The organism is Foetidibacter luteolus (assembly GCF_009650435.1).
In the GTDB taxonomy this organism is placed as follows: Bacteria; Bacteroidota; Bacteroidia; order Chitinophagales; family Chitinophagaceae; genus Foetidibacter; species Foetidibacter luteolus.
In genome coordinates this window covers 1-56,774 of sequence record NZ_VVIP01000023.1, presented here as the reverse complement: position 1 = coordinate 56,774, position 56,774 = coordinate 1, and the positions used below count along the sequence as shown (strand labels likewise).

45 protein-coding genes are annotated in these 56,774 nt (G+C 45.1%); 19 read left to right on the top strand and 26 right to left on the bottom strand.

Annotated features, from left to right (window positions below):
* Window positions 1-208: 208 nt before the first annotated feature.
* Window positions 209-670 carry an NUDIX hydrolase gene (locus F0364_RS07195; RefSeq protein WP_153797092.1) on the top strand — a complete coding sequence of 154 codons (462 nt, stop codon included), beginning with the start codon at window positions 209-211 and terminating at the stop codon, window positions 668-670.
* 263 nt (window positions 671-933) lie between these two features.
* Window positions 934-2,055: a carboxypeptidase regulatory-like domain-containing protein gene (locus F0364_RS07190; protein ID WP_153797091.1), complete on the top strand. Its 1,122-nt coding sequence runs from the start codon at window positions 934-936 to the stop codon at window positions 2,053-2,055.
* 1 nt (window position 2,056) lies between these two features.
* On the opposite strand, the gene F0364_RS07185 is transcribed toward F0364_RS07190, so the two are convergent.
* Window positions 2,057-4,183, bottom strand: a complete 2,127-nt coding sequence (locus F0364_RS07185) for a PKD domain-containing protein (protein ID WP_153797090.1) — start codon at window positions 4,181-4,183, stop codon at window positions 2,057-2,059.
* Between the two features lie 372 nt (window positions 4,184-4,555).
* Between F0364_RS07185 and F0364_RS07180 the strand changes: the two genes are divergently transcribed.
* From F0364_RS07180 to cysS, 4 genes are all read left to right on the top strand, one after another.
* Window positions 4,556-6,406, top strand: a complete 1,851-nt coding sequence (locus F0364_RS07180) for a tetratricopeptide repeat protein (RefSeq protein ID WP_153797089.1) — start codon at window positions 4,556-4,558, stop codon at window positions 6,404-6,406.
* 363 nt (window positions 6,407-6,769) lie between these two features.
* The gene (locus F0364_RS07175; protein ID WP_153797088.1) at window positions 6,770-7,246 is read left to right on the top strand and encodes a response regulator; all 477 of its coding nucleotides are present in this window, start codon (window positions 6,770-6,772) and stop codon (window positions 7,244-7,246) included.
* A 251-nt stretch (window positions 7,247-7,497) separates the two neighbouring features.
* On the top strand, window positions 7,498-8,205 hold the full coding sequence (locus F0364_RS07170) for a phosphatase PAP2-related protein (protein WP_153797087.1): 708 nt from the start codon (window positions 7,498-7,500) through the stop codon (window positions 8,203-8,205).
* A gap of 270 nt (window positions 8,206-8,475) precedes the next feature.
* On the top strand, window positions 8,476-9,984 hold the full coding sequence (gene cysS / locus F0364_RS07165) for a cysteine--tRNA ligase (protein WP_153797086.1): 1,509 nt from the start codon (window positions 8,476-8,478) through the stop codon (window positions 9,982-9,984).
* A 151-nt stretch (window positions 9,985-10,135) separates the two neighbouring features.
* Here the strand turns inward: cysS and F0364_RS07160 are convergent, their stop codons facing one another.
* The 4 genes from F0364_RS07160 to F0364_RS07145 all read right to left on the bottom strand — a co-directional run bounded on the left by F0364_RS07160 (window position 10,136) and on the right by F0364_RS07145 (window position 14,227).
* A complete protein-coding gene (locus tag F0364_RS07160; protein WP_153797085.1) occupies window positions 10,136-11,233 on the bottom strand; it encodes a hypothetical protein in 1,098 nt (365 codons plus the stop codon).
* On the bottom strand, window positions 11,230-11,862 hold the full coding sequence (locus F0364_RS07155; RefSeq protein ID WP_153797084.1) for an ABC transporter ATP-binding protein: 633 nt from the start codon (window positions 11,860-11,862) through the stop codon (window positions 11,230-11,232). The genes F0364_RS07160 and F0364_RS07155 overlap by 4 nt, the downstream gene beginning before the upstream one ends.
* 29 nt (window positions 11,863-11,891) lie before the next feature.
* Window positions 11,892-13,400: a GH3 auxin-responsive promoter family protein gene (locus F0364_RS07150; RefSeq protein ID WP_153797083.1), complete on the bottom strand. Its 1,509-nt coding sequence runs from the start codon at window positions 13,398-13,400 to the stop codon at window positions 11,892-11,894.
* Between the two features lie 446 nt (window positions 13,401-13,846).
* Window positions 13,847-14,227, bottom strand: coding sequence for a hypothetical protein (locus F0364_RS07145; RefSeq protein WP_153797082.1), 381 nt, complete (start codon window positions 14,225-14,227; stop codon window positions 13,847-13,849).
* Between the two features lie 260 nt (window positions 14,228-14,487).
* Here F0364_RS07145 and F0364_RS07140 point away from each other — a divergent pair, with 260 nt between their 5' ends.
* Together F0364_RS07140 and F0364_RS07135 are read left to right on the top strand one after the other, a co-directional pair.
* Window positions 14,488-14,832, top strand: coding sequence for a single-stranded DNA-binding protein (locus tag F0364_RS07140; RefSeq protein WP_153797081.1), 345 nt, complete (start codon window positions 14,488-14,490; stop codon window positions 14,830-14,832).
* A gap of 262 nt (window positions 14,833-15,094) precedes the next feature.
* A complete protein-coding gene (locus F0364_RS07135) occupies window positions 15,095-17,614 on the top strand; it encodes a helix-turn-helix domain-containing protein (protein ID WP_153797080.1) in 2,520 nt (839 codons plus the stop codon).
* 27 nt (window positions 17,615-17,641) lie between these two features.
* Here the strand turns inward: F0364_RS07135 and F0364_RS07130 are convergent, their stop codons facing one another.
* Window positions 17,642-18,367: a copper resistance protein NlpE N-terminal domain-containing protein gene (locus tag F0364_RS07130; protein WP_153797079.1), complete on the bottom strand. Its 726-nt coding sequence runs from the start codon at window positions 18,365-18,367 to the stop codon at window positions 17,642-17,644.
* 242 nt (window positions 18,368-18,609) lie between these two features.
* Window positions 18,610-20,130 carry a carbon-nitrogen hydrolase family protein gene (locus tag F0364_RS07125; RefSeq protein WP_153797078.1) on the bottom strand — a complete coding sequence of 507 codons (1,521 nt, stop codon included), beginning with the start codon at window positions 20,128-20,130 and terminating at the stop codon, window positions 18,610-18,612.
* Window positions 20,131-20,548: 418 nt separating this feature from the next.
* Between F0364_RS07125 and F0364_RS07120 the strand changes: the two genes are divergently transcribed.
* The gene (locus F0364_RS07120; protein WP_207632554.1) at window positions 20,549-21,742 is read left to right on the top strand and encodes a glycosyltransferase family 2 protein; all 1,194 of its coding nucleotides are present in this window, start codon (window positions 20,549-20,551) and stop codon (window positions 21,740-21,742) included.
* A gap of 49 nt (window positions 21,743-21,791) precedes the next feature.
* On the top strand, window positions 21,792-23,324 hold the full coding sequence (locus tag F0364_RS07115) for a GH3 family acyl-acid amido synthetase (protein WP_153797076.1): 1,533 nt from the start codon (window positions 21,792-21,794) through the stop codon (window positions 23,322-23,324).
* Between the two features lie 284 nt (window positions 23,325-23,608).
* On the opposite strand, the gene F0364_RS07110 is transcribed toward F0364_RS07115, so the two are convergent.
* Window positions 23,609-23,887, bottom strand: coding sequence for an Rdx family protein (locus tag F0364_RS07110; RefSeq protein WP_153797075.1), 279 nt, complete (start codon window positions 23,885-23,887; stop codon window positions 23,609-23,611).
* A 269-nt stretch (window positions 23,888-24,156) separates the two neighbouring features.
* Between F0364_RS07110 and mutL the strand changes: the two genes are divergently transcribed.
* Window positions 24,157-26,010: a DNA mismatch repair endonuclease MutL gene (gene mutL / locus F0364_RS07105; protein ID WP_153797074.1), complete on the top strand. Its 1,854-nt coding sequence runs from the start codon at window positions 24,157-24,159 to the stop codon at window positions 26,008-26,010.
* A gap of 18 nt (window positions 26,011-26,028) precedes the next feature.
* On the opposite strand, the gene F0364_RS07100 is transcribed toward mutL, so the two are convergent.
* The 3 genes from F0364_RS07100 to rsfS all read right to left on the bottom strand — a co-directional run bounded on the left by F0364_RS07100 (window position 26,029) and on the right by rsfS (window position 29,267).
* Window positions 26,029-26,658 (bottom strand): LutC/YkgG family protein, encoded by a 630-nt coding sequence (locus F0364_RS07100; protein ID WP_153797073.1) that lies wholly within the window; start codon window positions 26,656-26,658, stop codon window positions 26,029-26,031.
* Window positions 26,659-26,671: 13 nt separating this feature from the next.
* A complete protein-coding gene (gene ftsH / locus F0364_RS07095) occupies window positions 26,672-28,753 on the bottom strand; it encodes an ATP-dependent zinc metalloprotease FtsH (RefSeq protein WP_153797072.1) in 2,082 nt (693 codons plus the stop codon).
* Between the two features lie 109 nt (window positions 28,754-28,862).
* Window positions 28,863-29,267, bottom strand: coding sequence for a ribosome silencing factor (rsfS, locus tag F0364_RS07090; RefSeq protein WP_153797071.1), 405 nt, complete (start codon window positions 29,265-29,267; stop codon window positions 28,863-28,865).
* Window positions 29,268-29,550: 283 nt separating this feature from the next.
* On the opposite strand from rsfS, the gene F0364_RS07085 reads away from it, so the two are divergent.
* From F0364_RS07085 to F0364_RS07060, 6 genes are all read left to right on the top strand, one after another.
* Window positions 29,551-30,309 carry a biotin--[acetyl-CoA-carboxylase] ligase gene (locus F0364_RS07085; RefSeq protein WP_235921026.1) on the top strand — a complete coding sequence of 253 codons (759 nt, stop codon included), beginning with the start codon at window positions 29,551-29,553 and terminating at the stop codon, window positions 30,307-30,309.
* A gap of 569 nt (window positions 30,310-30,878) precedes the next feature.
* On the top strand, window positions 30,879-33,335 hold the full coding sequence (thrA, locus tag F0364_RS07080) for a bifunctional aspartate kinase/homoserine dehydrogenase I (protein WP_153797069.1): 2,457 nt from the start codon (window positions 30,879-30,881) through the stop codon (window positions 33,333-33,335).
* Window positions 33,336-33,377: 42 nt separating this feature from the next.
* Entirely contained in the window at window positions 33,378-34,352 is a 975-nt protein-coding gene (locus F0364_RS07075) for a homoserine kinase (RefSeq protein ID WP_153797068.1), read from the top strand.
* A 255-nt stretch (window positions 34,353-34,607) separates the two neighbouring features.
* Window positions 34,608-35,984 carry a threonine synthase gene (thrC, locus tag F0364_RS07070; RefSeq protein WP_235921025.1) on the top strand — a complete coding sequence of 459 codons (1,377 nt, stop codon included), beginning with the start codon at window positions 34,608-34,610 and terminating at the stop codon, window positions 35,982-35,984.
* Between the two features lie 169 nt (window positions 35,985-36,153).
* Window positions 36,154-37,182 carry a Kelch repeat-containing protein gene (locus F0364_RS07065; protein WP_153797067.1) on the top strand — a complete coding sequence of 343 codons (1,029 nt, stop codon included), beginning with the start codon at window positions 36,154-36,156 and terminating at the stop codon, window positions 37,180-37,182.
* Window positions 37,166-37,543: a DUF4907 domain-containing protein gene (locus F0364_RS07060; RefSeq protein ID WP_207632553.1), complete on the top strand. Its 378-nt coding sequence runs from the start codon at window positions 37,166-37,168 to the stop codon at window positions 37,541-37,543. Before F0364_RS07065 ends, F0364_RS07060 begins: the two co-directional genes overlap by 17 nt.
* 328 nt (window positions 37,544-37,871) lie before the next feature.
* On the opposite strand, the gene F0364_RS07055 is transcribed toward F0364_RS07060, so the two are convergent.
* Window positions 37,872-38,957 carry a tryptophan 2,3-dioxygenase family protein gene (locus F0364_RS07055; RefSeq protein ID WP_153797065.1) on the bottom strand — a complete coding sequence of 362 codons (1,086 nt, stop codon included), beginning with the start codon at window positions 38,955-38,957 and terminating at the stop codon, window positions 37,872-37,874.
* A gap of 198 nt (window positions 38,958-39,155) precedes the next feature.
* On the opposite strand from F0364_RS07055, the gene F0364_RS07050 reads away from it, so the two are divergent.
* Complete coding sequence (locus F0364_RS07050) at window positions 39,156-40,124, top strand: PDZ domain-containing protein (protein ID WP_153797064.1); 969 nt, start codon at window positions 39,156-39,158, stop codon at window positions 40,122-40,124.
* A gap of 112 nt (window positions 40,125-40,236) precedes the next feature.
* Here the strand turns inward: F0364_RS07050 and F0364_RS07045 are convergent, their stop codons facing one another.
* The 10 genes from F0364_RS07045 to F0364_RS07000 all read right to left on the bottom strand — a co-directional run bounded on the left by F0364_RS07045 (window position 40,237) and on the right by F0364_RS07000 (window position 48,681).
* Window positions 40,237-40,794 (bottom strand): DUF2911 domain-containing protein, encoded by a 558-nt coding sequence (locus F0364_RS07045; RefSeq protein ID WP_153797063.1) that lies wholly within the window; start codon window positions 40,792-40,794, stop codon window positions 40,237-40,239.
* A gap of 32 nt (window positions 40,795-40,826) precedes the next feature.
* Entirely contained in the window at window positions 40,827-41,420 is a 594-nt protein-coding gene (locus F0364_RS07040) for an acyl carrier protein phosphodiesterase (RefSeq protein WP_153797062.1), read from the bottom strand.
* A 318-nt stretch (window positions 41,421-41,738) separates the two neighbouring features.
* Window positions 41,739-42,320 carry a nitroreductase family protein gene (locus tag F0364_RS07035; protein ID WP_153797061.1) on the bottom strand — a complete coding sequence of 194 codons (582 nt, stop codon included), beginning with the start codon at window positions 42,318-42,320 and terminating at the stop codon, window positions 41,739-41,741.
* A gap of 135 nt (window positions 42,321-42,455) precedes the next feature.
* Window positions 42,456-42,821, bottom strand: a complete 366-nt coding sequence (locus tag F0364_RS07030; protein WP_153797060.1) for a DUF2200 domain-containing protein — start codon at window positions 42,819-42,821, stop codon at window positions 42,456-42,458.
* Between the two features lie 288 nt (window positions 42,822-43,109).
* Window positions 43,110-44,210: a hypothetical protein gene (locus F0364_RS07025; protein ID WP_153797059.1), complete on the bottom strand. Its 1,101-nt coding sequence runs from the start codon at window positions 44,208-44,210 to the stop codon at window positions 43,110-43,112.
* Between the two features lie 60 nt (window positions 44,211-44,270).
* Entirely contained in the window at window positions 44,271-44,774 is a 504-nt protein-coding gene (locus F0364_RS07020) for a YfbM family protein (protein ID WP_153797058.1), read from the bottom strand.
* 130 nt (window positions 44,775-44,904) lie between these two features.
* Window positions 44,905-45,408, bottom strand: a complete 504-nt coding sequence (locus F0364_RS07015; protein ID WP_153797057.1) for a hypothetical protein — start codon at window positions 45,406-45,408, stop codon at window positions 44,905-44,907.
* 201 nt (window positions 45,409-45,609) lie between these two features.
* Complete coding sequence (locus tag F0364_RS07010) at window positions 45,610-46,224, bottom strand: hypothetical protein (protein ID WP_153797056.1); 615 nt, start codon at window positions 46,222-46,224, stop codon at window positions 45,610-45,612.
* Window positions 46,225-46,402: 178 nt separating this feature from the next.
* Window positions 46,403-47,908: a hypothetical protein gene (locus F0364_RS07005; protein WP_153797055.1), complete on the bottom strand. Its 1,506-nt coding sequence runs from the start codon at window positions 47,906-47,908 to the stop codon at window positions 46,403-46,405.
* Window positions 47,909-47,982: 74 nt separating this feature from the next.
* Window positions 47,983-48,681 (bottom strand): hypothetical protein, encoded by a 699-nt coding sequence (locus tag F0364_RS07000; protein WP_153797054.1) that lies wholly within the window; start codon window positions 48,679-48,681, stop codon window positions 47,983-47,985.
* Window positions 48,682-49,238: 557 nt separating this feature from the next.
* On the opposite strand from F0364_RS07000, the gene F0364_RS06995 reads away from it, so the two are divergent.
* Window positions 49,239-50,759: a S10 family peptidase gene (locus tag F0364_RS06995; protein WP_207632552.1), complete on the top strand. Its 1,521-nt coding sequence runs from the start codon at window positions 49,239-49,241 to the stop codon at window positions 50,757-50,759.
* Between the two features lie 327 nt (window positions 50,760-51,086).
* On the opposite strand, the gene lysS is transcribed toward F0364_RS06995, so the two are convergent.
* The 4 genes from lysS to F0364_RS06975 form a co-directional block, all read right to left on the bottom strand.
* Window positions 51,087-52,610 (bottom strand): lysine--tRNA ligase, encoded by a 1,524-nt coding sequence (lysS, locus tag F0364_RS06990; RefSeq protein WP_153797053.1) that lies wholly within the window; start codon window positions 52,608-52,610, stop codon window positions 51,087-51,089.
* A gap of 396 nt (window positions 52,611-53,006) precedes the next feature.
* On the bottom strand, window positions 53,007-54,194 hold the full coding sequence (locus F0364_RS06985; RefSeq protein WP_153797052.1) for a hypothetical protein: 1,188 nt from the start codon (window positions 54,192-54,194) through the stop codon (window positions 53,007-53,009).
* A gap of 182 nt (window positions 54,195-54,376) precedes the next feature.
* On the bottom strand, window positions 54,377-55,588 hold the full coding sequence (locus F0364_RS06980) for a hypothetical protein (protein WP_153797051.1): 1,212 nt from the start codon (window positions 55,586-55,588) through the stop codon (window positions 54,377-54,379).
* 36 nt (window positions 55,589-55,624) lie between these two features.
* On the bottom strand, window positions 55,625-56,623 hold the full coding sequence (locus tag F0364_RS06975) for a 2-hydroxyacid dehydrogenase (RefSeq protein WP_153797050.1): 999 nt from the start codon (window positions 56,621-56,623) through the stop codon (window positions 55,625-55,627).
* Window positions 56,624-56,774 lie beyond the last annotated feature (151 nt).

Here is a 56,774-nt window from a genome sequence, read left to right as displayed (position 1 = left end):
TTGGGGGTGTCCCCAAGCTGCGCAAGGGGTCGGGCTTTCCGCTATTACTCCGGCACAAAGCCCATGCACAAAACCTTCACCGGGGTAACCGCTTCAATCCCTCACCCGGTGGTGTAACAGGCCGCTTCTTTTGATAGATTGTGTTAGCTGTTATTACCTGCCACCACCCGCTGTATGCAGTTGCCATTTTATTTACTATTTTACAAACATGGGCAAACAAAGCGCAGGCATTTTACTGTTCAGAAAAAACAAAGATGGGTTGCAGGTAATGCTGGCACACCCGGGCGGGCCATTCTGGGCTAAAAAAGATGCAGGCGCCTGGAGCATTCCCAAAGGGGAGTTTGACGATGGAGAAGACATACTTCATGCTGCACAACGGGAATTTAAAGAAGAAACGGGTGTTGAGCTTAAAGGAAATTTTATTCCCCTACAGGCGGTTAAGCAGAAAAACGGCAAGCTTGTTCATGCTTTTGCGCTGGAAGGGGATATGGATGTGACAACAATCGCATCCAATACTTTTACCATAGAATGGCCGCCACACTCGGGCACCATGAAAGAGTTTCCTGAGATTGACCGCTGTTCATGGTTTTCTGTGGATGAGGCAAAAGAAAAAATTAACCCGGCCCAGGCAGCCCTGGTTGATGAACTGGCCCTGATGATGGATCGTTAGCCAGCATTGGCAAAGCTGATGAGCGTCGGGAGAATGTCATCAAGTTAAGCAGTTGAAGTTAGGTTGAGCTTGGGAAAACCGGGTTATGAAAACCTTTTTTATGACTCCCCGTAGCGTGTTGCACTTTCGGGTGAGGGATTGAAGCGGTTACCCCGGTGAGGCCCTGGCAGCAGAGCCTTGTGCCGGAGTAATAGCGGAAAGCCCGACCCCTTGCGATAGCTTGGGGGCACCCCCAAAAAACATTCAGGTTGTAATACTGCTTTATGAAAAAAACACGCATTTTTCTTGCTTCCTCATCAGAACTTCGGCCAGACAGGGAGCAGCTACAAATTTTTATTAACAACAAAAACAAAGAGTGGGTTAACAAGGGAGTTTTTTTAGAAATGGTGTTGTGGGAGGATTTTACTGATGCCATGTCTAAAACAAGGCTGCAAGATGAATACAACAAAGCCATTGCGGGCTGCGACATTTTTATACTGCTGCTGTTTACAAAAATTGGCATGTACACGGCCGAAGAATTTGAAAGCGCTTTTGCGCAATTTAAAACAACCGGCAAACCTCTTATTTATACCTACATTAAAGACCTGCCGCCAGGCACAGGTACAGCCCCGGATGATATTACCGCCTTTAAGGAACGCCTGCAGCAGCATGGCCACTTTTTTACCGCTTACAAGAGCAGCGAACAATTTGTTTTGCATTTTAACGGCCAACTGGAAAAGCTGGCCGAACAGGGCGTTATTAGATTTAAAGAGCGGCTGTCAAAGGCAAAAAAACGAATGATGATGGTTGTTGCCGCAATAATTATTATTGTCACGGCTTTTATTGTAATCCGCTTTGGGCCAAAAGAAAAGTTTACCGGCCTTACCGTTTTTGTACACGGTAAAAAAGGCCGGCAGGATATTGTATTACAGCAGGGAAAATTAGTTATGGATGTAAGAAAGGCTGGCAGCCTGCAAACCACAAGGCTTGAAAAAACTATTGGTGAAAATGGCGAAGTTAATTTTCAAAACCTGCCGGTGGGTGGCAGTGCCAAGCTGGAAATATCCTTTAGCGAGCCCTATCAGTCAACACACCCTGATTCAACCTATCAAATTAAGAACAATGGCAGCATTTACCTGGAAGTTACCCTGCGTGGCATTGACAAAATAAAAGGTACTGTAACCTACAATGGTAACCCGTTACCAGGGGTAACCGTTAAAATGGATAGCCTGAGCACACTTACCAATGAGCAGGGCGCCTACCTGATAAATGTGCCCGAACCCTTACAGGCACAACGATATACCGTTTACTTTTATAAGGAAGGTTTTGCCACAGCAAGCGGCACAATATGGCCGCAAACAGACCAGCAGCTTGATATGCCGCTTACCAAAAACAGCAAGCCCTAAACTATAACCGGAACGCGGCATACAAAAAGAAATGGTTAGGTATATTGCCCTTCCACTGCCTGATGAAACGAAGGCCGCCGGATATACCTGTTGTTCTTACCATGCCCACCTGTACATCTACAAAAGTGGCAATATTACTGCCATCCCAGAAGGAGTTGCTTTTTGTTGTAATGGGCTTGCTCTGAGCCACAATTACTGTATCATGCGGCAAAGGCCAGGGTGGAAAGTCTAAAGAAGCATCTGTAATAGTTACATGTCTCCTGTACTCACTTTTCTGTTCTTCTGTCATCACCACCCTGCCCATCATACCTACGCCAATGCCCACCCAGTTGCTTAGGTTATAGCGAAAGTGCAGCGGCACCAGTTCCAGTACATTACGTTTAAAAACTGTAAAAGTATCGCGCCTTTTTTCATCTCCATAATATGGCTGCTCGCTAAAGTTTATCATGCTATCCCGCCCGGTAAGCCTTTCCTCCCGCTCAAAAAGCCCGGTGTACAGCTCAAACTGAAAGAAAGGCTTTGAGGGCGCATAAGGCCCAAGCGTAAAGCCTATTTTAACCGGCCCTCTTGCGCTTACACCGCCGTTGGATAGTGACATGGTATAACCCGCTACAATACCCGGCGAAAAACCCGGCAAAAACCTGGCGGTAGCCTTGTTGGTAATAATGGGTTCATTTTTATCAAAAATGATGGAAGCCCTTGTTGTAAAAGGCAGTTTTTTCTTTGGCCTTTTTTTCAGGTTAACCGTGTATTCAATAAACCCCTGCGCAGAATCTTTACTGGTTACCAGGTTTTGCTGTATGCCCGGCAGGTACACATTTTTAAAGCTAAAGAATACACCGTCAGAAGTTACGGTGGTATCTATGCAACTCTGCCTGCTGTAGGCGGAATCGCACCAGGTGCACCTGGGGCTTATGCCTTTAATTTGCAAGGTGCTTATGTTTACCTCTTTGGGCATGGCCACATTTACGCCTATTCGCCGGGCCGGGCCTTTACCTATGTTTTCAAACTGTACTTTATAGGTTAACTGTTTCTTTTTGCCCGCAAAACGATAGCTCATGTAATGCGGTTTCAGTAAAAGCCGGTTGGGGTCGTGGGATGCCGCTATCTGCATATCCAGGTCAAATTTTTCGGGCTGCAGTTTAGGGTCATCGGGCACCAGTAACGCAGTAATGGTAATGGTGGCATTGGAATCCTGTATTACTGTTGGCAGTGTTTTCATGGTAAGGAACATAAACTTTTCCTCTGCTTTTGTAAGGTTGGTAAAACGCGTAACCGTATTCTGAACATATCTTTCCTTCAATGTTTTTAAAAGCTTTGCTGTACTTGCGTTGTATTCCGGCAAAGGCGGCCCTTCGTAGCCAGGCAGGTATTCTTCTTTTGAGGCACTGGCAGCCAGGCTATTGCTCCCGTTATTTTTTAACAGGCCGGGGGTGCTTTGCTGGTTTTGCGCGGTTATTTGTGCATAATTATTTTTACCCTTAAGGCTGCTTGCCAGGGTGTTTAACGTGCTGTTCTGTTCCCCATTAAACATCCGCTTATCATTCAATGCAAAAAGCTCCCGGTTAAATTGCCGTTCGTTAAAAAACAGTACAAGGGTGCCATTTAAATTTTCGGCCAGCTTATTCTGATAGCCCATCAGCAATACAAAATCTTCACCGGGCCTATGGTCGGCACTGTTTACCTTGAGCTTGACATTGCCATCTGTAGCAGCGAAAAAACCAGACATCCAGTTGCGGGGGCCTGTTGGTTTTTTATTCACTTTTACCGCGAATGGCTTTGATGGAGGTGCAAGCCCGTCATCAAAATAATTGGTGGCATATAAGCGAACATAATACGTGCCTGAATCCGCGTAACGGTGTGCGGGCTTCTCTAAAAAGCTAAAAGCGCCATCGCCAAAATCCCAAAAGTATGTGTAGTAACTGGTGGGTGCGCCGGCCAACTGCCGCAATGGCCGTAACCTGCTGGAAAAGCGAACGCTGTCGCCATCCATCTGCCAAACTACCTGTGCAGGAAAGGTATCTGATAAAGGAAACAGTGGCTGAAAAAGTGGTTGGTTATTTGACTGTGCCAGGCCATCAAGGTACAGCAGGCACAAAAGAGCAAGGAGAGGTGGCTTGTTTTTCATACATGTTATTTAGCGAAAATCAACCGGGGATTACCTCTTTCACCTTTACAAAATACGATGGGCAATTGTTAAATGCAAGTAGCAAGCAAAATCTCCGGCTATTATCTTATCCGGCGCCGGTTGTGCCTCGGGTCGGGCAGAATTGCGTTCACAACCTTCGTTAAAAGCAACATTCAGTTGCTTTTGGCTCGGTTGTGCTATTACTCCGCCGCAAAGCCGCCGCACAAAGCCGTCAGTGGGGTACCGCTTCAATCCCTCACCCGTGGTGTAACACGCTGCTTCTTTTGCAGGCAGGTTTTGCATAAGCCTTTTTCATCGGTATTATGAAAGCTGCCTGCCATTTATTAATTTAACCTGCATATTCACTGCCGCATGAAAAGCATTCTTGTTTGTTGCCTTTTTTTGTTATCCGTTACTTCTGCCGCACAGCAAACTAAAATATATGGCGTCATCACCTTGTTTAACAGCAAAACCGAAACAGGCAAACTTGTTTTTGTACCCGGCGCAAGAATTGATGACGATTTTCAGCAGGCCAGCACCCAACAGACTGATCAAAAGGGCCGGTTTACCCTTATTTACGTTGGCACAAGGGAAGGCGTAACGGTAAGCTTTACCGTTAAAAAAGATTTGCTGCAGGTAATAAATACCACATCGCTAAAAGCGGTAGCCGGGCAAAAAGACAGCATAAAAATATTCATGGCCAGCCCTGATAAAATAGCCGGTTACCGGCAAAAGATTTACAATGTAGGAAAAACCGAAGCCCAGAAACAGCTTGAACTAAGGATTACACAGCTTAATAACGAGCTTAAAAAGCTACAGGCCACTAATAAAGAAAACACGGACTACATAGCACAACTAACCAGGCAAATAGAAATGCTGGAAAAACAATCCAAAACAGTTGACGATGATGCCAAAGAGTTTGCACGCAGTTATGCAATTATTAACCTGGATGAGGCTTCACCTGTTTTCAGGGAGGCGTTCCTGCTGTTCCAACGGGGTAATACAGACTCTGCCCTGGCCGTATTAGCCAAGCTTGACCTGGCCGGGCGTGTTGCGCAAATTTTACAGCAACGCTCTAACCTGGAAGAGCTTTTAAAGCAGCTAAACTTAACGAGTGGACAAACAGCAGAAGCCATACTGCTGAAAGCAGACCTTGAGAAAAACCGTTTTGCGTACGACAGCGCTGCCGCCAGTTATCATTTGCTGGTACTGCTGGATTCTGCCAATACAGATTACCTGGCCCGTTATGCCCGTTTTATGGAATGGTTAAACCACAACGATGAAGCATTAGCCTATTACAACAAAGCAATAACCCTAACCCGCAACAGTTTACCCGTTGACGATGTTTTTATGGCTTCCATGCTAAACAACATGGGAAAACTATATACCGTGTCTAAAAATTTCAATGCCGCAAAAAAAGCCTTACTGGAAGCGCTGCATATTAGGATAAGGCTGGCAGACTCGCTGCCAACTTACAGGCTGGCACTTGCCAAAACCATTAATAACATGGGCAACCTTTATCATGCGCTTCTGCAATACGATTCAGCGGTAATCTGTTACAAACAGGCACTCAATATAATGCACAGCCTGCAGGCAGCAGACTCTGTTGCCTATTTTACCGAGGCAGCAAATATTCAAAACAATCTTGGCATTATTTACTATAGTACGCATGATACCGCTAACGCTGAAAAAGCTTTTTTGCAAACGCTGCTGTTTAATGAAAGGTTACGGGCCGTAGATTCATTAAATTATTTCAGAAGGGTAGCAGATGTACAAAACAACCTGGGCAACCTGTACCAACAACAAAAAAAATACAAAAATGCCATTGAAAGCTACCTGGTATCTGTACAGGTAAGGCGCAGGCTGGCAGCCTATAACCCGCAAACTTTTGAACCCTTGCTGGCACAAACACAAAACAACCTGGGCAGCCTTTTTACTATCGCAAAATACAATAGCAATGCCGAGGCGTGCTATATGGAAGCACTGGAGATAAGAACCAGGTTTGCTGCCTTGTACCCGGCCATTTATGAACCCCAGGTAGCGCAAACAGCTTATAACCTTGGTTACATGTACAGCGTTACCAATAATGCAGGGCAGGCCGGGGTGCTGTACCAGGCCTCCCTTGAAATTTATGAGAAACTGGCAGCCGAAAACCCACAGTTATACCAGCCTTATGTGCTTAAACTGAAAAAAGCGATGGAAGACCTTACGCAACCACTTTAAATTGGGGTACAGCTTAAGTTATGCAGCCCAACAGCGCTGCACACGACGGTGCATAATGCTGTGCTAAGCCAGAACCTGGCGCACCGCCTTAAGGATGATTTAATCTCCAGGTGTGTAAAATTTACGCAGCAAGTTTTATATTCGCAGGCACCTAAAAAAATCCAATATGCCTACCAATGAAATTCCCGACATCCGGTTTCAAAACCGGATGCTGATAGTAATTATATTGTTTTTACTCTCCGTTTTGTTCCTAAGCTACTATTACCTGTATTAAGCCTTGCTTAAAATCTACTGTTAAGTAGCTTGCAGTCAAAACTTTGAGTTATATATGTTACATTCGCCAATCCATTATCTATTCTCACAATGACAGCACCAAAATCCAATTCCATTTTCGTCGTGGACGACGATCCCCTTCATTTATTTATTTACCAGCGGCACATAACTAACCTTGGTTATCAAAACGTTTCCTGCTTTAACAGCGGCCAAAAATGCATAGATCAACTTGAGCAACGCCCTGATATAATTTTTCTTGACTACCACATGGCCCCGCTTGACGGGCTCAGTACATTAAAAATTATCAAAGGCCGTTTTCCTGATATCTGCATCGTGTTCGTATCAGGGCAAATTGATACCGATGTTGCTGTAAGTGCCCTAAAATGCGGGGCTTACGATTATATAGTAAAAGGCAAAAGTGAGCTGTTACAGATAAAAGAGGTCCTGGAAAAAATTTTTAGCCTTAAAAGCAACATGGCATCAGTTGGTGAGCAGGATCATAACCCCAGCCAGTCCTTTTTTGTATCCAACCGCTGGTACAACGGCTACAGGCAACCGGGCAACTAATCACATATAAAACAGGCAGCCAACGCTGCCCTGATATCTTGTATTAAACGGGTATTGTATAACAGGAGGACATATCTCCATATATTCTCCTTTTTTAAGCCAGGTACAGCCTGTCGTTAACCCCAAAACTAAATCTATTGCCGTCATTCCTCGACCTACTTTTTCCATACAATTTACCGCCCGACTTTAAAAGTTTGAAAATATAGCCGGGACTTATATTTTTGTGCTCCGGAAAAATTTACAATAAAATAATGTTCAATCTGCCGCAGTTAACGGGCGGCATGCACAATACCTTCATACAACAAATGTCTCAACCTTACGAATTAGAAATTAGCCTGCCACAAAAACCATGGAAATGCGCATGGAACCAGTTGCTATTTAAAAGAAAGTTGATAACAGCGCTGCTGCTTACCGCAATACTGTTTGTTACACTGCCTTTTTTCTTTAGGTATATAGAAAACCGGGAAGGTTACACCATTAATGATTTTGTTCTGCAGTCTGTAAAGCCTCACAATGTTTCTATCCCGGTATTCATTGCCATCTGGAGTATGACTGCGCTGATAATTGCCAGGAGTTTAAAAAAACCCGAACTTTTTTTGGTTTGTATCTACAGCTTTCTGGTGGTCACCGTGCTAAGGTTACTGGCCATCTTCCTGGTGCCATTAAATGCTCCGGAAGGGTTGATCCCCCTGGTTGACCCATTAAGCAATGTTTTTTATGGAAAACATTTTGTAACCAAAGACCTCTTTTTCTCTGGCCATACGGCTTCTCAGTTTCTTATATTCTTATGCCTGGACAAAAGACAGGATAAAATTGCTGCCCTTGTTGCCACTTTGGTAGTGGGTATTTGTGTACTGGTGCAACACGTACATTATACTTTTGACGTAATTGCGGCCCCCGTATTTACCTACCTGGCCTACAGAATTGGTAAAAAGCTGGCTGCACCCTCTGCAATATAGAAGTACAGCAGAATATTAACCTCCCGTGCTTCCGGATTGCCTTGTTGCATACCCGGGTAAAAAAACCGCATTTTACCTTTCCCATACCTTATACCTGCTTGTCATTTAACACATCCCGTTAAAAGCCATAATCCGCCAAAATAAAATATATTCGCAGCCCATGAAGCCAATTTATATTACCTGTTGCTGTTGTTGCTGAAGCCACTTTCCTTAAGCTGGCCTTATGGCCGTTCCTAATAACATAACCTGCAACAATCAATTACAAAATCTATGTCTTTAAAAGTTCATAATTCTCTCACCCGGCATAAAGAAGAATTTACACCCATTACACCTGGTCATGTAGGCATGTATGTGTGCGGCCCTACCGTTAGCGGCGAAAGCCACCTGGGCCATGCCCGCCCTTTTATCACGTTTGATATTGTGTACCGCTACCTGACCCAGTTGGGCTACCGGGTGCGGTATGTAAGAAATATTACTGATGCCGGTCACTTTGAAGAAGAGGGCCGCGAAGCAGAAGACAAGATCAGCAAAAAGGCCGTATTGGAAAAGCTGGAACCCATGGAGCTGGTGCAGAAATACACCAACCTGTACCATTGGGCCATGCAGCAGTTTAACAACCTGCCGCCGAGCATCGAGCCCACCGCCACCGGGCATATTGTAGAGCAGATTGAAATGATTAAGAAGATCATTGCCGACGGTTATGCCTACGAGGCAAACGGTTCAGTGTACTTTGACGTGGAGAAATACAACACTGACTTTTCCGCCCAGGGCAAACCTTATGGCATGTTGAGCGGCCGTGTACTGGATGATATGCTGGAAACAACCCGTGAACTTGACAACCAGGAAGAAAAGAGAAACAAGGCTGATTTTGCTTTGTGGAAAAAAGCGCCGCCGGAACATATCATGCGCTGGCAAAGCCCCTGGGGCGAGGGTTTCCCGGGCTGGCATATTGAGTGCTCTGCCATGAGCACCAAATACCTGGGCGATGAATTTGATATTCACGGCGGCGGTATGGATCTGCAGTTTCCGCACCATGAATGCGAAATAGCACAGAGCACCGTTTGCAACCACAAAACACCCGCCCGCTACTGGCTGCACAACAACATGATTACCATCAACGGCAAAAAGATGGGCAAAAGCTATAACAATGTTATCAAGCTTAGTGAGTTATTCAGCGGTAACCATCCTTCGCTGGAGCAGGCTTATCACCCAATGGTCATCCGCTTTTTTATCCTGCAAACGCATTACCGCTCAACGCTCGACTTTAGCAATGAGGCTTTAAAAGCTTCTGAAAAAGGATTGAAGCGGCTGATGGAAGCTTACGATATATTAATGCGCCTGGATGCCGCCGGTTTTACCGCCGCTGCCGGCGCTACCGAGCAGGATGCCAAATGCCTGAAGCTGGTAAAAGAGTTTAACGAATTTATGGATGACGACTTCAGCACCGCCAAAGTGCTGGCCAATATGTTTGAGCTGGTGCCTGTTATTAACGGCATAAAAGACAAGCATGTGCCTGCCAATGCGTTAAGCAGCAGTACCATTGAGAAGATGCAGCAGCAAATGAAGCTGTTTGTTACCGATATTTTCGGGCTTACCAATATTACGGCGGTTGACAATGAGAAACTAAGCGCCGTAATGCAGCTTTTGATTGATATACGCAAAGAAGCCAAACAAAAACGTGATTATGTTACCAGCGACAAAATACGCAACGAACTTGCGGCAATGGGCATACAGCTAAAGGATGAAAAGGATGGCAACATGAGCTATACCATTGCATAAGGCAGGAATTATGGGCCCGGCAGGAAGAACAAGCATGGGGCTTTCGTTGTGTCACTCACTTGTACTTTACATCTTTACTGAGCAACTAATCCGGCGTCCCGCAGCATTGCGGGCTCGCGTTAACCGCAGTTCTGCAGGCAATGTTTTCGCATCAGCACTTTTTTTCATAAGCGTAATAATACGAGCCATACAATACCAGCGATATGGCCAGCAGGATGCACGGCAATATTATACCTGGATTGTACAACACAATAAAAAACAAGCCGGCCAGTATACCGAATACGGTGCGCAGGTAACTATCCATCGTAAAATTAGCCGTTAACAACACGGCATGGTAAAAGCACAAAAGCGCCGTCATCATCAGCACTAACTGAAAATAATCAGCAATGGTAAAGTAAAGCGGGTATCCTGTCCATAAAAACAACATTTCGGGCAGTATAAAAAGCCAGCATGAAGCAACAAGATTCAGGCATCTTTTCAGAAGTGTAATGGGCAAGCCGCGAACAAAAGAAAGGTACTCTTCTTCAAATTCCCTTACCTGGAACACCAATGCGCTGTGGGCAGTTGCGCTCAGCATGCACACAAGCAGCAACGGGCGTATATCATAGTGGTCAGGGTTATACAGCCTGATAAAACCATAGAGCAACAGTAATGAAAATGTTTTGGTTACCAGCAACATTTGTGCGCGGTTATGCCAAGCAAAGAAAAATGGCATGCTAAACAAAGGTTTACCTGGTTGCCAGCGAATGCCTGGCAGCCGCGTTAATGCCGGTAGTTGCTTTCGCTGCAAAGCAACTGTATAAACCAATGCGGATGCAATGCAGATTAATGCGTTAAAAAGGCAAACCAATATTGCCATAAGGTACAGGTGCCGGCTTATGGCTATTATTACTATGGCGGTTGCATAAGCTATAGCGGGCAGGTAAACCATTGCCTGTACGAACAGCATATAAAGCATCACTTTTACAGGGCTGTTTTGGTTTACAACAAACAGGAAAGACTGTCTTTCATGCCTTAATTGCTGTATAATATAGTTGATGCATTTAAGGTTGTATAGCAGCCAGGCGGCAAAAACCAGCAGTAAAAAAACATAGCTGTCCAGTATGCCATTTATAAGCGCAAAGTGAAAACCCGCGGCCGGAACAGGTATGCCGAAAAGCACAAAAAAAAGGAAAAGAAAAAAGCCGGCGTTTACTTTGTAAAAGTGGTTTACCAGAATACGCTGTAATATGCTTGCTGTAATATTCATATTGAAAGGCTGCTGATGGTACGGTTCTCTGCAACCAATATGTTGGTAAAGGATATTTGCCCGGAATTAACGGGCTGGTGCGAAGTGATGATAAATGAACCGCCTTTGGCTGCATGCTGCATAATAATGCCGCAGGTAGTTTCCAGGGCCTCGGCATCAATGGTAATAAATGGTTCATCAAGTAGTACCAGTTGCGGGCTACCGGTAAAAGCCAGCACAAGGCTAAGTTTCTTCAGCATGCCGCTTGAGTAAGCACCCAGCGGTTTTTTGTAATCATCGTGTATATTAAATTGCCGCAGCATGTCACGGGCAGCTTCTATACTGCTTTTTTTGGTTTGGCAATACAGTTTTATTAAGTCTTCGGCTGTAATAAAAGAGGGGTATAATGGTTCTGCTTCCGCATAGCTTACTTGTGAAAGATATGCCTGCCGTTGTTTTTTAATGCTCAAGCCGTTCAACAGTATGTCGCCCTTAAACGGGTGCAGGCCGGCAACCATTTTAAGCAGGGTGGTTTTACCGCTTCCGTTTTCTCCCTTCAACCAGCAAATTCCTTTTGAAATGGTAAGCGTGGGGATATCCAGCGCCAGGAAATTGCCATATTCTTTTTGTACGTTTTCAAAATGGAGCATGGCGGGTGGTGGTTGAACTTTTGTTACGTTCAGAATACAAAACCCATTATCTCGTCAATATATTTTCTGTCGTTGCTAAGGCGGGGCACCTTATGCTGGCCACCCAGTTTACCCTTGCTTTTCAGCCATGCGCAAAACACACCTTTTTGCAATGCATGTATCTGCGGCATTCGCAGCGCTATGTCTTTGTGGCGTTTGGCTTCGTAGTCGCTGTTAAAGGTTTTAAGGGCGCAATCTAATTCGTAGGCAAACTGATGTATATTTTGCGGGGCTTTATCAAATTCAATCAGCCATTCATGGGCGCCGTTGCTGTTATCGCTAAAGTAAACAGGGGCTGCTGTATAGTCGTTAACTATGGCGCCTGTTTTTTCGCAGGCGATAGCTATGGCTTTATCGGTATTGTCAACAATCACTTCTTCGCCAAAAGCGTTCATAAAATGTTTTATGCGGCCGCTTACTTTTATCCGGAAAGGATATAGCGATGTAAACTGTATTGTGTCGCCAATCAGGTAGCGCCATAAACCCCCATTGGTAGAAATCACCAATGCGTAGTTCTTGCCTATCTCCACATCCTTAAGCCCAATGGTTACAGGGTCAGCCTTGCCATATTCTTCTACCGGCATAAACTCGTAGAAAATGCCGTGCTGTAAAAACAGCAGCATGCCATCTTCGTCCGGACTGTCCTGGGCGGCAAAAAAACCTTCGCTGGCATTGTACATTTCCAGGTAGCGTATGTCTTTGCCAATCAATTTCTTAAACTGCTCACGATAAGGCGTAAAAGAAACGCCCCCATGAATATACAGTTCCAGGTTAGGCCATACTTCCGTTAAAGTGCTTTTGCCGGTTATTTCCAGTATTCGTTTTATCAGCACCAGGGTCCAGGTGGGTACGCCGGAAATTGAAGTAACATTTTCTATGATGGTAGATTGGGCCAGGTTTTCAATCTTGGTCTCCCACTCGTCAAGTAACGCTATGGATAGTTCCGGTGTGCGCAGCCATTGCCCCCAAAACGGGGCATTCTGAAGCAAAACAGCGCTAAGGTCGCCGTAATGGGTGTCGTCGTTAAGATGGCTCACCTGGTGGCTGCCGCCAATAACCAATCCCTTGCCGGTAAGTAAATCACTGTCAGGGTTATAGTTGTAATACATTGTAAGCACATCCTTGGCAGCCTGGTAGTGGCAGTCTTCCAGGCTTTCTTCCGTAACCGGAATAAACTTGCTTTTATCACTGGTGGTACCGCTGCTTTTGGCAAACCAGGTAACCGGTGTATTCCATAACAGGTTCTGTTCGCCGTCCATCAGCCGCTGTATGTAGGGCTTAATGTCGTCGTATTCCTGTATAGGAACGGTTTGTTTAAATGTGCGGATATTAAAAATTTCGTTGAATTGGTATTTTCTTCCAAATTCGGTGTTCTGTGCGTGGGTAACCAAATCCTGCAATACTTCGCGTTGTGCCGCAAATGGGTCATTCTTCCACTGGTCTATGTTCCAGTGGCGCAGGCGAGCTAACCGTGATATGGCTGGAGAGAGTATCTTCATGTCAACAAGTGGCAAAATAAGCAATACAGCCGAATAAAATTATTTTAATCTTCTTTTTTGACGTAACTATTACTTTCACAAAACCAGGTGATTAACTTTTCAAGTGCAGTTGTCTGTTAACGCTACCAAATCATTGACAGTTATATCCCACATCAAACATCCCACATCAAACATCTTATATAAAAAAGTACTTCGTACTTCTCCCTTCGTACTTGCTTTTTGGGGGTGTCCCCAAGCTGCGCAAGGGGCCGGGCTTTCCGCTCATACTCCGGCACAAAAGCCGGGCTGCGATGGCCTCACCGGGGTATCCGCTTCAATCCCTCACCTGATGGTGTAACATGCCGTTGTTTTGCCGGCAGCTTGTATGGATGGCCGTGCAATAACCCTGCCACCACATTTGTAGAAGCAAGAAGTAAAACCGAAAGCCAGTTTCCTGTAAATAAAGGCTAAAGCTGCGGGTCTTTCCTGCGCACCAGCAGATACCAACTGTTTTCCAGCGGCAGGTAACCATAATCGTAGCAGAAATAGTAAATGTTTCCTTTTTTATTAGTGTAAGTATGTGTCATATAAGTAAACTGAAAGCCTGCGTGCAGCATTTTGTCCCTCGGTACTTTTATCATTCCCTCTGTTTCCGGCAATAATTTTTCCAGCACCCGCCGGTTTTTCAACAGCACATTGTTAACGCTGCGCACATAATTGCCCGAATTGATTTTTAGCTGGTTGTTGTGATAGTTGCGGCAATAATCGTTGCAAAACTTTTTGTCTGCCCTGCCGTGCAGGGCTTTGCCACAGCTAAGACAGTTTTTAGGCGTGTTTTGTGCAGGCATTCGGATTATATTTTGGTTTCGATATTGGATGCGGTTTATAGTAATCAGTTCTCCTTATCAGATAAAGTAAAGATAATCAAATCTATATCCGTGTACAAACGTTTATAAGCGGTTATATATGAATAGAAACGAATAAAAGCCGGTTACAGGATTTATCGTAGTACATCTTTGTGTTGTTGTTGCAAGGCGCCATGCAGCATACTGAAATAACAAATTACAAACAAAGGCAGCAGCTCTGCTTGCCAAAAAATTTAAAGTTTATGTACGCTCTTAAAAACAAAGTGCAGCTTATTGGCAACCTGGGTGCCAAACCTGAAATACGGTCTTTGGAAAGTGGTAAAAAAATGGCACGCTTCAGCATGGCTACCAGCGAAGTGTACCGCAACCAGAAAGGTGATAAGGTAACAGAAACGCAGTGGCATAGCCTGGTAGCATGGGGTAAAGTGGCTGAACTGGCCGAAAAATTTCTTGAAAAAGGTACAGAAGTAGTTATTGAAGGCAAACTTATCAACCGTAATTATACCGATAAAGACGGCATAAAAAGATATGTTACTGAAGTGCAGGTTGGTGAAATACTGCTCACCGGCAGTAAAAGGGCTTCCTGAACCCCGTTACGTATAGGGGAATAAAGTGCAACAGGTACACACAAGGCGTTTGGTTGTAAAGCCGCGCCGGACTTAACCGTTCTTTCAGCATTGTCAAATCCAAATGGTTTCCTGGCCAGTTTAGCTGCGCCCTGATATCCTGTGTAAGCCGTTCCGTTAAGCAATTGTTTAATGGCCTGCTTTTCAATAGAACGGTTAAACTCAAATGTGTCATCTTTGCACTTGTTCCCCTTTTTATTTTTTTTGATGCAAATTGCCGGTGATGACGCATGATCCTTTAAATAAAATGTTTGCCCTGGCGGCAGACTTTATCCAATACAGCAACCGCTCGGTTTTTTTAACGGGTAAAGCCGGAACCGGTAAAACTACTTTCCTTAAATACATACGGCAAAGCACTATTAAGCAAACCGCCGTTGTTGCGCCTACCGGTGTTGCAGCAATTAATGCCGGTGGTGTTACCATTCATTCTTTTTTCCAGTTACCTTTTACACCTTTCACGCCTGGGGTAAGCCAGCAATCTGGCGTGGAAGCTACTATTGACCGTCATCAACTGCTGGGCCGTATAAGAATTACCCGCGAACGAAGGCAGGTTTTACAGCAACTTGAACTGCTTGTAATAGATGAGATAAGCATGGTGCGCTGTGATGTATTGGACGCTATTGATACTATACTCCGGCATTTCAGGCACCGGCATGCCGAGCCTTTTGGTGGCGTGCAGGTTTTGTTTATTGGGGATATGTTCCAGTTACCGCCTGTGGTACCGGAAGAAGAATGGCGCATCCTGTCGCAATTTTATAACAGCCCTTACTTTTTTGACAGTAAAGTAATCGGCCAGCAGCCGCCTGTTCATATTGAACTTGATAAAATTTACCGGCAAAACGAGCAGGTTTTTATTGACCTGCTGAACAAAGTGCGCAACAACCAAATGGATGAGGCAGCCTTTCAATTACTAAATAGCCGTTACGATGCAGGCTTTACTGCCAATAATAAAGATGGCTACATTATTTTAACTACTCACAACTACAAGGCGGATAATACCAATGCTGAACAACTGGACCGGTTAAAAACCAAAGCAATTACCTGCAAGGCCACCATTAACGGCGAATTTAGCGAGAAAGCATACCCTGCGGATGAAACACTCCTGTTAAAAACCGGCGCACAGGTAATGTTTATTAAAAACGACATGGAGAAAGTGCGCCGCTACTATAACGGTAAAATCGGGGTCATCAGCAGTATTGATGACAATGCTATTCACATACAGTGTAAAAATGAGCCCGGAACGATTGAAGTAAAGAAGGAAAAATGGGAAAACATCCGGTACAGCTTTAACCAGCAGGAACAAAGAGTAGATGAAGAAGTGATTGGTACATTTGAGCAGTACCCCTTAAGGCTTGCCTGGGCAATTACCATACACAAAAGCCAGGGCCTAACATTTGAGAAAGCGGTAATAGATGCAGGCGCTGCATTTGCTCCCGGACAGGTATATGTAGCCCTCAGCCGCTGCACCACACTCAGTGGTATTGTATTAAAAAGCCATATTACAAGCACAGGATTGATAAATGACCGTACCATTGTACATTTTGCACAGCAAAAGCACTCCACCGGCCATCTGGCGGATGTGTTGCTGGAGGCTAAAAGACAATACCAGTCTGAAATACTTAAATCGTTGTTTGGGTTTGGTTTTGTTATCCAGCAACTAAAACAAACAGTAAAAACCGTAGAAGATCACAGTGCGGTATTTAACCCCGAGACGGGCCTGTGGCTGGCAGAAATAGAAACTATGCTTTTAAACATGCAGGAAACGGCGGGAAAATTCCAGTTGCAATTAACGCAGCTTCTGCTGCAGGGCTCCTTGCCCGAGGAAAACGAAGCGCTGCAACAACGGGTTAAAGCAGCTTCGGATTACTTTTCGCGACAGTTGCAAACGGTAAAAGAGGCTCTGTACCAATCCCCTGCGGTTACAGACAGCAAACAATATGCGCTTGCTTACAACGAAGACCTGAAAGATACTTTTGCCGCTGTGTGTAAAAAATACGAGGCGTTTAGAAGCTGCCTGGGCGGCTTTAAGGTAGATGAGTTTTACCGGCAGAAAAACGCTTTTGTGTTGCCTGATTTCCGGGTAAATGCATACGCCGCTGCAGGCGCCGCCAGGAAAACGCAAAGCCCTCACCCGGTATTGCACAGAAAATTACGGGAGCTAAGGGATGCCATTTGCAGGGAAGATGATTCCCCCGTGTATTTTGTGGCAAGCTCAGATTCGCTGGATGAAATGGCCCGCTACCTGCCGCAAACGCCGGACGAACTGCAACAGGTAACCGGTTTTGGCAAAGCTAAAACGCAAAAGATTGGCGGCCGTTTCCTGGCGATAATCAACGAATATTGTGACGAACAGCAGCTTACATCGCTAATGCATGAAAAGCAAGCCCAACCTAAAAAAGAAAAAGGTAAAACCAGCAATAAACCCAACAGTAAAGCCGACACAAAGGAAGAAACTTACAAACTTTTTAAAGAGGGAAAAACCATAGGCGAAATAGCGGCGGCCCGTAACCTTACCAACAGCACAATAGAAGGCCACCTGGCATTTTATGTAGAAAAAGGCATTGTGCCGCTAAGCGAAATTATTGCCAAGGAAAAACTGTTATTGATACAGCCGCTGGCCGAAAATTTTGAAGGTGGCTCTATAACACCGTTAAAAGAACAATTGGGCGAGAATATCAGCTATGGTGAAATTAGGCTGGTGCTGGCAGGTATTAATTTTAAAAAGGCTGCGATAGCTGAATAGCCGGAAGCCTTTCTACTTGCAGGCGCATCATTTACATTTTTCTCCCGGCAAAAACTTGATGAATTTTTTGATGACGAATGTTTGCTGCCTGCTGCCTTCCTCCATGCCGGGCCTCATTTCAAAAATGCCTTCCACGTTTGCCAGCAATGGCTCCTTGTCAGCTTTTTTTAAGGCGCTGTAAGCTGATTCCATTTTCACGGTTTCTTTAGTTAAGGCGGCAGGATAGGTTTTGCCCGTAGCGCAAAGTGTAAACAGGTGGGCATCTGCGTAATAAACAAACATACCTTCAACCGGTATGTTTATTTTAGGCTCAAAACTTTTTGAAGGGCCGCGGCGTAAAGTGTAATTAAGGTTAGAGCCAGTTATTTCTTTTCCTTCCATATCAAGTTGCAGCAGGCTGTTTAATGATGCCTTGTATGCTGCCGGGCCATCCTTTATACCGGAGAGTTTAACTATGCTGTCTTTTAAAGACCAGCGGCCAAGCGTATAAAACAGGTCTTCTTTCTTTTTGCCTATATACTGGTGCTCTGTAATATAAGTGCTGTCGCTGCTCAACTGCAGTGTAGTGACGATGCCCGGGCAATCGGCGCAGGGTAATGTGTCTTTGTATACGCCTTCCACTTCCTGCATGGTGATGGTATCGGCTTGTATGGTAGCAACTGCGGTACTGTCTGCCGTGGTTTTATTGGCTGTATCATTGTTACATGCCGCAAGCAGCATGAGTAGCAGGAAAAAGTTGGTGTGTAGTTTCATATCAGCATTGGTTATGATGGTGTAAAAGCCTGCATGCGTAACAAGCAGCGTGATGCACCTGCGGGTGAGGGATTGAAGCGGTTACCCCGGTGAGGCCGTCGCAGCCAGGCTTCTGTGCCGGAGTAATAGCGGAAAGCCCGACCCCTTGCGATAGCTTGGGGGCACCCCCTAAATATCTCTTAAATACTATTGCATGCAGGGCGGGACTTTTAAAAAAAACTTCAAATACAGTGCTGTTATTATTACCGCTTAAGTTTAACCTGGTATAAATCGTGCCGCCTGTCTTTAAGGTTGGTAACGCTGCCGTATTCGTGCAGTTCAACCAGCAGCGACAAATCTATATCACTCACAATTACCGTTTCGGTATTGGGGCTTGCCTCTGCCTTAATGCCGTTGATAGGAAAAGCGAAATCGCTGGGCGTAAACACGCCCGACTGAGCAAACTGCAAATCCATATTATGCACTTTGGGCAGGTTGCCCACATTGCCGGCAATAGCCACATAGCACTCGTTTTCAACCGCCCTTGCCTGGGAGCAAAAGCGAACACGGTTGTAGGCATTTTGGGTATCGGTTAAAAAAGGAACAAACAGAATTTGCATACCCTGGTCGGCCAGTATGCGGCCGAGTTCTGGAAACTCCACATCATAACAAATCAATACGCCCACTTTGCCCATATCCGTTTCAAACACTTTTATTTCGTTTCCGCCAACCATGCCCCATTCATATTCTTCAGAAGGTGTGGGATGAATTTTTCTGTAGAAATCTACTTTACCGTTGCGGTGAAGGAAGTAGGAAGTATTGTACAGGTTTCCGTCGGCCAGCTCGGGCATGCTGCCACCCACAATGTTTACGTTGTACGATAAAGCCATTTTAGACAGCTTTTCAACAATCTGGTCCGTAAACTGTGCCAGCTCTTTAATGGCTTCGTGGCCGGGCAGGTGATTGAAAGCGCCCATCAGCGGTGCATTAAAAAGCTCCGGCAGCACAACAAAATCGCTGTTGTAATCGCTAACGGCGTCTACAAAGTACTCCACATGTTCAATAAGGTCTTTAACCTTGTTGTAAGGGCGCATTTGCCATTGTACCAGGCCTATACGGCAAAAATCTTTTTTAACCTGTATAAAATTTTTCTGGGGCTCGTAAAATACATTGTACCAAACCAGCAGGGTAGCGTAGCCGCGGCTTTCCCTGTCTTCGGGCAAATAGTTTTGCAGTACCTTTTTTATCTGGAAGTCGTTGGCAATCTGAAAGCTCAGGGTAGGGTCATAAATTTCCCGCCGCTTTACTTTTTCAATGTATTCCTTGGGCGACATTTCGTCCGCGTACTTTTTATAATTGGGTATGCGCCCCCCTGCATAAATGGCCCGCAGGTTAAGCCTTTCACAAACGGTTTTGCGGGCATCGTACAAGCGCCGGGCCAGGCGCAGGCCACGATAGTCGGGATGAATAAACACTTCAATGCCGTAAAGCGTATCTCCGGCGGCGTCGTGCGTTTCAAAGCTGTAGCCGCCGGTTATTTCTTTATAATTGTGGTTGTCCCCAAACCTTCCATAGTTAACAATAATAGAAAGGGCGCAGCCCACCACTTTATTGTTAAGCGTAACGCATATTTGCCCCTCCGGAAACTTTTGTATCAGGTATTCTATTGATTTTTCGTGCCAGTATTGCCCGCCCATGCTGGCGTATGCACGTATCATGCTTTCTTTTAACTGCTTGTAATCGGGTATCGTAAGATTACGCACTTCTATTGTCTGGTGCTCCATAGCTGATGATTCTTTTGTAAGATAGCTTATTTATAGTTATGCCTGCTGGTGTGTAGGTCATAATCAGGGCAAGTGGGTGAGTGGTAAATGGCGAGAGGGGCGTATATCGAAGACACGTACATCCCACATCGTACATCCCACATCGTACATCCCACATCGTACATCCCACATCGTACATCCCACATCGTACATCTCCCAAGCTATCGCAAGGGGTCGGGCTTTCCGCTCATACTCCGGCACAAAGCCCTGCTGCGATGGCCTCACCGGGGTATCCGCTTCAATCCCTCACCCGAAGGTGCGGCACCTTCCTGTTTTTGCGGGCAGCAATCTTTTGTAAGGGCAATAAACAGCCTTATGCCCAAAAGATTATACATTGGGGTTCAAAAAAATCTGTTTAATTCGTACTACAACTTTAGCCTTGAAGCTTTCAATCATTATAGTTAATTACAACGTAAAATATTTCCTGGAGCAATGCCTCTGCTCCGTGCGGCAGGCTATTGATAACCTGCAGGCTGAAGTAATTGTGGTTGACAATGCTTCAACCGATGGCAGCATAAATTACCTGCAGCCGTTGTTCAGGTGGGTAAAATTTATCAACGCCGGCGGCAACCTGGGCTTTGGCAAAGCCAATAACCTGGGCCTGCAGCATGCCACCGGAGAGTATGTGCTGCTGCTAAACCCCGATACCATTATACCAGAAGACAGCCTTTACAAATGCCTGCAGTTTGTTGAAGCAAAACAAAATGCAGGCGCTGTAGGGGTACGCATGCTGGATGGCGGCGGTAATTTTTTACCCGAAAGCAAACGCTCTCTTCCAACGCCGCTCAGCTCTTTTTACAAGCTTAGCGGTATGGCTGCGCTGTTTCCAAAATCGGCGGTATTCAACCGTTATGCACTTGGCAACCTGAGCCAGTACAATAGCCATGAAGTGGATGTTGTTAGCGGCGCCTTCTTTTTATGCCGGCGTAATTTATTACAACAGTTACAAGGATTTGATGAAGACTTTTTTATGTATGGGGAAGATGTGGACTTAAGCTACCGCATCCGCCAGGCGGGTTATTGCAATCACTATTTTGCTGGAACAGCCATCATTCATTTTAAGGGTGAAAGCAGCAGCAAAGCCAGCGGTAAATATGTAAAAATGTTTTATGAAGCCATGGTGCTGTTTGTAAAAAAGCATTATCACAACAGGAACAAATGGCTTTTGAGCATAGCACTGCATACAGCGATTGGCGCCAGGGCTTTTTTATCATTTGTGGCTGCGCCTTTTAAAATGAGTAACAGTGAAAAACCAAACCTGCTGAATACCATATTTACAGGTGCGGAAGATGATGTTGAACATGCGAAAAGACAATTTCTTACACTCTTTCCCGATAAAAAAATTTCAGTAGTGCCCCCGGCAATGCTGCCAGCGGCAGAGGTAGCACAGGCAGAAGTTATTTTTTGCTTGGGAGAGTTAACGTATGCCGCTACAATTGATTTATTGCAACAAATAAAGCCCAGGAGCGTTAAGTGGTATGGCCACCGTTCATTCTCTATGACCGGCAGCCATAACAAAAACCTACGGGGTAATGTATACGTGTTAAGCACAGCCCCTTACCCTAAAGAGTAGGTATTCATTAATTAACGTAGCTTCGCAGTTAAATAATCATTGCTGTTATATGGCAATATTCGATATAAAACTCCCCAACTCAATTCTAAGAACACTGCGCCTGCCGCAGAACAGTGTAAGAAGGCAACAGTTAAGGGTGTTAAAAAGGCTCATCCGTAAGGCCCGGTTTACAGAATTTGGTCAAAAATACCGGTTCGACGAAATACTGATGAGCAAACACATTGGTAAAAAGTTCCAGGAGCTTGTTCCTGTGTACAACTACAACAAAATTTACGAAGAATGGTGGCACCGCACCCTGGAAGGAATACCAGACGTTTGCTGGCCGGGCAAAATTAAATTCTACGCCCTCAGCAGCGGTACCAGCGAAGCAGCCAGCAAGTATATACCCGTAACCAACGATTTGCTGCGCGGCAACCGGGTGGTAATGATAAAACAGTTACTAAGCCTGCGCACTTATACAGATATTCCCGTAAAATCCATTGGTAAAGGTTGGCTTATGCTGGGCGGAAGCACCCAGTTGCAAAAAAATGCCGGTTATTATGCCGGGGATTTAAGCGGTATAACTGCCAAAAAACAGCCATTCTGGTTTCAGCCGTTTTACAAGCCCGGCAAACGCATAGCACGTGAAAAAGACTGGAATAAAAAACTACAGGAAATAGTAGAACGTGCCCCCGAATGGGATATTGGTTTTATCGTGGGCGTACCGGCCTGGATTCAAATGTGCATGGAAATGATTATTGAGAAATACAAACTCAATAATATTCACGATATATGGCCCAACCTTGCATTTTTTGTGCACGGCGGTGTAAGTTTTGAGCCTTACAAAAAAGGCTTTGAACAATTACTGGGCAAGCCCATTACCTATATAGAAACCTACCTGGCCAGCGAAGGCTTTGTTGCTTACCAGGACAGGCAGCATGCCAAAGGTATGCGCCTGGTTACCCATGAGCATATCTTCCTGGAATTTGTTCCGTTTAATGATAAAAATTTTGATGCCAACGGAGACCTCGTGGCAAAGCCCGAAGTGCTCATGATCCACGAGGTGGAAGAAGGAAAAGACTATGCGATACTCCTAAGCACCAGCGCAGGTGCCTGGCGTTACCTTATTGGCGATACAGTACGTTTTGTGGATAAGGAACGCAATGAAATTGTTATTACTGGCCGCACCAAGCATTTTCTCAGCCTGGTTGGCGAGCACCTGAGTGTAGAAAATATGAACAAGGCCATTAAGCTGGCCGGTGAGGAAATGAATATCTGCATCCCCGAGTTTACAGTAGCAGGCGTACCTTATGGCAATTTTTTTGCCCACCACTGGTATGTGGCCTGCGATGATCACGTAAATGCCGAACAGTTACGCCTGAAAATTGACGAAAAACTCAAAGAACTTAATGACGACTACGCAGTAGAACGTAACAGCGCCTTAAAAGAAATTTTCCTGGATGTGCTTACTGAAGACAGGTTTATGGCTTTTATGGAAAGCAAGGGCAAAGTGGGGGGGCAGCACAAATTTCCCCGGGTATTAAAAGGTAAAATGCTGGAAGACTGGCAGCAGTTTCTTGCAAAACAACTGGTAAAAAGTTAGATTGTTCGGTTGTTCAAAGTTTGATGTTCAATGGTTTTACTTTTCCGCTACCGGTAGACTTAGTGTTGTGCCTGATCATTTTAGATACCGGCATCAGTTTTCATGGCATCGTCCCTTTGTCGCAATCCGTTCATCTGTAGTAAATATGGCATCTGCGGGCTGTGGTTTAACTGTTCTGCGGAAAATAAAACTTTTGTGGTGCAGCCTGAAAGGATTTTTGCAGGATGAACTAAGAACTATCGTTAAAAGCCCCCGCCATGATATAGCAGCGTGATGCAGCAATCTTACTTCCTGTCTGAATGGCCCAAACTCTTGCCCGGCGCTGCTTTACCCCGTACCAGTTGTTTCAATTCTTTCACATCCGGAAAATGGCCGGCTTCTTTTCGGTCAAATATTTTCTCATCGTTTAAGTAAATGCTGAAGCGGCCTGCTGTTTCTGAAGGCGCCAGCGTTACACCCTGCAGTTCTTCACTAAAAGTAGTTAACAGTTCCTGCGCCATGTAAGCGGCCCTTAACAACCAACCGCATTTAGGGCAGTATTCTATTTTTACCAATGGTTTCATAACTGTTGCAATAATCGGCAAATTCTGGTTGAAAAACTTACTTTTACAGGCTTAATTAAAGGGGATTTGACCGTATTTGCCAGGGCGGTAAAGATGGCATCAGCCTGCCGGATAAGGTGCAGGTTTTGCCTTGCAATGCTTAGGGGTGCAGGTTTTGTTGCCGCGTAAAGCGATGGCGTACAAGAGTGCGACGCAAGTAAAGCTTAATAGCAGTCCTGCTGCCGGGCTCATAAAAAAAATCCCTTAACCGAAAAACAGGAGAGGATAAGGTGCTGGATATTATACAGTTACTACCAGATAACATTGCCAACCAGATTGCGGCGGGCGAAGTGATACAACGGCCGGCCAGCGCTGTTAAAGAGTTGCTGGAAAACGCCGTGGATGCAGGCGCTACCGAGATAAGGCTGATTGTAAACGATGCGGGTAAAAGCCTGATACAGGTTATTGACAATGGCAAGGGCATGAGCGAAACAGATGCCCGCATGTGTTTTGAGCGCCACGCTACCAGTAAAATAAAAAATATTGACGACCTGTTTCATATACGCACCATGGGCTTTCGCGGCGAAGCGCTGGCTTCTATTGCCGCGGTGGCACAGGTAGAAGTAAAAACACGACGGCCACAGGATGAGCTGGGCACTTTTATTCAAATTGAAAACAGCGTTGTATTAAAGCAGGAACCATGCGCCTGCCCGGCAGGAACCAGCATTTGCATGAAAAACCTGTTCTTCAGCGTACCGGCCCGCAGGAATTTTTTAAAAAGCAACGCTTCTGAAATGCGGCATATTGTGGATGAGTTTATTCATGTGGCCATGGCATTTCCACAACTGTTTTTTTCTCTTACCAGTAACGGGCAGCAATTGTTTCACCTGGAAGCAGGCAACCTGAAGCAGCGGGTATTGCAGGTATTGGGCAGCCAGTACAGCAGTAAGCTGGTACAGGTAAAAGAAGAAACGGATTATATGAACATCTATGGTTTTGTGGGCAAGCCCGATGCCGCCCGTAAAACCCGTGGCGAACAGTATTTTTTTGTCAATAACCGTTACATACGCAGCGCTTACCTTAACCATGCGGTAGGCAGCGCTTTTGCTGACCTCATCAGCAAAGACAGCTTTCCGCTTTATGTGCTGTACATAGACCTGGACCCCGCGCAGGTAGACATAAACGTGCATCCTACCAAACAGGAGATAAAATTTGAAGACGAGAAAATTGTGTATGCTTTTGTACAGGCTGCCGTTAAGCATGCGCTGGCACAGTTCAGCATAGCGCCATCGCTCGATTTTACACTGAATGCCGATATACAACAGTTAGACGCGGTAAACAAGCCTTTTACCGAACAGCGCAAAGAAACCCTGAGCGGCTCGCAGTTGTTTAAAACATTTACGCAAAGCCACCAGGCCCACAAGATTGAGCCCGACGAAAAAAGTGAGCTGAAGCACTGGAAAGAATTTTTTACAGCACCCAAAACAGAAGATATCTCCATAGCCTTAACACAACCGGAGGGGGAAAGCAATACCGGGTTTTCACTCTATGATAAACCGGCGGCCCATCAATTGGCCGAGGATACATTGCTGCTGCAACTGCATACTACTTACATAATAGCGGCTACACAGAGCGGCTTTTTGCTGGTACACCAACAGCTAAGCCATGAGCGCATTTTATACGAACGTTACAGTACTGCCATACATGGAAGGCAGGTAGCAACGCAGCGCAGCCTTTTTCCGGTTACACTAACGCTTTCTCCGCCAGACGCGGTTTTATTATCGGAGCTGCTGCCAGACCTTGCGGCACTTGGTTACCTGGTGGAGCCTTTTGGAAAAGACAGTTTTGTGATACAGGGTACTCCCGCAGACTTGCCGCAGGGTAACGAAAAGCATTCTATAGAACTGCTGATTGAGCAATTTAAACACTTTAGCAGCGATGTAAAGTTCAGCAGAAGGGAAAAGCTGGTGCGCTGCCTCTCCCGGCAGCAGGCCATCAAAGCAGGCCAGCAACTAACCCAGCAGGAAATGCGCAGCCTTGTGGAAGAACTGTTTACCTGCAATACACCCAACATTACCCCTACAGGCAGCCCTACCTATATAGAGTTTAAAGAAGACTATCTTGACAGGATGTTCGGGCGGTAAAACATCTAACATCTACTCTCATCCATCCAGCAAAAAGCAAAACACTTCTTTAGGCCCATGTACGCCCACAACCAGTGTTTTTTCAATATCGGCTGTGCGGCTGGGCCCAGTGGCAAATGTAATAAGCGAAGGCAGGTTTTCGGGGCTGGCTTTAATACCGGAAAGCGCATCTTTTAAGTCGTACACCAACTGGTGGCTATAGGCAATACAGATATGTACCGGGGCATAAACACTGGCTGTTCTGCCATTGTTCAAAGCGCTGCTTAAAACAATGCTGCCCGTACGTGCTACCAGGTTTTCGCAACTGGTAACGGATGCATCGCAATTGGCCAGGTCTGTAGTAAAAGTTACCGATAGCCCTGCCTGCCGAAGCTTTTGTAACAGCGCAGGTTCGGTACAATAAATCTTGTTCCATTTACGCATGCTGAAAAGCTGGTTAAGCTGTTGAAGCAATTCCTGCTCATGCATACAAAAAGAAAAGCGCCCCAACAGTTTGCTGAAGTTTTCCGCAAATTCCACTTCCGGCTCCTGTTGTTGCGGCTGAAAAACACTATTGTTCCCTTCGCTTTCCGGAAATGGAACAGGCACCGGGTTCGCCAGTGCCTGTCTTATTTTTTTCAGGATATTCTCCCTTGCTTTAGAAATCATTTTCTCGTCACTTTTAGTGAGGTGCCTTGATTCCGCTGTCGTAAGGTGGAACCCCTTCGCTAACAGAACCATCATGATGTTTTTCCGCTCCGTCATCGCCATTTTCTACATCCAGCAATTTCTTTTCTTCATAAGGGCGTTTACCTATCAGCGTTTCTACGTCACTCTGGAAAAGCACTTCTTTTACCAGTAATTCCTTAGCCAGTTTTTCCACTTCAGGCTTACGTTGTGTTAACAATGCCTTTGTTCTTTCGTAGGCATTATCAATCAGCTTACGCACTTCCTCATCAATCATTTTCCCGGTTTCCTCGCTATAAGGCTTGGTAAACATATTTTCCTGGGAAGGATCGTAAAAGCTTATGTTTCCAACTTTGTCATTCATACCATATACCGTAACCATCGCATAAGCCATACGGGTAATTTGCTGTAAGTCGTTAGATGCGCCGGTAGATATTTTGCCAAAGAAAATATCTTCACTGGCACGGCCACCAAGCGTCATGCAAATCTGGTCCAGCAACTGGTCTGTATTGTAAAGGTATTGTTCTTTAGGCGTGTATTGCGCATAGCCCAAAGCCGCGGTACCCCTTGGAACAATGGTTACTTTAAGCAGCGGGTAAGCATGCTCCAGGAACCAGCCGCAAATGGCGTGGCCAGCTTCGTGGTAAGCGATAATTTCTTTCTCTTCCGGCAATATGATCTTGTTCTTCTTTTCAAGGCCGCCTATTACGCGGTCTATCGCATCCTGGAAGTCGCTCATATCTACCGCATCCTTGTTTTTACGTGCGGCAATAAGGGCGGCTTCATTACAAACGTTGGCTATGTCGGCGCCGGCAAAACCGGGCGTCTGTTCAGCCAGTTTATGAATATCCAGCTTCTGGGAAATCTTAATAGGTTTCAGGTGAACCTTCAAAATAGCTTCGCGGCCTTTTACATCCGGCTTGTCAATAGTTATCTGCCTGTCAAAGCGGCCCGGGCGCAGCAGGGCGGTGTCAAGTACATCCGGCCTGTTGGTAGCGGCCAGTATAATGATGCCTGCATCGCCGGCAAAACCATCCATTTCAACCAGCAACTGGTTAAGGGTGTTTTCCCTTTCATCATTGCTCATGATGGCATTGCGGCCACGGGCACGGCCTATTGCGTCAATTTCATCTATGAATATAATACAAGGCGATTTTTCCCTTGCCTGCTTAAACAAGTCCCTAACGCGGCTGGCGCCCACACCAACAAACAGTTCCACAAAATCACTGCCGCTCATACTGAAGAAAGGCACCTGGGCTTCACCGGCCATGGCTTTGGCCAGCAGGGTTTTACCAGTTCCCGGAGGGCCTACCAGTAAGGCGCCCTTGGGTATCTTGCCGCCCAGTGCGGTATATTTTTTTGGATTTTTTAAGAAGTCAACTATTTCCATCACTTCCACCTTTGCTTCATCAAGGCCGGCAACATCTGCAAAAGTGATGTTTACTTTGGTGCCCTTATCAAACAGGGTAGCTCTTGATTTACCGATGTTAAAGATGCCGCCGGGGCCACCACCGCCCGGGCCGCCACCGCCTACTTTGCGCATCAGCAGCACAAACAGGCCAACAAATAAGAGTATGGAAATCAAAGTTTGAGATACGGGGCCGAGCCATTCAGGGTCATCCTCCACATTTACGGAGACGGTATCAAGGCCTTTGGATTTGGTGAAATTATTCAGGTTTTCCTCAAACTTTTCCGCTGAAGCTACTTTAAATTCAAACTGCGGACCCTTGACATGTTTGCTAAGTTCCACAGAGCTTTTGAACTTTTGCAGGTAAAAACTTTTTGTTTTAAGGCTGTCTTCCTTAATATACACTTTTACCAAAAACTTATTGCGCACCAGGTCAAGCTTTTCCACATCACCCTGCTGCACCATCTTTTCAAAGACCTCTTTTTCATTGGTTTTAGCAATGTCCACCGCTTTCATGTTGAATACATTGTATCCAATTAAAATCACGGCTATTAAAGCATATATCCAGTAAATGCTGAAACGCGGGCCTTTTCTCTGGCCTTTGTCCTCGTTATTACCATTGCCCCTGTCTAAAAAATTCGGTCGGTTTTTTTTATCTTCCTGTGCCATACGGTCGTTACTTCGCTGAAATTGTATTAAATATTTGTTTTAAAAGGTGGTAGTAAGAATGTTAAAGGGGTGTACCCTGTCAGCATCTCTTTGTAATCCACTGTATTTTTTATAAGTCATGGCCCGTTGCTTCCGCATCGCTCCACATTTCTTCCAATTTGTAAAATTTGCGGGTTTCCGGCTGCATTACATGCACCACCACGTTTACATAGTCAATCAATACCCATTGCAGCGCATGAAATCCTTCATGTTTATATGGGCTTTCGCCGCATTCTTCCTTTACCATCAATTCTACAAAATCGCTAATTGCTTTTACCTGTGTATTGGTGGTTGCCTGGCAAATAACAAAAAAGTCAGCCACAGCTTCGGGAATCTTCCGCAAATCCAGCGAAATGATGTTCTCCGCTTTTTTGTCCTGTATTGCTTTGATGATTGTTTTGAATATCCTTGAGTTCCTGGTAAGCTTTGTTACACTTGTTTTTTTGCGTGCAGCTAAAACAGATAATGGTGCCAAAAATAAACTTGTTTTAATGAATAAATAAAAACCTGTACCTACCCCAACCGCGTGTTATGCTGGCATTTCGCGGCTCTTCCCGGTTCAGTTTAACCAGCGGTACATGTACGGCAAAGCATTATTCTTGCCGGCTAACGTTCAAATGTACTTCGCATTGCGGGGTTTTCACCTGATAATTACAGATTTTAAGTTTTTTTGTTTGAAAGCGGTAGCAGAAGATGATAACCGTTAAAAATGTATAAACCTAAACTGCGCCTATCTTCGTCAAAAATAATGATTCTTGGTGTACACTTCCTTAATTCCTGCAACGGGCCAGCCATTCATAGAATTAACTGAAACAGACAGCACCAACAACTATGCCATGGCACTGCTTAAAAACGGTGAAACTCAACATGGTACAGCGGTTTTCGCACATCACCAAACAGCGGGAAAAGGGCAGCGCGGCAGGGCATGGAATGATGCGGCAGGGCACAATATTGCGCTGTCTGTTATACTGAGTTGCAGGCATTTACCGGTTTCCTCCCAATTTGCGTTAAGCATGGCTGTAGCCCTTGCGGCGCATGATTTTTTAACCGGTTATGCTGTTAGCGATGTGAAAATTAAATGGCCCAATGATATTTACTGGCGTGACAGAAAGGCAGCAGGCATATTGATAGAAAACAGCATTCATGGCAGTAACTGGCAATGGGCAGTTGCCGGTATTGGCGTAAATATTAACCAAACCAGTTTTGGAGCCATGCTTGCAAAAGCCGTTTCCCTTAAACAAATTACAGGCAAAACTTACGACACCGCTGAATTGGCCCAACAGCTCGCCAGCCATATATTTCAATATTTTCAGCAGGTGATGCCCGCTAATATTGCCAAACTGCTGGCCGGCTATAATAACCAACTGTACCGCAGAAATGAAATAGTTACCCTAAAACAAAATGGGGCACCGTTCACCTGTAAAATAGATGCTGTTGACGAAGCCGGCCGGTTGCATGTTGCCGGCGGCCCCAGGCCTTATTTCAACTTTGGGGAAGTTGAATGGGTAATACCGTAACAGCCTTTTTGGGGCTTTCGGCGCAGGGATATTTGTTGAAGCTGCGGTTCCGGCTTTTCACTCCAACTCCGCCGCAATACCGGCCGCGCAAGGCTTCAGCGGGGTTTCCGTTTCAATCCGGCAGCCATTCACCTGCGGAATTTCTCTTCAGCAGGCGCACACAGTAAAGGATTACACTGGCCATCAAGCCATGCAGCTTTTATTACTGTTCAATGCCCTTTCTTCAATAAATATTCAACAGCTAACACTTGTTATGAAAGTTTATCCCATTATCTTCGGGGCCGTTTAAAAAAATGATGTCTTCATTCAGCCATATTACTCCTGCTTCAGCTTCGGCAGCTTTTACTGCCACCACCACTACCATTATTACAACCCTGTAAGGGGTTAAGCATTATCATATTACCACGGCTGCCGGGTTCTACGGCAAGAAAGAAAAGAAAAATCTATTTTCATTCGCATAAATGTCGCCCAAAGAACAGGAAGTACAAGTGAGTGACACAACGAAGTCTCATTGAAATACCGGGCGCTGGTCCCCAAAAAACCAGAAAGAAAAATAAAGCAACGGAACTATGAAAGTTTTAAAATTCGGCGGCTCATCTGTAGCCAATGCCGTTAATATACAAAAGGTAGTAAGCATAGTAAAAAATGGCGGAGAGCCCCAGGTGGTGGTGGTTAGCGCACTGGGTGGCGTTACAGACCTGCTGATTAGTGCCGGCACCCTTGCCGAAAAAGCGGATGAAGCTTACCGCGATGTACTGAAAGAACTGGAACTGAAACACCTGGACGCGGCCCGGGAACTGTTGCCCGTTACGCACCAAAGCAGTTGCCTGAGCATGATAAAACAACAGTTTAATGAGTTGGAAGAAATATGCAGCAGCATATTTTACCTGAAGGAGCTATCGCCCCGCACCCGTGACCGCGTTATCAGTTTTGGTGAACTGCTGTCTTCCAAAATTATCTCCGCTTATATGCAAAGCCAGGGCATAGACCATGAGTGGCTCGATAGCCGCAAGCTTATCAAGACCAACAACAACTATGGCTTTGCCGCAGTTAACTTTAGCATTACCAACGATCTTATTTCTTATGCTGTAGCGGCAGCACATAAAAAAGTGTACCTGGCGCCAGGCTTTATTGCCAGCGAAGAGCATGGCAATACCACTACGCTTGGCAGGGGCGGTTCTGACTATACCGCCGCCATTTTTGCCGCGGCTGTAAACGCATCTTCGCTGGAAATATGGACAGACGTTACCGGCATGATGACCGCGGACCCACGCTGGGTGCCCAATGCCAAAACCATAGCCCGCACCAGCTACCAGGAGGCGATGGAACTGTCGCATTTTGGCGCTAAAGTTATTTACCCGCCTACCATACAGCCCGTAATGCAGAAAAGCATACCCACCTGGATAAAGAACACGTTTGAACCGCAAGCCGCCGGCACTGTAATAGAGCAGGCTTCATCAGCGCTTACAGATAGCGGCCACGAGATCATCACCGGCATATCCAGTATTAACAGTATTGCTCTGCTTAGCCTGGAAGGCAGCGGCATGGTGGGCATACCCGGCTTTTCCAAAAGGCTTTTTGAAGCGTTGGCCAGCGAAAAAATAAACGTAATACTCATTACGCAAAGCTCATCGGAGCACTCCATTTGCGTGGCAGTAAACGCAGCGGATGCAGATAAAGCCAAACTTACCGTTGATGCGGCTTTTGAAACTGAAATTCACCAGGGCCGTGTGGAGCCGTTAAAGGTAGAACAGGGCCATGCCATAGTAGCATTGGTAGGCGATAAAATGAAAAGCCACCCGGGTATAAGCGGCCGTATGTTTGGTGCATTGGGCCGCAACGGTATTAATATCCGCGCTATAGCCCAGGGCTCTTCTGAAAGAAACATTTCTGCGGTTATTTCTGCGGCTGATGTAAAGAAGGGCGTTAACGTACTGCACGAAGCTTTCTTTGAATCGGTTTACAAGCAATTGAACATATTCATTGTAGGCGCCGGCAACGTGGGCAGCAAACTGCTTGACCAGCTTAAGCAGCAAAAAGATTTTCTGCTGGAGCACCTTAACCTGCAGGTACGTGTTACCGGCATAGCTACCAGCAAAAAAATGCTGTTTGTTGATAACGGTAATGAGATAGACCTAAGCAACTGGAAAGATGCGCTTAACAATGCTCAGCCTATGCAGTTAGACGCGTTTGTACAAACGGTGATTGATAAAAACCTGCGCAACTCTGTTTTTGTAGATATTACAGCCGATGCCGGCGTAGCAACTGTTTATAGCAGGCTGCTGGCCAAAACAGTGTCTGTTGTTGCGTGTAACAAAATAGCGGCTTCTTCATCTTATAAAAATTACAGCCAGCTAAAATCACTTGCCAAAGAATTTAATGCCCAATTTTTATTTGAAACCAATGTAGGCGCAGGCCTGCCTGTAATAGGAACACTAAATGACCTGAGAAGAAGTGGCGATAAGGTAAACAAGATTCAGGCTGTACTTTCCGGTACGCTAAACTTTGTGTTTAATAATTACGATGGAAGCCAGCCTTTTGCAGACGTAGTGAAACAGGCACAGGATGAAGGCTATACCGAACCAGATCCGCGTCTTGACCTGGGCGGCACCGATGTTATGCGCAAAATTATGATCCTTGCCCGCGAAGCCGGCGAAACCATAGAAATGGAAGACATCAGCAACAATGCCTTTTTACCGGCCAGTTGTTTTGATGGCAGCGTAGAAGATTTTTACAAAGAAATGGCCCGCCAGGAAGATCATTTTAAAGCACTGTATAAGGAAGCCGCGGCCAAAAGCTGTAAGCTTAAATTTGTTGCGCAGTATCAAAATGGCAAGGCATCCGTAGGGTTGCAACATATACCGGCCGATTCTGATTTTTATCACCTGTACGGTAAGGATAACATTGTGTTGTTTTATACGCAGCGTTACCCGGAACAGCCGTTGGTAGTAAAAGGCGCCGGCGCCGGTGCGGATGTTACCGCCAGCGGCGTGTTTGCGGATATCATCAGGGTTTCGGGAGTGTAACGGGGTGGCACAAACTAAAATCAAACTTAAGAACAGGATATAATGCTTACACTAATCAACAGGAACAGGTTTTTTTATGCGCCTTTGGAAAGCGGGGCGGCAGCAAGGGTCCGTCCACCCGGCACTGTGGCAAACGTTGTATGCGGTTTTGACATTTTGGGCTTTGCTTTAAACGAACCCTGCGATGAAATGATTGTGGAATTAAGCGACGAGCCGGGCATACAAATTATCAATAAAGACGATTATGATCTGCCTACCATTGCTGAAAAAAACGTCAGCGGGGCTGCACTGCTGGCATTGCTGGAAGACAGTCCTGATGTAAAAGGGCTTAAACTTACCAGTACCAAGAATATTAAGCCGGGCAGCGGCATTGGCTCCAGCGCGGCCAGCGCTGCGGGTGTTGTGGTAGCGGCCAATCATTTACTGGGCAACCGTTTTTCTAAAGAAGACCTGGTACGTTTTGCCATGTTTGGCGAAAAAGTGGCCAGCGGTGTTAAGCATGCAGACAATATTGCTCCCTGTATTTACGGCGGCGTTACATTAATACGTTCTATACACCCGCTGGATATTGTAAGCATCGAAGCGCCGCCCTTGCATGTTACTGTCGTTCATCCGCAAATTGAGGTACGTACCGCCGATGCCCGGCAAATACTAAAACACCAGGTAGCGCTGAAAGATGCCATTAAGCAGTGGGGTAACATTGCGGGCCTTGTTGCCGGATTTATAAAGGGCGACTACGATTTAATTGGCCGTTCACTGGAAGATGTAATTATAGAACCGGTACGCAGCATTCTGATCCCCGGGTTTGACGAAGTAAAGAAAAAGAGTAAAGAAGCCGGTGCGTTGGGTGGCGGCATTAGTGGAAGCGGGCCTTCTATTTTTATGTTGAGTAAAGACGCCGGTACGGCACAGGATGTAGCCGTTGCCATGAAAGAAGTTTTTACCAGGATAGGTATTGACTTTCATGTGCATATAAGCACCATAAAAACCAGTCCGCTTTCAGCGGAATTTGTGTAGGATTTTTATGGGCCCGGCAGTAGAACATCAATTTAGCTGCCGTTGCGTCGCACTCTTGTACGTCCTGGCCATTATTCGGCTTTTCCCGCAGGATAGCCTTGTTTCTGCCGCCGGAGGCGCCAGAAACCTTTGAGGAGCAGTTTGCAAAGCTGGTTCTGCGCAACTACATATTCTGTAAATGCAGAAATCTAACCGGGTCTGAAAAGCCGCCCAATGAACCGAACGACGAAGTGATTGCGACGCAAGGAAGTCGCCATGAAATACCACAGTTGGTATCCAAACAAATGTTATGAAAGCCACCGATTGACCATTCACTATTCACCACTGACCATTCACCACATGAACTACTATAGCCTCAACAACCAGTCACCAAAAGTAAACTTCGCACAAGCAGCCGTTAAAGGGCAGGCGCCAGATAAGGGATTGTACTTTCCTGAGAACGTACCTGCACTGCCAAAGGATTTCATACAGCGTATCCGTTCGCTCAGCAAAGAAGAAATTGGCGTTACCGTGATGAAGCCATATGTAGGAGAAAGCATACCCGGAGAGGTATTGCAAGGTATTGTTGCTGAAACGGTGAACTTCGATTTTCCACTGGTGCAGGTAGATGAGAATGCATATGCACTGGAACTGTTTCATGGCCCTACCCTGGCCTTTAAAGATGTGGGCGCCAGGTTTATGAGCCGCTGCCTGGGTTATTTTAACCGCGATAGTGATAAGCACACCACGGTGCTTGTAGCCACATCCGGCGACACTGGCGGCGCTGTTGCCAATGGCTTTTTAGGTGTGGAAGGCGTGGATGTGGTGATACTTTATCCATCCGGCAAAGTAAGCCCCGTGCAGGAACTGCAACTTACAACGCTTGGCCAAAACATAGCCGCCGTTGAAGTAGCCGGCAGTTTTGATGATTGCCAGGCAATGGTAAAGCAAGCCTTTATGGATGCTGATCTGAATAGTAAACTACAGCTTACATCTGCCAATTCCATTAATGTGGCCAGGTGGCTGCCCCAGCAATTGTATTATTTCTACGCATACCAGCAATGGCAACATGAGCAACCACCGGTTATCTGCGTGCCCAGCGGCAATTTTGGTAATATCTGTGCAGGCATACTGGCTTATGTATCCGGGTTGCCGGTAAAACATTTTATTGCTGCCTGCAATACCAACGATGTTGTTCCCCGTTTTTTACAAACCGGCGATTATGAACCTAAACCGGCAGTAGCCACTATCTCCAACGCCATGGATGTAGGCAACCCCAGCAATTTTGTGCGCATTATGGAACTGTTTCACCAGCAGTTGGGCGACATTAAAAGCATACTTACCAGTTACAGCATAAGCGATGCCGCTACCAAAGCCACCATTAGCGAAGTGTATAAAAAGCACCGGTACACGTTGGACCCCCATGGCGCGGTGGGCTATTATGCGCTACATAAATACCTGGCCGATAACAACGAAAAAGGCATTTTCCTGGAAACAGCACACCCGGTTAAGTTTCCGGAAACAGTGGAAGAATCTACCGGCAGCAAAATTGAATTTCCGCACAGCGTTCAGTATTTGCTGGGCAAACAGAAAGAAAGTGTTTTGATGGAACCTTCTTTCGGGCGACTGAAAGAATGGTTGATGGCCAGGTAGCGGTATGCGCCCGGCCGTTCAAAAAAATAATTATCGAATTGCCCAGGCAATTACTGCATAAGCTATTTGCAGATAAAATACTACCCTTTACAGACAAGAGCTATTTGTACGGCCATTTTAACGAAATCACTTGCGTTGCGCCAAATAATTTGGGCGCAAAATTTTACACATGCATAAAACGAGTTCTTATTTGTTAGCGCTGGCAGCGGTATGTATTGGCGTGTCGTGCAATAAATCGTCAGACAGCAGCAGCGATGAAGAAAGCGGTAACTGGATAAAGCGCTCCTCATTCGGCGGCGCACAAAGAACCGAAGCCGCTTCCTTTGTTATAGGCGATACGGCTTATGTGGGCACAGGCTATGATGGTGAAAACAGGCTGAAAGATTTTTGGTTGTATAATGCTGATGGCAATACATGGCAGCAGCGGGCAGTGTTCAGGGGCACTGCGAGAAATTCAGCGGTTGGTTTCTCAGCCAATGGCAAAGGTTATATAGCCACGGGTTACGATGGTGTTAACAAACTGAAAGATGTATGGCGTTACGATCCATCTTCTAATTCCTGGGACCAGATGAATGATTTTGCAGGCTCTGCCCGTTATGATGCGGCGGCTTTTTCTATAGCAGACAAAGGATATATTACAACAGGCTACGCTGACCTTGAAACGGGTGGCAGCGGCAATGTAAAAGATTGCTGGCAATACAACCCCGGCAGTGATAGCTGGACAGAAAAGAACAACTTTGGGGGCGACAAGCGCAACTCTGCCGTGGTATTCGTTTACCAGGACAAAGCCTACCTGTGCACAGGCACTGCCAGCAGCACGCTTAATGATTTTTACGCTTACGACCCCTCAACAGATACATGGACGGAAAAAAGAAAGATAGCCAACATATCGGATGAATCTTACGATGACGACTACAGCGATATTATCCGCAGCAATGCTGTTGCTTTTACATTGGGAGATTATGCTTACATAAGCACCGGTACCAATGGCAGCAACACTACCAAAACCTGGCGTTACCATTTTGCAGATGATACCTGGAGCAGGAAAACACCCTTCGAAGGTTCATCCCGCGGTGGCGCTGTAGCCTTTGTGGTAAAGAACAGGGCTTTTGTAACCATGGGCAGCAGTGGCAGCTCTTACTTTGATGACATATGGGAATTTAACCCCGACCAAACGCAGAATGATGATGATAACTAAGGCGCTGAAATGTGCTGTTGTATGCACTGTAATATTGTTCTTTTCCTGCGACGGCGAACAACAACAGACCGATAAGGCTAAGAACGATGACAAGTTGCCCGTAACAGCTATCGCCATACCTGTAAATGATGGCTGGGGCTACGAAATTTATGTAGATAACCAACCTTTTATCAAGCAGGAAACTATACCGGCGGCGGAAGGTTTTCAAACTTTTAAAAGCCGTGAAGATGCATTGAGGATAGCGAAGTTGGTGATGGCAAAAATGAAGGAAGGAAAGAAATTTCCGGCTGTGACGATGGAAGAACTGCAGCAGGCTAAAATTGCTATGAATTCAGCAACTTCAGGGATACTTAAACAATAACTGTACATGCCCCGTTAAATGAGAAGCGCTTTACCAGAAAACCGGTAAGGCGCTTTTTATTTGGTAACACGCTGAAAGCTACAGGTGAAATAAGCAGCGTGTTACACCAGCGGGTGAGGGATTGCAGCGGTTACCCCGCTGAAGCCTTCGCAGCCTGGCCTTGTGGCGGAGTAATAGCACAAGCGAGGAAAAGCAACTAAATGTTGCTTTAACGAAGGTTGCGAACGCAGTTCTGCCCGACCCCTTGCGATAGCTTGGGGGCACCCCCTAAAAAGGTTTACTGTATAATCAACCAGTAGTTGCTGTACGTAAAGGCGCCCACAAGGTATTAATACGCATTAAAACTTAAATGCCTTACCAACTCTTCGGGCAACCTGGGCAGTTTTTTTCGTTCGATAAGATAGGTGGAAAGAGCCGACAAATCGCGGTAAATATAATGACGGCTTAAAGCACCTTCCAGGTAACCTGCGCCGCTGGTATTACCAGTGCCTACCCGCATACCAATCATGCGCCGAACCATAATTAAGTGCTTGTGGCGCCAATTGCTTAGCAGGTGGTCTGTTTCTATCAATGCATCCAGCAATTGGTAAGAGGTTTGAAATACCGGAAAATCACGGTACAGCATAATGAACAAGGCTGCCCTTACGGCACCGGCAGAAAATGAGGAACGCAGGTTATCCAGGTGCTCTTGCGGGTAACCGGCCGTATTTTTTTCCAGCAGGGTATAAGCAAAGTCATGTATTTTACCTGCTTCACGTTCCGTTAACCCGGATTTGTATATCGCAAAATAATCGTTCCAGAAAGGGTGTGCAGTAACAGCTTCAGCATGGCTGTTGTAATTGTGCCAGAAACGCATGTCAAAATAAGGCATCCGCTCCAGCCAGTTATTTACCAGTTGCAACAGGTTGGTTTTGCTTTCTGTTTCGGTAATGGTTTGATAATCCTGCTGCGTAAAGCCGCCTTCGTTAGTACGTTTGTAGTAATCGTAATGGTGCCGTTTATCCATGCGCAGCCCCAGGCGGGCTTCAATAAGCCTGAACTGCATGCTTTGAAAACCGGAAGAAGGAATAAGCAGGTTGCGGAATTCAAGAAAATCCAGCGGCGTCATGGTATCCAGTATATCCACCTGTTGGTTAAGTAAACCCAGAATGCGTGTTACCCGCTGCAGCCGGTGCCTTACCAGGTTAAGGTCTTCGGAGTTATCGTTGATGGTATCTTTACTGAAAACCTGCATCGCGTAATCCAACTCAAACAATACCTGCTTAAACCACAGTTCGTAAGCCTGGTGAATAACAATAAAAAGCATTTCATCGTGGGCTGGCTGGTTGCCGGGCTGGAAGCTTACCGGTTGCTGGGCGGTTAAAACTTTGTTCAATTGCAGGTAACTACCATAGTAAAGCGCATCGTTTTTCATTTGGACCAAATTGTAGCTGCAAATAAACGATTAATCTTTTAGGTAATGGGAAGGCTGAGGCAGGCATTACCATCACACAGAGGTGTACAAACGCCGCTGCAAACTATTTTTGATTTAACATTTCCGAAACTCTTCGTAATTAGAAAAACTTTTCTACATTTGAACTACTAAACTTTTCGTACAATAAAAATTTACATCATGAATAACTGGATGAAATCTTCGGCCCTGTTGCTGGCGATGGGTATGCTGGCAGGCGCAGCAACCGCGCAGGAAAAAACAATAGAAAAAGAAAAAAATACGAAGAAGAAAAAAAGCGAGACCATTGTAATACGCAAAAAGGGTGAAGCCAAAGAGAAATACACCATTGTAGTAGATGGCGATAAAGTTACCATTAACGGCAAGCCTGTTGAAGACTTTAAAGGAGAAGACCTGGATGTATCTGTAAATGAAAACGCTTTTTGGTTTAACGAAAAACCTTTTAAGCTGGCTACACCGTTAGCCCCCCATGGCGGTTTAAAAATGTTTGGCTCAGACGACTTGATGGGTAACAAGGCTTTTTTGGGTGTAGTAACCGATAAGGTAGAAGATGGCGCCAAAATAACTGAAGTAACCAAAGAGAGTGCTGCTGAAAAAGCCGGCCTTAAAGAAGGCGATATTATTACCAAAATTGGCGATAACAAAATAGACGGCCCCGGCGAATTGTTTGAAGCCATTGGCAAATACAAACCGGAAGAAAAGGTAACGGTTACTTATAAAAGAGACGGAAAGGATAATACCGCTACGGCCATACTGGGCAAATCTAAAAACAGGGTGAAAAACTTTCATTTTGAGGGAGATGACTTTGCTTTTGCGCCGCCTGCTATGGACATGAACCATTTTTGGAGCCGCAAACCCCGCCTGGGCGTGCAGATACAGGATACGGAAGACGGTAAGGGCGTAAAAATTTTAGACGTGGATGAAGAAACCCCTGCAGCCAAAGCCGGCCTTAAGGAAGATGATGTAATAACAGATATAAACGGCAAAGCCATAGGCAGTGTTGACGAACTGAAAGCCAGCATGAAGGAACTGAAAGAAGGCGATGTGTTTAAAATTGGCTACAAGCGTAATAACCAGGCCCAGGTGGTAGAGGTAAAAATTCCGAAGAAGTTGAAAACCACTGATCTCTAAAGTTTGAGTATTTAGTAGTTTTTCTCATAAAAGTGCAACCGCTGTTTCTACAGCGGTTTTTTCTTTTTTAGATTATTAACCTTATGCCGCCTGCAAACGCCCGGCTGCCATGTTACAAAGAAATGGGAATGCTTACTTTGGTTTTTTCCCAAAGAATGTTCAGGTTGCCGGTTTTAGGGTTGCCGTTATCAAAGTAAATGGTTAAGGCATCTACATCGTCGGCGTTTTTTTGAACAGGCACTTCAACACGCAGGGCATCCTTTCTCTCGTTATAAGCCAGGCCCCACACATAGTTGTCGTTGTTTAAAATAACCGTCCACTTATTTTCCTGGCAAATGGCAAACATGGTATAGCGGCCTTTGGCAATAGGTTTGCCACCGAATTTAACCGGTTTAAAAAACTCTATTTCTGTAGCTTCATTAGCGCCCATGCGCCATATTTCGCCGTATTTAACAATGCCGTCAAAAATGGTGCGGCCATTTTTTTGCGGCCTGCTGTAAATAACCCTGGCCACCGGAAGGTCTTTTACAGATCCGTTCATTTTAAGTATAGGATAACCGGGTGGGTAATAGCTCACATCCAGGGGGCTTTTATCAACATCGGTAGGTTTTTGCTGGGCAACGGCGGTAAGAACAAGCAGGGATAAAATAAGGCTACAGTAGATTTTCATTCAGGAATTTTTTGCAAATATATCCATGCAAATTACAAGCCGAAAGAAGCAAGGCTTGCCAGCACATAATTTTTTACCTGCGGAAAAAAACTGTTATAGCAGGCCTGCAGTTCATCATATTCCTTTAAAAACGCGTCAAAGGCGCCTGCGCTTTCATTAAGGTAAGCGGCCCTGCGCACCACACCTTCAAAACTGTTGCTGATGGCCCAGGTAAACTGGTAATTGTACAGCCAGTTTTGCTGGCGCATATAAGGGAACATACTGGCAAAACGCTGTGGCATAACGGGCTGGTAAGGCGCCAGTGTATGATAAGTGCTATGCGAAAAATTAAGCAGGTCTTCCCCGCTGTTGAAAATGCCGGCATCTTTAGCCAAAAAATGGTCGTAAGCAACATCCACAAAGGCGCCTGCATATAAACCTACAGAAGCTTTAAAAACTTCTTTTGCCCTGGCCGTAGCGTCATGGTTGTCAGTAAAAGTGTCAATCATGCGGTGCAGCATAATGCCTTGCTGTACCGCCTCCGTATAGTCGAATTTCTTGTTGCCCTTTACATAATCGCTAATCATGTTGCCGGCCAGTATATCCGGGTGCCCAAAAGAAAGATATGCATGTGCCAGATAATTCATGAGATGGTTACCTGCTTTATTTTAATGCTTGCTTCATCGTAAAACGTGGTAACGGTTGTCAATGTACAATTTTAATTTGCGCAATACATGTTAATCCTTTGGCACCCGCATCCCCTAAAGGAGCGTTTGGCCCCCATCCCCTAAAGGGGTGTTTTATAATATGGTAAAGACATTTTTATGGGCCCGGCAGCAGGACATGAATTGAGCTTCCGTTGCGTCGCACTCTTGTACTGTTGGATTCGCTACGCGGCAACGTGCAAAAGGTTTTTACCATTCAAGGTTTATTTGTTCAGGGTTCAAAGTAGCGCCTGCCCGGGTTTATTTCCATTCTACTTTATGGTGCAGGGGTACAATGCGTTTGCCTTGTTTGGCAATATCATCGGCATAGCCCAGGTACAGCAACCCTATAACAATATCCTGTTCCTGCAGGCCAAAATATGCTTTTAATGCGGGGTTATGTGTAAGGCCGCCGGTGCTCCACAGGGCCGCTATGCCCAATGTTTCTGCGCCCAGCAAAATATGCTGCACGGCCGCGGATGTGGCTGCTATTTCTTCCACCGCAGGAATTTTAGGGTTGTCACCACGTTTCATTATAACAGCTACAATGTGAGATACCTTATCGCCATTGTGCAGAAGCTTATCATAAGTTGCCGTATTAAATTTTTCTTCCGGCGTTATTGACTTATATAGTTCCGCATGGTCTTTACAAAACGCCTGTGCCTTGTCATGCGCATATACCACAAAACGCCAGGGTTCTGTATGGGCATGGGTGGGCGCCCAGTCAGCCAGTTGCAGCAATTTTTCAACATCCGCATTGTCAATCAGCCTGCCATTCATTAGCGCCGGCTTTGCGCTGCGCCTGTTTTTAATAATCTGCTCCAGTATATCAAAATTGTTCATGCTGCTAAAGTAGCGGGTAATGCGGTACCAGCGGCAAGCGAAATGTTATTTTACTTTTTTCGTAAAAGGGGAGAAGCTATGTGGCGTGGACCTGGTGGCGTTATAAGATTGTTGACGCTAACGGCACAATAAAATTTATGAGCCCCGCAGTATTTTTTCCATCTTCCTGCCCTTTGCCAATTCATCCACCAGCTTATCCAGGTACCTTGTTTGCTGTACCAGCGGGTCTTCAATTTCCTCCACGCGGTACCCGCAGATTACGCCGGTAATCAGGTGCGCATTGGGGTTTAAAGACGCATGCTGAAAGAAGGTTTCAAAAGTTACCTTTTCTTTTATCAGTTCATCCAGCTTTTTGTCATCATAACCCGTTAACCATGTTATCACCCGGTGCAGTTCTTCTTTTGTCCTGCCCTTCTTTTCCACCTTCGTTACATACAAGGGATACACAGAGGCGAAAGTCATTTTCGCAATGCGGTGATTGTGGTTGTTGGAACTGTTCATGCGTTGTATTTTGGTGTTAGGTAATTATGGTAATTAGCTGCAAAATCATTGCTTTTGCAACCTTTCTTTTGGTGTATTAGGCATGTGGATAATTATTATGACCAACCTTTGAAGCATTGGCGGTTTAGCGATATTTTATCTTAGGTATGTACAAATGGAAAACGATTAAAGATACAAAAGCTCATTGTTTATTCAGAAGCCTGGCGCTATTCGTCTCCTTAAACTGAAACTAAGACTATATTTCTTGAGCCGCCATACTATCGGATGAAAAATATCGGCTGGTTAATTTTAATTAAACCACCGAATAATTTTCCTGGTTGTGTCCACTGGTATTGTAAGTTGATCTAAGGGGATGCTGATATGCGACTTTAAAATTTGTTCGGCTTTCGGTTTGATTCTTTCTCTAAGCTTTGTGTAGGCTACACACGGGTGCTTCCAAACTGCAGTTATTATTTCGTCAATAATAGTTTCTTTGTCTGGCATACACGTTCGTAAGGGCAAGCGGTTTAACATCGTATCCAACAGCTTTGCACTCTTGTCAGTTTCTTGTATTACCAAAGCTTGGATGAAATCTTCAGGGGCGGCTCTATCGGCAATGAAACCGGAAAATCCACCTGGCCTATTACCTGAAAATTTGTAAAATTGCCTGCGATGGTAAAGTTGCAGAACGTCAAAATAAATAGTGTCTGGATACTCTTGAAGTAACCTGAATGAAACTTCACTAAGCTTCCAGACATTTTCCATCATTTTTGCTTTTATAATTTCTAAGTCTTCTTTTTTCCTGAAGGTAGCAAGTCCGTACAACGCGTACTCAATGTCATCGAAACCAAGTTCATATCCCTCATAAGAAAGACGTCTTGGTCGTGTTGCCATGTTCTTTATAAATGAGTAATATTTTTCTTGGGGTTCTAATGACGTAAGAATGACGTAAGCAGAGCGAAGATAATTGTGCCTGGTAAGCACCTCTTCAACAGTCTTATTTTTTGCTTCTTGCGTTTCCCAGGATGCTTCCTGTAAAATATCATCTGACACAGTCCGGTCCCAAATGCCGAACTCTCCGGCATCCGTAGCTACAAAGGCTGTGTCGGATAGATGTGTCATTAACAGATCGTAGTGGTTGAACGATTTTCTGTCAAGCATTTCACGAAAAGCTGCGGCTCTAAGTATGGGGTGCTCAGACTGGCCAAGGCGTAGCAGTTCCTGGTCGGTTGCTATATGTTGCAGGGCGCTGTCTCTGTTCATTACTACGCCCTTTTCAACCATTTTTGTTAAGTAGGGCCGAAGTTCTCCTCGAAAATCTTTGATAGCAAAAGGATACTTGCTGCTATTGTTACAAGAATAAAAGATGAAAGCCAGCACAAGAAATAGAAGTTGTTTTGATGGTAACATAATTCAATGTCTTATATTGAAAAGCCATATTGCAATCCGTTGTTCAAGCAATCTTGTGTATTAGTTTATGAAAAAAATAACGGCTTGATTTTCTGCCGTCGCTTTATTGTAAAAATCCTTCATTGAATTAAACTCTTCCATTAAATATTCAAGTGAGTCAATGTCGTTCCAAACTTCAGGGTAAATACCCATTTCCATCATTAATTGACCGTTGTATCTGCCTCTTAAATCATCAGTGGAAATTTTATTTAAGGCGCTGCTTATTTCTTTTGTCTGTTCACTTGTGGTATAGGTAGCAGGCCCATAACCAATATCCTGGTCAGGATCTATTTCGTTTGGTGGGGTCAAAGTCCATACAAGTGGAGCAGAAGCTTCTTTTGCTGTGGCAAGAGATTTACCTGTTAATAAAAAGAACAACCCCTCCCAGGATTTATCTACATCAATCAGGTTTTTGTCAGTATAACTTTCAGCATTGTAAATTCTCTCTTCGAGCTTGCTACTGTCTGCAAGGTATTCCTCAAGCTCGTCTTTTGTTACTCTTAGATAATTTCCGATCATTCCCATATATAATATTTTAAGTAACGTTTGAGAGGGGTAATCTGATTCGGGGGTTTCCGAAGCCAGGATATTTATTAATTGTTCAGCCTGGTACAATTAACCAATTGAAAAATAAGTTACTGATATGGCATGCCAGCTATTGGATTTTTAAATATTCTGAGAGCTGTCCCTTTTCATCTGCTTCAATTGCTTTTTTTAGTTCAGAATTGGGTTTAACCCTATTCTTTTCATCTTTTGCATAAGCTATAATCATCTTTACCGCATTGAGCTTAATTTTATTCTGGTCTTTAGCATCTTCTTTGTTTTCTAAAACATATTTTGTCATCGCAGCCATGTATAGCCCTAAAAGGTCATCGTTCTTTTTTGCAAATTTTGTGGCTTGTTCGTCCAGTGTAAAACTATAGTCAGGTGTGCCCGACATCCATTTAATAATGTATTGAAGTGATTTTAACCTGTCAATGTTATTTTTCTCCAGCGGTGTAGAAAATAGAAAGTTGGATGCCTGTAAAGCTGCGTCGTCTGCTGTGGTATTGAAGTCTTCTTTCGTTTCCAGCTTAATGGCGTCGAAATCGGGCAAGGTTTGGGCAAAAGAAAAAGTAGATAGAAGCCCAAATAACAGTCCAAAAAATAGTCTTTTCATTTTAATCGGGTTTTGTTTGTTTGTATAAAACGGGCAGGGTTTTGTGCAGGTTGGAATTACTATTCCGTGTGCCAGTAACCGCTGCCGGGTGAAAAATAAAATTGAATTTAAGAACTTAAGATGAAATTTATTTGTTCCCGGATTTGTAAATAGCTGTATTGATAGTTAATCCGGATTGCATACAACTTAATGTAGTTTGCTTTATTTGCCAGGGTTTGCTTTGTATTCATTTATTGCTTCAAGGGCTGCATGAAATTTTGCAACAAATCCGTCGTCAACACCATATTCACTGAACTTCTTTACAGCCCAATCGAAAACGGTTATTCCAAATCCCGTGTCTTTATGAACAATAATCGAATGAAAGTATGGATTAGAATAGAGCCAGTCAAAGCCCTCTATCTGCCTAAATAATTGCCCCAACATAACACCAAATTCGCAAACTGTCACCAGGTAAGGGTTCGAAAAATCAGTCGGATCACTTTCCTTGATAAGTTCCGCAATTTTTTTTCGGTCATAGAACTTGTCAACGGCATCTAAAGCAGTCAGGTCAATTTTCATTGAACTTGTTATTTTTTGAAAGTCGCCCAATGCGGCTTCAACCATAGTCTTATTAATGAACTTTTTTCTGTCTGCTAAAAAATCTCCTTCTAAATATTGCAATGCGTCAAAGTCTAATGGCTCTCCCTCGAATGCAGCTATTTGATACATGTCGGGTCTGGTCATTTTCGGTCTGTCAACTTCGGGATACCAAGGGCTTAAAAATTTTTCGAACAATATGTCGCAATGGGGTAATTTTTTTTTGAATAGTCCTAACATAATAATTAAAGGGCTTTCTAAAAGTGACTTACAATCTTTAGCATATTTATGCTTGAAGCAGAACTAATATTTCATCGGCCTTGGGTAAACAAATATAGTAACGGTCTGCTAATAGAATTATTCTTCTGCCAACATAATACAAATGCAATGGCCTTCTATGGAACAGATAATAAACGCCTCACTGCTGATTATTTTTTAAAGCAGAAGCCCTTTCCTTTTCTCTTATTTTATCAGAAAGAAAGGCTGGTAGTGAGTTAACTGCATTCGCCAGGGCTAAAGTGTTTTGCTTTTTCCTGTTTTCATCTTCAACGTAATAATTATAATTGAGAAAAAGATAGTAAGCAAGTACGCGGTTGTAGCTATCCAGGCTGTTGTCTTTTATTATGTTCAGCATTTTATTCTCAATTTCTGCGGAGTATTTTGTTTCCGCCAATGCCCTGCCTAATCTTGAGATGCTGCCATAATAGTGGTTGCCGCTTGGGTTTTCTAACCGAAAAGTTATGCCAAGCAGCAAGTCTGCAACATTAATGTCAAGGTCTTCCAACTCTTTAATATAGGTTTGCCTGGCTCCCCAGGCGTAGCTGCCATCGCTGACCCGTTCAAATCGGTCGTTCATAATATCCAGGTGAGCCCTCAGGAATATTTCCCAGTTAATGGTTTCGGCACTAAGAACAGCAATATCCATTGCACGTATTCTTGGACTCTCGTCCTGGCTACACATACCTACTACAATATATCCTCTTTTTAGTTCAAGCTCAACATTTTTGGATAGATAACGGCCGGCATACAACTCTAATTGAGAACTACTGCCTCCTTTCTTTATGGCTTCTTCAACAGCTTCTTTTAGCATAAGGCTAAACTTTTCTTCTTTTACCAGCCGGGTATCAATTATTGTAAGTCTTACAGAATCTATTACCCTGTTTTTTTCCCAAAAGTCCGTTTTTGTTCCGCCGTATTTTTCCGCATCTTTTGTTTCTTCGTCAACATAACTAAGAAATCTGTCAACTTTGGGTAGATCCTTCGCTTCTTCAAATCGGTATGCCCGTTCAGCGGTTTCTTTATAAATACTGGCCGAGGTATCTACCATGCAATCAGAATACTGTATCATGCGTGCATAGATTTCCGGGATAGGTTGTGTTCTGAATGCATCCGTAATGTAAAATGCTTCTAATGAAGCATCTGAATAGCTGCTGTTCTCATTGTGCTTAAATACCCATGAGTTGACGCTTGCCGAGTTATAGTATTTTGGCTCTTGCTCAAGCCTTACAACATAGTCATAGTCTCTGCCTAATTCCAGTCCTCTAAACTCAATAATGTTTTTGCCTTCATAGTCATGGTAGTGTGATTTTATAATGAGCAAGTCTTTTTTTACCGTACAGGAAGGGTACTTTTTGATAAAATCTTCTAAAGAAATGTTTTGTGCAATATCTGCTTTAGCCTGCTTTGCATTCTTTTTTCCTAGAGAAATGAAATAGCCCTGTGCTTGCTGTTTTGAGTAATACGTTTTATAAAGATTACACTGCCGGAACCTGATGTTGAGTGAATCAACAATAAAAGCAAGTTGCTTCATAGTTCCCTCGCTGTAAATGAGGCCGTTAGGGTATACCTTAAACTCATTTTCTGACTGGCTATAAGAACTGGTAGTTGTGAAAAAAGCTAAAAGAAAAATTGATAAGTATCTCATGGGCTGTTTTTAGTTGGATGCTCAGGGCGAGCTGTTTGCATAAAGATTTAAAAAAATTCCGTATATTAAAAACTTTAAAATAGAGGTGCTTGTTTAATTGTCAACTTTTTCCAGTTTTCTTTCCAGTATTTCCTGTAATTAAAATCTCCGGGTTTTGCAGTTTTTATTTTTTTTACAAAAACTGGGTTACTGTAGTCCCCATTTTTAAACCTGTATAAAAGAATCACGTTCACTTTTGTTTGTCCGTTCGATTCAGGATCAGTTTTATAAACTAATTTATAAATAACGCGGGGGGCAAATTCATTATAGGTATATAGAATAGAGTAATCGTATTCCTCGGAATACTGAGCGTCACGATAACCCCAATAAATACTCTTTCCGGAATCCAGTACCCCAAAAGTTATGGGCACATCAACCGGTGTGTCCCGGAAAGTATTTTTAGTGTAATCAAAAAAATAAACCTCATTAAAGTCGTGATAATATGTTACAAAATCTTTGTAACCATCATTATTCATGTCCATAACCGAATACTTTCCATCCCGGATAGAGCCTTGATATAAAACAACCGTTTTTCTCGCTCCTATCCTTCGAGTAAGTATTTTTTTCCTGGTGCTGTCGCTAATGCCAGTCCAAAATTGAAAAACGCATCCATTTTGTCTCACAGAAGTATTGATTTTATAACCCTGGATGTTAACGGTGTTATGTTGCCCGTAGGCTTTGAGGTGTGGGCTGATTATCAAAAAAAGGATAGTGAGTTGTTTATAAACACTCATATGGTACTGGTTTTCACGCCTGGGTAAACTTATTAAATATTAACATAAGGTGTAGGTGCCGAAAAGTGAATGTTTTGATAACCTTGCTGTGACGCAAATACTTTAGAACCACAATTGGAAGTCCACCCGACACTAAATCGCGTTGCACGTGAAGTTGTAAATCAATCTTTCTACAAAGCGGATCCCTATTGAATTGTGTGACAAAAAGACGTTGGATAGGAGAATTGACAATCCGTGCCTCCGTGGCAATATCCCAGGCAATGTTTCTGGCGCCGAAGGCGGCAGAAACAAGTGAGCGGGCTTTCGTTACAATTTCAGACTGATGCTGAAAACTGCTTAAGCTTCTTTCTACCATGCGGGAAAAGCTGCGTAGCGAATCCAACTGCACAAGAGTGCGACGCAACGGCTGCTTAATTCATGTCCTGCTGCCGGGCCCATAAAAATGCCTTTGCCATACATCAAAAAATACCCCTTTAGGGGATGGGGGCAAACACCCCTTCAGGGGATGGGGGTGTTGCCTTATATTTACAGCTTAACACTTACCTAATTTTCAATTAATGATGAAGCACCACCTGTTACTTTCCGTGGTTGTTGGCCTTTGCATGGCGCAACCGCTTTTTGCACAGAAGGAAGATGGCAAAAGCCCTCTGCCGCCTTCGCCCAGCCGTGTGCTGATGGTTGATTCGGCCATTAGCACCAAACACCAGGTTACCATTAAGGGGCAGCGCATACCTTATACCGCTACGGCGGGCAGCATTCCCGTTTGGGATGATGAAGGCCGCCCCATGGCGGGGGTATTTTACACCTATTACGAGCGGGATGATGTGAAGGATAAGGCCAGCCGGCCCCTGGTAATTTCTTTTAATGGTGGCCCGGGCACACCATCTGTCTGGATGCAGATTGGCTATACCGGCCCCCGCCTGCTTAATGTGGATGATGAGGGCTACCCGGTGCAGCCTTATGGCATTAAGGAAAACAGCAGCTCCATATTGGATGTGGCCGACCTGGTTTTTGTTGACCCCGTAAATACCGGTTACTCCCGCATGGTTAGCAAGGGTATTGATAAGTCAACCTTTTTTGGCACCAACGCGGATATCAGGTACCTGGCGGAATGGATTAACACTTTTGTTACCCGCAAGGGGCGCTGGGCATCGCCCAAGTTTTTAATTGGGGAAAGTTATGGCACTACCCGTGTGTCCGGCCTGGCGCTGGAGTTGCAGGAGGCGCAGTGGATGTACCTGAACGGTGTAATACTGGTATCGCCAACAGAGCTGGGTATACAGCGTGGCGGCCCGGTAGAAGCGGCGCTTAAGCTGCCTTACTTTGCCGCTACAGCATGGTACCATAAAATGCTGGCGCCGCAACTGCAGCAAAAAGACCTTACGGATATGCTGCCCGAAGTGGAGGAATTTACCATTAACGAGCTGATACCCGCTATTTCTAAAGGGGGCTTTCTGGATGATGCCAAACGTAAGGCCATAGCGGCTAAAATTGCGCTGTACAGTGGCCTTAAAGAAAAAGTGGTACTGGAAAATAACCTGGATGTTTCTACCAACCTGTTCTGGAAAGAGCTGTTGCGTGACAAGGGCTTTACCGTGGGCCGGCTGGACAGCCGCTACCGTGGTATTGACCGCCAGGATGGTGGCACCAGCCCTGATTACAATGCCGAACTTACCAGTTGGCTGCACTCTTTTACACCGGCCATTAACATGTACATAAGGGATGAACTGAACTACAAAACCGACCTGAAATACAATATGTTCGGCCCCGTACACCCCTGGGACAGGAAGGGCGACCAGACCGGCGAAAACCTGCGCCAGGCCGTGGCTGAAAACCCTTACCTGCACGTGCTGGTACAAAGCGGCTACTACGATGGCGCCTGCGACTACTTTAATGCCAAATACAACCTGTGGCAGATGGACCCTGGTGGCAGGCTTAAAAACCGCCTGAAATGGGAGGGCTACCGCAGCGGCCACATGATGTATCTGCGTAAAGAGGACCTTGCCGCCGCCAACGAAAACCTGCGTACCTTTATTAAAGAATCGCTGCCTAAAGCGGGTGAGCCGGCAAAATATTAGTGAGGGGGGGTGAGTGGTGAGGAGTGAGTAGGGGCTTTGCTGATAATTGTTAATTAGCTGAAGCTACAGTAGTACAGAAGCTAAATCAGGGCGAAGAAAAGAAACGGGCTGTATATCGTTTCTTTCTTGACTTTTTTTGTAACTTTTTTGTGTCAAGCCTGTTCCGGGCTTGTTCCGGGGACAAAAAAGTAAACAAGAGGACTGCGTTTAATGTATGCTTTACGGTACATACTTATTGCAATAAGCTACAAAGTATTCAATAAAAAGAGGCTGTTCAATATTGGTGAACAGCCTCTTTTTTGTTTTTAAAAATACTTACTACATCGCTTATTGCTCCAGCCTCTCCGGCCGCATCTGCGGAAACAGCAGCACATCCTGTATAGAAGGCTGGTTGGTCATCAGCATGCAAAGCCTGTCTATACCAATTCCAATGCCACTGGTTGGCGGCATGCCGTATTCCAGGGCACGCAGAAAATCATAGTCAATAAACATCGCCTCATCATCGCCACGTTCCATCAGGCGGCCCTGTTCCTCAAAACGTTCCCGCTGGTCAATGGGGTCGTTCAGCTCGCTGTAAGCGTTGGCTATTTCCTTGCCGTTAATAATCAGTTCAAAACGTTCAACAAGGCCGGCTTTGCTGCGGTGCTTTTTGGTAAGCGGGCTCATTTCAACCGGGTAGTCAATAATAAAGGTTGGTTGAATGTAATGGTCTTCAGATGTTTCACCGAAAATCAGGTCAATCAGCTTGCCCCTGCCAAAAGCCGGGTCGGCAGGTATATTTAACTGGCGGCAGGTGTCCCGCAGGGCGGCCTCATCCATTTCGCTAATATCTATACCGGTATTTTCTTTAATGGCATCGTAAATGCTGATGCGTTTAAACGGCGCTTTAAAGCTGATAGTTTTCTCACCCACGGCAACATCAGTGGTGCCGTGCAGTGCAATAGCCACTTTTTCCAGCAACTGCTCGGTTACTTCCATCATCCAGAAATAATCTTTGTAAGCAGTGTACCATTCCAGAATGGTGAATTCGGGATTGTGTGTTCTGTCCATACCCTCGTTGCGAAAGTTACGGCTAAACTCATACACCCAGTCAAACCCGCCAACAATCAGCCTTTTAAGGTATAGCTCGTTGGCAATGCGCAGGTAAAAAGGCACATCCAGCGCATTGTGATGGGTAATAAAAGGCCTTGCCGCCGCGCCACCGGGTATAGATTGCAGCACAGGCGTATCCACTTCCAGGGCGCCGGCTGCATTCAGAAAATCACGTATGGTATTAATAAGCTTGCTGCGTTTAACGAATGTGTCTTTAACGGCCGGGTTCACAATCAGGTCAGCATAACGTTGCCGGTAGCGGAACTCCGGGTCCGTAACCGCGTCAAACACATTGCCCTCTTCATCGCGTTTTACTACAGGCAGTGGTTTTAAAGATTTTGCCAGCAACGTAAATGTTTTGGCATGTATGGAAATTTCCCCGGTACGCGTAGTAAATACAAAACCAGTAACCCCTATTATATCGCCCAGGTCAAGCAGGTGCTTTACCACTTTGTCAAAAAGGGTTTTGTCATCGCCGGGGCAAATGTCATCCTTGCGCACATACAGTTGTATAATGCCCTTGCTATCCTGTATTTTTATAAAGAACACCTTGCCTTTATCATTAATGGTCATTACACGGCCAGCCAGGCAAACGTCCGCAAAACTTTCCTTTGTTTCTTCTGTAAACTGTTGCTTTATATCGGTTGAAAAATGGCTTACGGGGTACAACGGCGCCGGAAAAGGGTCTATGCCCAGCGCTTCCAGTTCTTTCAATTTGTCGCGGCGGATAATCTCCTGCTCAGATAACTGTTGGCTCATACTTATTTTTTAGAAAGGCTGCAAAGATATGGCTAAGAAGCAAAACAGGCCGCGGCCGCCTCTAACAAACAAAAAGAGAAGCTGCAGGCTCCTCTTTTTTTATCCGGACGAGAGAAATTCTTTCTTTGATATTATTGTAAGGGGGTGCCCCCAAGCTATCGCAAGGGGTCGGGCTTTTCGCTATTACTCCGGCACGGGGGCCGCCGCACAGGACCTTCACCGGGGTAGCCGCTTCAATCCCTCACCCGGGGTGTAACCTGCTGTTTTTTTGCCGGCAACTTGCCCTGCAATAGCCAGCATGTCAGTCTGAGCCTGTCGAAGACCTGTCAACCTGAGTACCGAAACTTCGGAATCGAAGGCTGACTCTATTCTTTAAAGAACCGCTATTTAGATGTTCTATTGGTCAAGCTGCGCCTTAAACGAACCGGCGGTTATATTTACCGGCGCTGTTACACCCGCTTTATGAGCTGTACCCGTAAATGTGCCCTGTACCTGCCTGTTCAGCGCATCGTATGCCGTAATTACAAATTGCATATCAACTGTAGTATCGCCTTGATCAGCCAGGTAAATATTGGTATCAGTACGGTAATTGTCATAACTGAAAATAGCTTCAGATGCACTGGTACTGAAAGTACCGGGGGCTATCCCTGTTGCGGGAAGAAGCAGGGCAGCCTGGAAAGCTGTATCAAATGTAGCTGGGGTCATACCATATAGGTACAAAACTTTAAGCCCCAACGTATCCACCACATTTGCGCTGTACATAAAGCCATTCATGGTGGTACCGCCTTCAGTAAATTGCCAAGCCGTATTGTCAGCGTTGTAGCTGCTTACCACATGTACCTGGAAACTGCAGGAAGAACTGCCAATTGTAACCGGGAAGGTATAATCGCCGGGAGATTCCGGGGTGCCCGTTCCAAACAAAACAATGGTTTGAACACCTGTGGAGGTAACGGTACCGCTGCCGGTATAGGTCATACCGTTTACTGTGGAAGTGCTAACATCATATTTACCCGGTTTGGTAACGTTCACTTCAATTTCAACAGCAATCGTAGAATCCAGGGCTGTTTGCTCCACTGTTTTGCCATAAACTACAGCATTCATACAGGTATCGCCGTTGCTGTTAAGCGTCATTTCTGCATCCTGGCCAAGGCCGGTGCCGGTGCTGTCCTTAATCAAAACGGCAAAAGTACACACCGATGTATCGAAGGAAATGGTAAAGAAAGTTGTGGCAGGGTTAAGCGCTACACCGGAAGGTTTTAACTGTATAGTTTGTAAACCCGTGCTTACAAAAGCGCCTGAATCCCGAAAACTTAAGCCGTTTTGTGTATCTGACTGGATAATATATGTACCTACGGAATCAACCTGTACCTGTATCTGAACATAATTGGTATCGCCAGGTGCAACGCCATTGTACCAGGTGCCGTAAACGGTATCCGGCAGGCAGTTGCCGTTGGTATCCTGCAGAGAGCCCTTGGCCATAGTGGTAATTTCTAACCCGTTTTCAAGGCTTAATTCCTTTTGACAGGCCATAAACGCGACAGTAATGAGTACGAAGCATAGGCTGATGGATAGCAACTTTTTCATGTAACTCGGTGTATTTTATTCAAAAATAGATATTGCCTGCATACATAACGTTGCCTGCGGCCAGAAATTGCCTTTTAAGCCTGACAGGCTGTTTTATCGTTTAATTTTGGCCGGGTTGCTGTAAAATAAAACAGCGGGCCTACACCGGCCCGCTGTTTTGCTGAAATACATTGGTGTTATGCTTATGGAAGCTTACACTTAAATTTACCCTCCGTTAAATCTATCTGCTTACCAACAGCATCAACAATTTTTCCACTAAATGTTCCGCTCATTACTTTCTTAACCGTATCAAAGCTTGCTACAACTATGGAGAAATTGCCAAAAGGAGAAGACACATACATATTTGTTGCGACAGAAAAAGATAAAAATCCAAATTTCTTTGATGCTGCGCTCGATTGATAAGTGGTCGCCATATTAGCGTCAATACTATTGGATATCGTCATGGTAAAATCTTCCGTATCGGTGGATTCGCCATTCAAGATAGCGGTAGTAGATTGTGTTCCTCCGGTATTTTGTGTATGAATTTGTGCACCCTGGGGGAAATTGCCGGAATAAACCTTTCCATCCGCTTTAAACTGCCACGAAAATTCTGAAACCGGTGGCGTTACACCTGTACCATCTTTCACATCTACAATAAACGGGCAGGCGCTGCTGTCGTAAGCCTTGGCAAATTCAAAATTGCCTGGTACCGCAGGTGTGCCAAAAGCATACAACCTTACCTTTTGGGGGCCGGCTGTTTTAAAGAAGCCGGAGCCGGCAAAGTGAATGCCGTTTACAGTAGGGGTTATTATGTCGTACTCGCCGGGGGTAAACACATCAATATAGGTTTCGGCATAAACGGTGTCGGTAAGTTCTATGCCGCTGTAAAAAGTGCCGGTAAAAGTGGTCGGTATGCAATTGCCTGATTTGTCTTTTACACTGCCGGTAGCCCTTGCACCAAGGCCGGTGCCGGTACTGTCGCTAACGGGTATGGCAAACTCGCAGGTAGTGGTATCAAAACTGATAGAGAAAACAGATAGTGCCGGGCTGGTAAACCTGCCGCTGGGTTTTAGGGTTACCGTATGCAACCCTTTTTTTACAAATACGCCGGAATCGCTGGCGAATGTTATGCCGTTTAGTGTGGACGTAGTCAGATTATAATAACCGGGCTGGGTAACGTTTACCTGTACTTCAATATAATTGGTATCCCGCGGGGTAATGCCGTTGTGCCATGTGCCGTACACTTTTACGGGCATGCAACTGCCGCTTTCATCTTTAAGCGTGCCCTGTGCCGCAACAGAACTGTTGGGTATCAGTACTTCAAAACTGGTTTCTTTGCCGCATGATGTAAAAAGGGAAAGAAGAATAGATAAACCAAATAAAGCTGTAAGGCCAGGTGTCAGAAATCGTTTCATGGATACAGGAAAATTTTTGCGAAATTAAGATATCAGTTACACCAATAACGCAGCCTGAACAGATAAATTGCCTTCTTTTAATAGTTCATTAATGTTTTTAAGGGTGGTTAAAGCAATCTGCGTTAAGGCTTCGTTGGTAAAAAACGCCTGGTGGGCGGTAACAAGCACGTTAGGAAAACTCATCAGCCGCTGTATGGTGTCGTCTTCAATAATGCTGGCAGAAAGGTCCCGGAAAAAAAGTTTTTCTTCCTGTTCATATACATCAATGCCCAGCGAGCCTATCAGCCCTTTCTTCAGCGCATCAATTACGGCAGCGGTATCAATAAGGCCGCCCCGGCTGGTATTAATGAGCATAACGCCCTTTTTAAGCATGGGTATGGTTTCGCTGCTGATAATATGCCGGGTTTGATTGTTGAGGGGGCAGTGCAGGGAAAGCACATCTGCCTGTTGCAGTATATCTATCAGCGGCAGAAATTTTACCCCGGCTGCGTCCAGGTCTTTGTTGGCAATAATGTCAAACGCCAGCACCTTACAGCCAAAACCCAGCATTATATGGCAAAAGGCTTTTCCTATATTGCCGGTGCCTATAACACCCACCGTTTTGCCATGCAGGTCAAAACCCAGCAGGCCGTTAAGGGAAAAATTCTGCTCCCGCACCCTGTTATAAGCCTTGTGTGTTTTACGGTTTAAAGTCAGTATCATGGCTACGGCATGTTCTGCCACGGCTTCAGGGGAGTAAGCGGGTACCCGGCACACTTTTATGCCAAACTGTTTGGCTGCTTCCAGGTCAACATTGTTAAAACCTGCACAGCGCAGGGCAATGATGCTTACCTTTTCCAGCGCCAGCTTTTCAATCACTTTCGCATCTACCTTATCATTTACAAATACGCATACTACCTGTGCGCCGTTTGCCAGGCTAACCGTTTGTGTGGTAAGGCTGGTTTCAAAAAACTCCAGGTTAAAACCAAAGCTGTCGTTGTAGCGGTTAAAAAATTCCTTATCGTATGGCTGGGTAGAAAAGAAAGTGATTTTCATGTTGCAAACTTAAGTGTTTAGGCCGCTGGTTGCAAATGCCGGCAGGCCGCTGTAGGCAGTTGCATACAGGGAAGAATTTGTTATTTGGGGGTGCCCCCAAGCTGCGCAAGGGGTCGGGCTTTTCGCTATTACTCCGCCACAAAGCCTGGCT

Excerpts from the sequence above, each read along its gene's own strand:
- F0364_RS07195 (WP_153797092.1), top strand. The coding sequence starts at position 209 with ATGGGCAAACAAAGCGCAGGCATTTTACTGTTCAGAAAAAACAAAGAT.
- F0364_RS07190 (WP_153797091.1), top strand. The coding sequence starts at position 934 with ATGAAAAAAACACGCATTTTTCTTGCTTCCTCATCAGAACTTCGGCCA.
- F0364_RS07185 (WP_153797090.1), bottom strand. The coding sequence starts at position 4,183 with ATGAAAAACAAGCCACCTCTCCTTGCTCTTTTGTGCCTGCTGTACCTT.
- F0364_RS07180 (WP_153797089.1), top strand. The coding sequence starts at position 4,556 with ATGAAAAGCATTCTTGTTTGTTGCCTTTTTTTGTTATCCGTTACTTCT.
- F0364_RS07175 (WP_153797088.1), top strand. The coding sequence starts at position 6,770 with ATGACAGCACCAAAATCCAATTCCATTTTCGTCGTGGACGACGATCCC.
- F0364_RS07170 (WP_153797087.1), top strand. The coding sequence starts at position 7,498 with ATGTTCAATCTGCCGCAGTTAACGGGCGGCATGCACAATACCTTCATA.
- cysS (WP_153797086.1), top strand. The coding sequence starts at position 8,476 with ATGTCTTTAAAAGTTCATAATTCTCTCACCCGGCATAAAGAAGAATTT.
- F0364_RS07160 (WP_153797085.1), bottom strand. The coding sequence starts at position 11,233 with ATGAATATTACAGCAAGCATATTACAGCGTATTCTGGTAAACCACTTT.
- F0364_RS07155 (WP_153797084.1), bottom strand. The coding sequence starts at position 11,862 with ATGCTCCATTTTGAAAACGTACAAAAAGAATATGGCAATTTCCTGGCG.
- F0364_RS07150 (WP_153797083.1), bottom strand. The coding sequence starts at position 13,400 with ATGAAGATACTCTCTCCAGCCATATCACGGTTAGCTCGCCTGCGCCAC.
- F0364_RS07145 (WP_153797082.1), bottom strand. The coding sequence starts at position 14,227 with ATGCCTGCACAAAACACGCCTAAAAACTGTCTTAGCTGTGGCAAAGCC.
- F0364_RS07140 (WP_153797081.1), top strand. The coding sequence starts at position 14,488 with ATGTACGCTCTTAAAAACAAAGTGCAGCTTATTGGCAACCTGGGTGCC.
- F0364_RS07135 (WP_153797080.1), top strand. The coding sequence starts at position 15,095 with ATGACGCATGATCCTTTAAATAAAATGTTTGCCCTGGCGGCAGACTTT.
- F0364_RS07130 (WP_153797079.1), bottom strand. The coding sequence starts at position 18,367 with ATGAAACTACACACCAACTTTTTCCTGCTACTCATGCTGCTTGCGGCA.
- F0364_RS07125 (WP_153797078.1), bottom strand. The coding sequence starts at position 20,130 with ATGGAGCACCAGACAATAGAAGTGCGTAATCTTACGATACCCGATTAC.
- F0364_RS07115 (WP_153797076.1), top strand. The coding sequence starts at position 21,792 with ATGGCAATATTCGATATAAAACTCCCCAACTCAATTCTAAGAACACTG.
- F0364_RS07110 (WP_153797075.1), bottom strand. The coding sequence starts at position 23,887 with ATGAAACCATTGGTAAAAATAGAATACTGCCCTAAATGCGGTTGGTTG.
- F0364_RS07100 (WP_153797073.1), bottom strand. The coding sequence starts at position 26,658 with ATGATTTCTAAAGCAAGGGAGAATATCCTGAAAAAAATAAGACAGGCA.
- ftsH (WP_153797072.1), bottom strand. The coding sequence starts at position 28,753 with ATGGCACAGGAAGATAAAAAAAACCGACCGAATTTTTTAGACAGGGGC.
- thrA (WP_153797069.1), top strand. The coding sequence starts at position 30,879 with ATGAAAGTTTTAAAATTCGGCGGCTCATCTGTAGCCAATGCCGTTAAT.
- F0364_RS07075 (WP_153797068.1), top strand. The coding sequence starts at position 33,378 with ATGCTTACACTAATCAACAGGAACAGGTTTTTTTATGCGCCTTTGGAA.
- thrC (WP_235921025.1), top strand. The coding sequence starts at position 34,608 with ATGAAATACCACAGTTGGTATCCAAACAAATGTTATGAAAGCCACCGA.
- F0364_RS07065 (WP_153797067.1), top strand. The coding sequence starts at position 36,154 with ATGCATAAAACGAGTTCTTATTTGTTAGCGCTGGCAGCGGTATGTATT.
- F0364_RS07060 (WP_207632553.1), top strand. The coding sequence starts at position 37,166 with ATGATGATGATAACTAAGGCGCTGAAATGTGCTGTTGTATGCACTGTA.
- F0364_RS07055 (WP_153797065.1), bottom strand. The coding sequence starts at position 38,957 with ATGAAAAACGATGCGCTTTACTATGGTAGTTACCTGCAATTGAACAAA.
- F0364_RS07050 (WP_153797064.1), top strand. The coding sequence starts at position 39,156 with ATGAATAACTGGATGAAATCTTCGGCCCTGTTGCTGGCGATGGGTATG.
- F0364_RS07045 (WP_153797063.1), bottom strand. The coding sequence starts at position 40,794 with ATGAAAATCTACTGTAGCCTTATTTTATCCCTGCTTGTTCTTACCGCC.
- F0364_RS07040 (WP_153797062.1), bottom strand. The coding sequence starts at position 41,420 with ATGAATTATCTGGCACATGCATATCTTTCTTTTGGGCACCCGGATATA.
- F0364_RS07035 (WP_153797061.1), bottom strand. The coding sequence starts at position 42,320 with ATGAACAATTTTGATATACTGGAGCAGATTATTAAAAACAGGCGCAGC.
- F0364_RS07030 (WP_153797060.1), bottom strand. The coding sequence starts at position 42,821 with ATGAACAGTTCCAACAACCACAATCACCGCATTGCGAAAATGACTTTC.
- F0364_RS07025 (WP_153797059.1), bottom strand. The coding sequence starts at position 44,210 with ATGTTACCATCAAAACAACTTCTATTTCTTGTGCTGGCTTTCATCTTT.
- F0364_RS07020 (WP_153797058.1), bottom strand. The coding sequence starts at position 44,774 with ATGGGAATGATCGGAAATTATCTAAGAGTAACAAAAGACGAGCTTGAG.
- F0364_RS07015 (WP_153797057.1), bottom strand. The coding sequence starts at position 45,408 with ATGAAAAGACTATTTTTTGGACTGTTATTTGGGCTTCTATCTACTTTT.
- F0364_RS07010 (WP_153797056.1), bottom strand. The coding sequence starts at position 46,224 with ATGTTAGGACTATTCAAAAAAAAATTACCCCATTGCGACATATTGTTC.
- F0364_RS07005 (WP_153797055.1), bottom strand. The coding sequence starts at position 47,908 with ATGAGATACTTATCAATTTTTCTTTTAGCTTTTTTCACAACTACCAGT.
- F0364_RS07000 (WP_153797054.1), bottom strand. The coding sequence starts at position 48,681 with ATGAGTGTTTATAAACAACTCACTATCCTTTTTTTGATAATCAGCCCA.
- F0364_RS06995 (WP_207632552.1), top strand. The coding sequence starts at position 49,239 with ATGATGAAGCACCACCTGTTACTTTCCGTGGTTGTTGGCCTTTGCATG.
- lysS (WP_153797053.1), bottom strand. The coding sequence starts at position 52,610 with ATGAGCCAACAGTTATCTGAGCAGGAGATTATCCGCCGCGACAAATTG.
- F0364_RS06985 (WP_153797052.1), bottom strand. The coding sequence starts at position 54,194 with ATGAAAAAGTTGCTATCCATCAGCCTATGCTTCGTACTCATTACTGTC.
- F0364_RS06980 (WP_153797051.1), bottom strand. The coding sequence starts at position 55,588 with ATGAAACGATTTCTGACACCTGGCCTTACAGCTTTATTTGGTTTATCT.
- F0364_RS06975 (WP_153797050.1), bottom strand. The coding sequence starts at position 56,623 with ATGAAAATCACTTTCTTTTCTACCCAGCCATACGATAAGGAATTTTTT.